Source organism: Blautia sp. MSK18_10, assembly GCF_020553185.1.
Classification (GTDB): domain Bacteria; phylum Bacillota; class Clostridia; order Lachnospirales; family Lachnospiraceae; genus Blautia_A; species Blautia_A wexlerae.
On the sequence record NZ_JAJCGT010000008.1, the window covers coordinates 1 to 57671 of the forward strand.

Genomic DNA, 57671 nt, shown 5'->3' on the forward strand with positions numbered 1-57671 from the left:
ATCATCTGCAGTAGTATTTTATAAAAAGAAGAAGGAAAAATCCATGCAGAAGTAAATTCTACAGGTATAGAATTTACTCTTGCAAGGTAGAATTTAAAAATACATTTAACCATAATGTGGAAAATTTACATATTTGCTATGGAAAATAGAACAAATGTTCGATAAAATCGTAACTGTAAACGAGCTCGAAATATTTCAGCACTGCAGGCTGGAAAAGAAAATGAAAGTGAGGACAGTAAATATGAATCGAAAAGAACTTATAGAGAAACGAAGTATCAATACAAAAGTATTTGAAAATCAGGACCATTCCTGTACAGCAGAGATTTATCTTGCTCCTGTACATTATAAGGATACAGATGGAACCTGGAAGGAAATGGATAATAAGCTGGAAGAGTCATATGAAACAAGTGTTTATGCACAAAAAACAAATCTTGTTTCAGAAGAAGGTTTCACAAACAGGAAGGGAACTTTTGGGGCATTTTTCGCCAAAAAAACATCAGAAGATAATATGATGAGGATTAAAGATCAGTATGGCAGTATTTCATGGGGCGTAGAAAACTGTAATACGGTAGAAGCTGTAAAACAGAAAGACAATACCGTTTGTTATCCTGAAATTCTGGAGGGAATGGAACTGCGCTGTCGTGTAAAGGGAATGCGTATGAAAGAAGATATGGTATTGCTTAGAAAGGAAGCTGCAAAATCATATACATATCTTTATCAGACAGAAGGACTTGTACCTGAGTTGAGGGAGAAAGAAGTACTCTTCTTTGATGAAGGTCAAAACGAAATTTTTAGGGTTCAGGCTCCATATATGAGAGATTTTTCAGGATCAAAATCAGAAAGTATTGAGGTGTCAGCTGAGATGACTGCTGATGGTAAGTGCAGAGTTACATTTACTCCTGATAGAAACTGGTTAAATGAAGCGAGCAGGAAGTTTCCGGTAGTGATTGATCCTGTGACAACTACTTCCAAAGCAGCGACAGATATTGAAGATGCTTATATTTCATCTAAAAATAATACAGACAATTATTATAACAATGAAAATCTCTGGTTAAAAGGAGGAAACGAAATCAGAAGAAGTTTTCTGAAATTCCAGTTGCCTGAGATTAAGACAGGAGACATGATTGTAAATGCACGTCTTGTAATGGTATCGCTGGGAGAGAATGGTGCAGAGAAAACAATTGCTGTACATAAAGTGATTCAGAGCTGGGAATCAAAAACCATTAACTGGGATAATAAACCAATTTATGAAGAAACAGTTCAGGATTTATGCAAGTTTACTGCTGATAAAATCAAATATGTTGTGATGGATATTACCAGAATGGTAAAGGAGTGGTACAGAGATGGCAGTAATAATGGGCTGATGCTGAAAGAAATTGACGAATTATCAGGTTCCGTACAGCTGATGTCATCAGACTGGGATTCTTCACTCAGTGATTACAGACCCAAAATTGAAATTTCTTATGTAAACTATTCCGGACTTGAAGATTACTGGACGTATCATAGTCAGAATATCGGACGTACGATTATAACGGAAATCTGATTCTGGAACATCGTGTCATGGAAACATCAGGAAGCAGAATGCCGGCAGAGGTATCGTTGGTTTATAACACAAATGATAAGGATACCAATATTGGATATGGAAAAGGATTTCGTTTAAATTTCCATCAGATTATCCATAAAAAATCAATAGCGGGGAATGTTTATTATGCTCATACAGATGCAGATGGTACAGTTCATTATTTTGTGGAAAAAGAAGTAGAAAAGGATGGCAATACGGTTAAAGAGTGGAAAGATGAAACAGGGCTGGATCTGACCCTGATCCGAAACTTAAAATCAGAAGAACCTTACACAATACAGAATAAAGACGGAAATAGTATGGTGTTTAATGAGTCTGGATATTTGATTGCGGTAAAAGATAAAAACGGAAATAAATTAACGGTTTCATATGTGAATAATCGTGTAAAAAATATTACAGATGGAGCCGGGCGAATTATTACACTAAATTATTCTCTGGGAAGCGATGGAGAAGAAGCAAACCTGATTCAGGCAGTATCACCATCGGGCAATAAGAAGACTTTTGCCTATACCGCAGGAAGGCTTACCACGGTAACAGATATAGATGGCAAAAAAGTATTTTACACATATGACAGTAATGGAATGCTTGCCAGTGCAGAGAATATTAATGGATATCAGGTAAAATACGGGTATTATACAGAGGAACCCCATCGTGTAAAATCTATTGCAGAGTATGGAGATGGAACAAAAGGTAAAAGCCTTGCTATGACGTATGGATATAACAGTACAAAATTTACAGATAACAAAGGGCGAAAAGAGATTTACCGATTTGATAATAATGGAAATCTGCTTCATGTACATGATGGTTTTGGGCATGCTGTAAGCTGTAAATATAATGTTGACGGAAATCATGTAAACCGTCTTGAGAATGCTACCAAGTTACAGGACAATGTAGTGCAGCTGCTGAAAGATCCAGTAGTGCAGGCTGAAAATACTCCTTGGACATCAAAGATTTCTCCGAAAGGTGCCGGAAATACAGAAATCAATACAATAGCAGCTGAATGCATGATGGGAAATCGTTCACTGAAGGCAGAATGCACTTCCGTGAGTGGATATGCATACTGGGCACAAAATGTTAAAGTGAAAAAGGGAATAACCTATACCGCATCCATGTATGTAAAAGCATCTGTCAGTGAGACTGCAGAAGATGGAGGTGCAATTCTGAGAGTCCGCTATATGGACAAAGATGGGGTACAGCAGCTGAAAGACAGTGAAATTATCAAAAAGACAACAGAAGGTTTTGTACGCCTGACTAATACATTTACTGTTCCGGAAGACAGCAGTGATACTGTTGTTAAGGTTTATATGGTTATGTGGCATGCCAAAGGTGTAATGTATGGTGATATGGCACAGCTTGAAACAGGAACGTCCGCTAACAGATGTAACCTGATTGATAATGGGGATTTCCACCTTGGAACTACAGAAGGATTTGAGAAAAATGAAAGCAACACGGATGGTCTTTCAGAAGTTGGAATCGAAGATAATATTCCGATTAAAAGTCAGCTTCTGGTAACTGCATCTTCGCAGGGAGTTTTAAGGAAAACCCCATCAGATACGGGAGAAGTTCTGTCCAGTCTGACGAAACATCAGTTACTTTCCGGATACATTACTGTCGAGAAGAATGGAAGAAACTGGTACTATGCAAAGACAGCAGATGGCAAAGAGGGATATGTCTCAACAGGTCAGGCGATTCCATATCTGGGAGGACATGAAGGAACAAATTCAGCATTCGTAGTAGTAGGAAACTCTATTTTATATAAAAGTGCAGATAAAACCAGTGCCAGAGTACAGGAAGGAATTGATGCAGGAGTTTGTGCTGCTCTTGTAAAAACTGTAGATGGAACGGATGGAAATAAATGGTATTATATGGGACTGCAGATTGATGGCAATCGCTTTTTCGGTTATATGCCGGTTTCTGCCATTGTACGTCTGTGCAGGAATATCGCGAAAGTAGAAGTAAAAAAGGACGGCAGCTATTATTCTTCCAGGAGTACATCAGGAGCAGCAGCGGGAAGCCTCACAGCCGGAACCCGTATGGCAATCAGAGGAACTTCAGTTGATTCTGATGGAAAAGAATGGGGAGTGATCAGAAGAGGCAGTAAATTTTATTATGTTCCAATGTCAAATCTGCAGATAAAAACAGCTCCGTTGTCTGTACGAAAGAGCCGTGACAAAATAGAAGAGTCGGTAGCAGGTCTGGATGAATCTGTTTATCATTTTGTCGGTGAGCCGGACAAAGATAAAAAACTGGTAAAGATTGTGGACATTACCGGAAAAAAAGGTGATACCTATATGGTGAATGCCTGGGGAATGGGAACATCTCTGCCTGAGACAGATAATGATAAAAAGAGGCGTTTTGGTACTGAGGTAAGATTTATCGGCACAGATGGGAAGGCAGATATACATTATACAAATTTTAGTCCGGACATCATGGACTGGCAGTTCCTCAGCGACGTCTATGTAGCAAAGAAAGATTATACCAGTATTGAGGTTGCCTACACATACTGTCATAATGCAAATATAGCATATTTCGATGGGCTGGCATTATATAAAGAAAATTTTGGATGCAGTTATACTTATGATGATGAAAATAACCTCATTTCAGTTAAAGATTTGCAGGAACAGGTAACGAAGTTTGAGTATAACAGTAAGTCTGATATGACAGGTATCACAGATGCGAAAGGTAATTCTTTCAAGTATGAGTATGACAATGAAGAAACAACACGTAATGTAGTTAAGGGGACATCTGCACAGAATGTGGTATATCGTTTTACCTATGATTCAGCGGGCAATGTCCTGAAAAGCGGATGTGTTGATCCGAAAGTTCCGGATACGGGTACCTGGATTACCAGAGTTATGACATCAGATAAGAATCATGTGAAATCAGTGACAGATGCAGGAGGAAATACGGTTCATTATACATGGGATATGACCAGAGATTTGATGACGGCATTCCAGGATGCAAAGGGGAATAAAATCAGTTATACCTATGATGACATGGAACGTCTTCTTTCAGCTGCACAGACAGTAACTGTAAATGGAAATAGAGAAACAGTCAGAAATAATTATTCTTATACGGATGACAATCTGACGGGAATTGTTCATAATGGTTTTGCCTATGATTTTAACTATAATGCTTTTGGAAATGTCAGTGATGTGTCTGTAGCCGGGAAACAGGCAGTAAGATATGAATATGAGGATGGAAATGGAAATCTGTTAAAAGTATGCTATGGAAATGGTGCATATATTCGTTATGAATATGATAAACAGAATCGGATTCATATGGTTTATTTCAAAGATGCGGCAGACAGCAAAGAACAGAATCTTTACAGATATGCTTATGATAAACAGGGAAATATTTATGCAGTAAAATCATATGAAGCAGAAAAGACATACTATCTGTTTTATGATTTCCTGGATCGTCTGGTGAGAGTAAGAGATGAGCTGGGGAGCACTTATGAATATGCCTATGATGCAAATAACTGTATGGAGTCAATGGTACATACCTGCGGAACACATACAATGAAAACAGTATATACCTATGACAAGGACAGCAGAGAAACAAAGACCAAATGTGCAAAGACCTGTGAAAGAACTACAGAGTATGACAAGTTCGGCAGAGTGTCCAGGCGTACCTGGAATACAACATCTCCTTATATATCAGCATATACTTACATTGACAATGGGGAGAACCGTTACAGTCTTCCTAAAACAATTAAGAATGGTTCTGAAACCTTAAACTATACATATGATGCAAACGGAAATATCATAAGTATCAAGGATTCTGCGGGTGAGAGTACATTTCGATATGATGAATTAAACCAGTTGATCCGGGAAAATAATCATCAGTTAAACAAAACCATCACTTATGCCTATGATCTGGGTGGTAATCTGACAGTAGAAAAAGAGTACGCATTTATGACTGCGGAAACCCTTCCTGATACACCTGTGAAGACAATGACAGGAACTTATGACAGTGCATGGAAGGATAAACTCCTGAGCTGGGATGGCACAGCAATGACTTATGATGCCATTGGAAATATGCTTACCAGAGGAGGAACAACTTATACCTGGACACAGGGACGCAGGCTTTCTGGTGTAGAAAATGGAAAGAGCATTAAATATCTTTATGATCATACAGGAGCCAGAGTGAAAAAAACAGTAGACAATACAGTGACTGAATATCAGTGGGCAGGAGATCTTCTCCTTTCTGAGAAAACTGACGGAAGAATCATCTGGTACTGTTATGACTCCCAGGCAAATCTGATTTCTGTTACTATCAGGGGAATCACCTATTTTTATGTACGAAATGTACAGGGTGACATCATTGCCCTTGTTGACGCAGATGGAAAAGTGGTAGTAAAATATACTTATGACAGCTGGGGAAAAGTGGTAGCTGTTACTGGTGAGCTGGCAGACACAGTAGGTGTTCAGAATCCATTCCGCTATAAGGGATATTATTATGATAATGAAACAGGTATGTATTATCTGAAAAGTAGATATTATGTTCCGGCTCTGAAGAGATTTATTTGTACAGACGAAATAAAATATACAGTAGCATCACCAAAGGACAGATCTTTTAAAAATCTATATGTATATTGTGACAATAATCCATATAGCAGAGAAGATCCAACAGGAAGATTTTGGACTGAAGTTGTTATAGGAGCAGCGATGAATGTAGTATCCTGTGGAATTGCAGCAAAAGTAACTGGTCAATCGTATACAGGATGGGACATTGCTGCTGCTGCTTTTTCAGGAGCTATAGCATCTCGCAGTGCTGTGTGGGGTGGAATTGCTAGTGCTATTTATGCTGGCTGGTCGGCTTGGAATAATGGAGGAACGATGCTTGAAATAGCGATTAATTCAGCAACAGCTTTTGTTGGAACTGCAGGGATAGGAAGTTTAGCTGGGGCTATAGGAGGAAAAGATTTGCCACGAATTCCAGAAAATACATTTAATGCTGTATATGGAACCGGTGGGAATTTAGTTTCTTCAAGTACAAATGCAGGAATAGTGCAAACACATCAATATAATCAGTATTCCAGAACAGATACATTTCATCCATATAAATCAGCAACCAGTAGATGTATAGGCGGTGGAAAGCGTTACAATCCAAGAACAGGAAAAACAAGTATATTTAAAATATTTCAGTCGAGTACAGGATTGATTTATTATGTATATAGTTGAATATACCTAAAAATGGATTGAATAAGTGTATTTAAAAATAATTTGTATGAAAATAGGAAAATTCTCTGACTACTTATAATGCGAAAAGCAATAGATAATAACCAGTGTGCCGACAAGTTGATTCTTGAAACAATCTTGCAGGATAAATTTTTTATTTCAAGGCGGAGGAAGGAGGCGTAGCGGTGGCTACGGCGACCGACGACAACGCAGCAAATGAAAAATCAGGCAAGTCTTGAGTCAGTTACTTATTTATTCGATGTACTGGAATTTGGCTGTATCAGAAAAAGGCGTTTAGATAAGTTATATAAAGAACTAGAGGGTGAGCAGAGTAGAAAACGGGGAGATGATTGGTATATGAGAAGCAATAAAATGAGAATAAAACAAACAAATTCGGAAGTGCTTTTGTTATTTGCTATAGTAGAATTTTTGGCATGGGGAATGTGGTTTTATACAAAAGAGAGCATAGGTATTATTATGGGTGTAAGCTTTATAATAATAATGTTGCCATCAGCGCTTATTACATTAAAAAGCGTTATTCTGACAGAAGATGGGTGCGAAGTAATTGCATTGTTTAGGAAAAAATCATATAAATGGAATGAATTGGAAATTATACGAAAAGATTGTTGGAGTTCTGGAGGACAGTATGCGACAAGGGTGGATGGAATTGTTTTTTCTGAAAAAAAAAGAGGAAAAAAAGGGAAGGTATATTCCAGTTATGAACTTTATTCGAATTATGTGCGGAGTTCTCGATTAGATTGTTTTTGTATTGTTTTTTGTGATAAAAGTGCAAAGATTAAATATATTATTAAAAATCATTTGGATAGAAGTGATGTATTTAAGAAACCATCCGAAAAAATACTTGAGCAATTATCTGAATGGGGCGTTGAAGTAGAGGAGGGAGAAAATCTTCGAAAAGAGAGAAAACAGAAAGGAAAGCAGAAAGTATATGATGAAATAGTTCGCATCCGAAAAGAACATAAGAAAAATAACTAGAGATGTAAAGAACGGTTGGTATTCCCCCACCGACCGTTCTTTTTATAGCAGCTTTTAAGGGAAAATAAGAGTATGGTTACAATATAATAAAAAAGAGCGTGATTATGGCGAAGTATAAGAATTGGTATTTGGCTGGAGAATCGGGAATGAAGGATGAGAGAAAAAAATTAAAATTAATTATATTACAATGCATAGCTGTGATAACTGCAAATTTTATTACAATCTGGTATTTCGAAGAACTTTTTTTCAGGGGATTTTGGTATGTTATTTTTGCATCATTTATTTTAACTTTTATATATATCATACGGAGTTTTTGCTGTTTGAGAAAGATTCGTGTATTTTGGTTTGCGGCAATACCAGTTTTTCTATTTGGAATATATCTGGCATTTTTGTTTAATGATGGTATAAAGAAATTAAACTTTCAGGTATATAAGGAAAAAAGGACTGAAATTGTTCAGATGGTACAGAATAACCAGATAAAAATAAGGAAAGATATGGAATTAATCGAACTACCAGAAGATTATAAAAAATGTTCTTCAGGTGGAGAAGCTGTAGTCCGGCAAAATAATGGCAGTTATACAGTGGGATTCTGGTATACACAAGGCTTTTTGGACAGTGGATTTTCTTTATTTGCCTATAGTAATGATGACAGCCGGACAGATGTGATTCAGATGGTAAAAGAATATGGAGGAATAGAATATGAGATTAATCTGTCTGAGAAAGAAAAGGGCTGGTATTATGTTACGGTAAAAGTCGGTGAGTAATTGAGAAAATGAAAGCGAAATATGTCTGGCGGTTCAAATTAGAATTAAGGAGAACAGAAATATGGATATACAAATACTAAATATTGCTGAACTGTTACTATTTGTTTTCATGATTTGTACTTGTATAAGGATATACAGACAAAAGAAACAAAAAGGAAAAATATCGTTAAAAACGTTAATTATGTTTTTGATAAACCTTATATTCTATGCTATGGTAACTGGAACTAATTATCAGCGAACTCACCCGGGAGAGAGTAAATTTCAGGCAGGGATTACATATAATAATGTACGTATATTTATTTATAGTATTGTCTTTTGTTTAGGCCTGGCAATCATGAAGAAAATGAAAAAGCTTGCGTCAAAGTGGATTATAACATGGGCGATATTATGTACGGTATTTCTAATTGTAATGTCGTTTTGCGAAATAGAAAATGCATATGTGAGTTTTTCAACAGCAGATCAGGCAGAAAAGTATTATGGAATTGAAAAAAATAAAATAGATGAAATATATGGTGAAGATTCCATAGAGGTATTATATCTTGAAGATAGACAAATGAATAGTAAAATAATTTATAAAGAAGAAGGAGGGTGGAAATGTACATCACATTCTGAGATAAAATGTCTTTATAATAGGGCTGATTTTAAGAAAGATAATACAATTGTTGTGCGAGAATGTACGATAACCGGAGAACTGTATATCAGTGTTATTTGTGGAAAGAAAGATAATAAAGATTTCCAGATATCAGATACACAAAATACAATTTTTACAAAAAAAGAATTTGTAAATAAAAATGGAGAACAGATAAGTTATAATGGCTATCTTGGAAAAGAAAAACCAAAAAATTATGTGATTTACTTAGATGGCGAAGAGATATCTATAGACTGGAACGAAAGTGATATTATGATTGTTTGACAGGAACAAAGTTAAAGATGAATAAAGTTGATTATGAAGAGAACGATTGGCATTCCCCCACCGACCGTTTTTTTTGTACCCATTTTTAAGAAAAAGAGAGGTGAAAACTATGAAATACAGAATAATTACATTAATTGGTCTTGCCGGAAGTACTCTGGCAGTGTGTTTTGGAGGCTGGGATAAATTCCTGCAGACATTGCTTTTGTTTATGGCAATCGACTGGTTTACAGGAGGAATCCTTCTTCCGGCAGTATTTGGAAAAAGTCCGAAATCTGAAAATGGTGCACTGGAAAGCAGAGCTGGATGGAAAGGTTTGTGCAGAAAAGGCATGACATTGTTGTATGTTCTCATTGCTGCCCGTCTGGATGCATTGATGGGGACAGAATATCTGAGAGATGCGGTATGCATTGGATTTATTGCAAATGAAGGTCTTTCTATCATAGAGAATGCGGGACTGATGGGTCTGCCTCTTCCGGAAAGCATTTGCCAGGCAATTGATGTACTGAAACGACATTCACAAAATACGATAGAAAAACAGACTTAGAAAAGATATATGATTTCAGCAGAAAGGAGCAGATTATGAATATAAATCAGCAGTATATATCAGAAAGAAACAGTTATTCGGGACAAATACCAAGATATATTGTAATCCACAATACGGACAATTACAGCACAGGTGCAGATGCCAGGGCTCATGCAATGGCACAGTATCATGGGAATTTTGATGGATATTCAGCTCATGTGTATGTGGATGATAAATCAGCATATCAGGCAATGCCATATAGCAGAGGCGCATGGCATGTAGGGGTGAATTATGGAGGAAGATTATTTGGAACAGTGAATAACCGTAATTCTGTAGGAATTGAAATGTGTGTGCAGGCCGGTTTTGATTATGATAAGGCATTTGCAAATACAGCAGAGGTGTGCAGACAGCTTATGTCGGAATTGAATATTCCGGCAGACAGAGTAGTACAGCACTATGATGTATGCGCCAAAAACTGTCCTTCCGCTATCCGTGCAAAAAATGACTGGAACCGTTTTAAAAAGCTGATTCAGGGAAAGGAAAAAGAGAATTCACCTTCAGGAGGAAAGGAAATAACGCTGACAGAAGAACTGCGAGTCATCTTTCCTGAATTATCCAGAGGATGTACGGGTACAGCTGTAAAGATGCTGCAGGTATTTTTACAGGTGCAGGCAGATGGTATTTTCGGAACAGAAACAGAAAATGCGCTTCGTACATTTCAGAAGAATACGAATCAGTTGGCTGATGGAATTTGTGGCAGAAATAGTTGGATGGCGATTGCTGTACATATGAGAGAGAATACGTATGCAGGTTATTAATATTTGACAGAGTTTAATAAAATTCATTTTGTAAAGACAGTTGCTGTATAGCTTGACTGTGCCATATCTATTCGGAGAATCAAAAATGATCATATATAGTAAAAGAGTATTTGCGGTCAACTATAATTATGTTCAGGATTGACCATATATAATAAAAGAGTGATTGAGGTCAACAATAAACATAATTAGTGATGACCGTATATAATAAAAGAGCGATTGAGGTCAACGATAAACATAATTAGTGATGACCGTATATAATAAAAGAGCGATTGAGGTCAACAATAAACGTGATTAGTGATGACCGTATATAATAAAAGAGCGATTGAGGTCAACAATAAACGTGATTAATGATGACCGTATATAATAAAAGAGCAATTGCAGTCAACAATAAACATGTTCAGGATTGACCTCATATAATAAAAGTACAATCGCAGGTCAATTAAAATTTTGATTATAGTTGACCTGAAATGAAAATCAAAAAATAAAGTCAATACAAATAGTATTTTGGGTATCTTTCGTTCATGGTAATATTTCCTGAGATATGTCTTGCGCATTGATTGCTACAAAAAATAAATTACTTTTCGCTAAGATGTAGAAAAGCCCATTTTTCTGTGATAAGATGATAAGGATTCGATAAACAATGACTGTTTTACGAACAGACAGAAAGCATGCATCAAACTGCATGACAGAAGAGAACGGAGTTGAAAAGGTGAAAAAAAGAAAAAATTTTTTCAGAAGTCTGCGTTTTCGTATTCTGATCATCCTGATCATTCTGGGAATCGTGCCGGGGGTTATTGTAACATATACGATGCTTCATAACTATCAGAACCGGGCGGTTGCAATGCTTACAGAGACAGTGGGTGATCAGTGCGATATTTTATGTAATCTGATCATCAGGGAGAATTATCTCAATGATACAGATTCAGAGATTGTAAACAGCAAGCTGGAACTGTTTTCCAATGTGTATAACGGACGCATCCTGCTGGCTGACAGAGATTTTAAGATAGTAAGTGATACCTTCCACACAGAGGAGGGAAAGACGCTTCTCAGTTCACTGGCTGTAGCCTGTCTGAAAGGAGAAGAGACAAGCAATTATGACGCCAGAAGTAAAGTACTGGAGCTTGCAGTTCCTGTACAGAGTCCGGATGTGCAGCAGCTTCAGGGCGTGATGCTGGTAAGTGTTTCGGCTGTTGATATTGCGGAAACACTGGCAGAGATGGAACAGAGAGGCGTGATGCTGATTGGAAGTATTGTTGTTCTTTCGGTATTTCTGGCATGGCTGCTCTCTACAATACTTGTAAAACCACTTGCAAGAGTGACGAAGGCCATTGAAGATCTGACAGATGGCATGCTGGATGAAGAAATCAGTGTTCCTGACTATACGGAGACAGAGCTGATCACAGATGCATTCAACAAGATGGTCAACCGCATGAAAATTCTTGATGAATCCAGGCAGGAGTTTGTATCCAATGTGTCCCATGAACTGAAGACACCCCTGACTTCCATGAAGGTTCTGGCAGATTCTCTGGTTGGACAGCAGGGAGTCCCGGAGGAACTGTATCAGGAGTTTATGAGTGATATTACTGCTGAAATCGACAGAGAGAATAAGATCATTACAGATCTGCTCTCACTGGTAAAGATGGATAAGAAAGCAGCAGATGTGAACATTACACATATGGATATCAATCAGCTTCTGGAGGATATCCTCAAGCGCTTGCGTCCCATTGCAGACAGGCGCAATATCGATCTGATCCTGGATTGCTTCCGACCTGTGGATGCAGATGTGGATGAGGTGAAGTTTACGCTTGCCATCAGCAATCTGGTGGAGAATGGAATTAAATATAATGTGGATGATGGATGGGTGCGTGTGTCTCTGGATGCAGACCATAAATATTTCTATATAACAGTGGCGGATTCCGGTATGGGAATCCCTGAGGACAGTATAGAAAGAATCTTTGAGCGTTTCTATCGTGTGGACAAGTCCCATTCCAAGGAAATCGGGGGAACCGGTCTGGGACTGGCGATCACCAAGAGTTCTATTGCAATGCACCATGGAACGATCAAAGTATTCAGTAAAGAAGGAGAGGGAACTACATTCTCTGTGCGTATTCCTCTGTCTTATATACCGTCATAGGAGGTGCCATTGTGAAAAAGAAACTTTCAATCATTATAACAGCGTTAATACTAAGCATCCTTGCGGCCGGGTGTTCTGTGGAGATACATGAAGATTCGGGTAAGCAGGATGCCAAATATTATCTGTACGATATCAGCTCTGATGAAACTCAGCTTCAGAAAGAAAGTTACTCTCCGGAAGAGACAACCGCAGATTATATGCTTAAGGATATGATGCAGCGGATGAACAGCCAGCAGACAGATTCGCAGAACCGGGTCAGTCTGCTTCCTGAAGGAGTACAGATGAATTACAGTGTAGAAGAGGATGTGCTGGTGGTCAACTTTAACAGTCAGTACAGCAGCATGAGCCGCGCCAGGGAATTACTTGTGCGGGCAGGTGTTGTGAAGACTTTTCTTCAGGTTCCGGGGATTAATTCTGTGCGTTTTACAATAGAAAATGAAGATCTGACAGATTCCAGGGGACAGGCTGTGGGAAATATGACTGCGGATACCTTTGCCGAGTTCACAGGAACTGAACCGGATGCCTATTGCAGCAATACCTTTACGCTTTATTTTACTGATAAGAGTGGTCAGAAGCTGGTAAAAGAACAGCGTACTGTGCGGTATAAACGCAGTATCCCCAAAGAGAGGATCGTTCTGGAACAGTTAATGAAGGGACCGCTGGAAAAAGGGCATTACCCCACAATTCCGGAGAATACGGAGGTTCTGAATGTGACCATAGCAGACAGGATCTGCTATGTGGCATTTGACGGAGTATTTTCTTCCTATGCGCTGGATGTATCGGAGAAAATACCGGTATATTCTGTGGTAAATTCGCTGCTGGATGCGCTGGATGCAGACAAAGTGCAGATTACGGTCGGCGGGAAGGACAGGCTGGATACCTTTGGTAAGAAGATGGAGCTGTATCATTTTTATGAAAGAAATGATAAGCTGGTAGTCAAGGAAAAAGAGTGATATTCATAAACGAAGAGGAGGCACAAAAGTGAGGAGACGCCCTGTGTGTATCCTGTGCATGCTTCTGGTTGTTTTTCTGTGTGTGACAGACTGGCTGGGATTTTCCCTGATAAGGGGGAATCCACTGCCACAGTCTGTGCAGACATGGATCAGAAAGCATCCGGAATCCACCATCTGCGGGGAGGTGGTCAGGTGCCGGGAGAATGAAGATTTTCAATCTGTATATCTTAGAAATACTTATCTTATTTACAATTCTGAAAAAGTTTCCATTGATAATATAAAGGTTTATTTAAAACAAAAAAAGAATCATAGCGGTAACAGTGATGTTGATAAACTTCTGGCAGGAAGTCTTGTTCTGGTGTCCGGAAAACTGGAAGAGGTGCAAAGCCCCACGAATCCGGGAGAGTTTGACAGTAAAGCATACTATGGCTGCCAGAGGATCTATTATGTGATGAAGAAAGGAAAGATAAAGAAGCAGTCGCAGAGTCATTCTGTATATGGGCAGTTCCTGATCGATATGCAGCAGAAATTTGCAGGTATTCTGGAGAAGACCTGTGGAATGGAAGTTGGAGCGTTTGAAGCAATCGTGCTGGGAGATAAAACAAATCTGGATCCGGAGTTGAAAATGCGTTATCAGATGGCAGGAATTATACATATCCTGGCGATTTCGGGGCTCCATATCAGTCTTCTTGGAATGGGACTGTATAATCTGTTGAAAAAAATCGGTCTGGGTATCTGGCCGGCAGGCCTGCTGGCGCTGGTGATCATGCTTCAGTATGGGATGATGACCGGAGGGACTGTTTCAACTATGCGGGCAGTATGTATGTTTTTACTTTCTGTAGGTGCAAAGATTGCAGGACGGATTTATGATATGCCTACAGGAATGGCGGCTGCGGCGATCCTGATCCTTATGGAAAATCCGGCGTATCTGCTTGATGGAGGTTTTCTGCTGTCTTTTGGATCGGTGATTGGGATTGGCTGTGTCTGGCCAATGGTGCAGGAGGGGATGGATGTATTAAACCGGAAAAAACGAAGTAAGGTTAATGAGAAGGGAAAAATCAGAAATAAACTTCTGATGTCATTTCTGGCATCCGGAGTTGTGCAGCTTACCACACTTCCCATAGTGCTGTGGTTTTACGGAGAAGTGTCGGTGATGGGGATTTTTCTGAATCTGCTGGTGCTTCCTACTGTGGGGATTGTACTGGGAAGCGGAACTGCCGGTGCATTACTTGGATTAGTCACTGTCAGAGGAGCGTTTCTGGCTGTTGTTCCGGGCAGAATTATTCTGAGAGGATATGAGTTCCTGACAGTGCTGCTGGTGCGACTCTCGTTTTGTACATGGATCGGCGGAAAGCCGGAAGTGTGGCAGATCGTTGGATATTATCTGGTTCTGGCAACAGCGGTGTGGATGTACAGAGCGGGTGTGATGAAAAGTGAAAATGGTAAGATCTTTGCGTGGAAAATCCGGGCTGTATATGCAGGTATGGTATGCTTTGCAATTCTGCTGATCAGTTACAGACCGCATGAAAATTTCCGCATCGCCTGTCTGGATGTGGGACAGGGAGACGGAATTGTGGTGGAAATAGAAAACAGATGGAATATCCTGATCGACGGGGGCAGTACGAATAAGAATGAACTGGGAAAATATCAGCTGCTCCCATACTTGAAGAGCAGAGGGATTTCCAGACTGGACGGAATTTATGTTTCTCACACAGATGAAGATCATATCAGCGGGGTGCGGGAACTTCTGGAATTTGTTGAGAAAGATCTGACTTCTCTGCGCATAGAGAATCTGATCCTGCCCAAATGGAGCGATATTCAGGAGAATAAAAATTATCGGGAGCTGACAGAGCTGGCAGAGTCAGCGGGAGTCCGGGTGCTTACTATGAAAGCAGGAGATGAGATCAGATATGGAACTGTCAGACTGAAGGTTCTGTGGCCGGAGTCCACAGCATCAGGGAAGGAAGTAAATGAAGATGCGATGGTTCTGGAAATGATAAGCAAAGATTTCAAAGGGCTTTTTACCGGAGATATCGGGATGGTGACAGAAGAAAAACTGATACAGAATGGGTGTCTTGAAGATGTGGACTTCCTGAAAACTGCTCATCACGGTTCCAGATATTCTACAGGAGCAGAGTTTCTGAAAATCGTCAGACCGGAACTGGCTGTTGTTTCCTGTTCTGCAACAAACACATACGGGCATCCGTCGCCGGATACGCTGGAACGGCTGAAGAAGAGTGGAAGCAGAGTGCTGATCACCAGAGACTGTGGGGCGGTTACAATAGTCAATGGAAAATCTGTTTCTGCCTTTAACCGAATCAAGTAAGACCCCTGTGGAGATGTGAAAAGCAATAAGCAGTAGGATTTTCAAAGTGGTTACGTTCACAGTAACTCAAAGCAAACAATGTTGTCATAATTATATACAGGTGTCTTGACACCTGTATATCCGGGGAGTATAATTGCACAGACAAACGAAAATCAGGCATGATGTGAGGAAAGAAAGATGAAAGAACATTATGATGTCATTATTGTGGGAACAGGGGCAGCCGGACTGTACTGTGCACTGAACCTTCCGGAGAAAATGAAAATCCTGCTTATCACCAAGCAGGAGGCAGACCAGTCAGATTCATTCCTGGCACAGGGCGGAATCTGTATGCTGCGCGGCGAAGATGACTATGAAAATTATTTTGAAGATACCATGCGGGCAGGACATTATGAGAATAATAAACGGGCAGTAGATCTGATGATCCGCAGTTCCAATGATATTATCAGAGATCTTCTGCGTTATCATGTGGATTTTGCAAGGGATGGCCTGGGAAATCTGGCATTTACCAGAGAGGGAGCACATTCCCAGCCAAGAATTCTTTTTCATGAGGATATTACAGGAAAAGAAATCACACAGACTCTCTTAACTGCTGCAAAAATAAAAGAAAATATTGAAATTTGTGAATATATGACTATGGTAGACCTGATCTCCAAAGACAATACAGTCTGCGGAATCATTGCAATGGACCGGAATGACCAGGCATTTCCTGTTTATTCTCAGTATGTGGTTCTTGCCTGCGGCGGAATCGGCGGGCTTTTTAAAAACTCTACCAACTTTTCGCATATTGCGGGAGATGGTGTGGGAATTGCAATGAAGCACCATGTGGAAATGGAAAATCTGGACTATATCCAGATTCATCCGACAACTCTCTATTCAAAGAAACCCGGACGGCGTTTCCTGGTTTCAGAATCAGTCAGAGGAGAAGGTGCTCTTCTGTATGATAAGAACGGACAGCGTTTTACAAACGAATTACAGCCGAGAGATCTGCTGAGCCAGAAGATTTTTGCCCAGATGGAAAAGGATGGAACAGAGTTTGTATGGGAAGATATGCGCCCTCTGGGAGAGAAAACAATTCTGGAACATTTTCCTCATATTTATGAACAATGCGTGGAAGAAGGTTTTGATCCGAGAAAAGAGCCAATCCCGGTTGTTCCGGCACAGCATTATTTTATGGGTGGGATCAAGGTAAATCTGGGAAGCAAAACTTCCATGAAGGGACTTTATGCCTGTGGAGAGACAAGCTGTAATGGCGTCCATGGAAGAAACCGTCTGGCAAGTAATTCTCTTCTGGAATCTCTGGTCTTTGCAAGAAAGGCTGCAGATGATATGATATTTGGACAGACACCGGAATATGTGCGGGCAGATGCAATTGATATGAATATGTATGAAAGCAGAGAAGAACTGCTTAATGCCTGCCACGAAACCGTATTAAAAGAGATTGAAAGGATGAAAAAAAGTCATGAATAGTATTACAATGAAAATGCAGGCAGACAAGCTGATCCGTATGGCGCTTCAGGAGGACATTACCAGTGAGGATGTTTCCACGAATGCAGTGATGCGAAGCGCAGTAAAAGGAACCGTAGATCTGATCGCAAAGGAAGACGGAATCATTGCCGGACTGGATGTATATGCGAGAGTATTCCAGATTCTGGATGAGAAAACAGAGATCAGTTTCAACTTTAAAGACGGTGAGGCAGTAAAGAAGGGCGATCTTCTTGGAACAGTAACAGGAGATATCCGGGTGCTTCTTTCCGGAGAGAGAGTTGCCCTGAATTATCTCCAGAGAATGAGTGGTATCGCTACTTATACAAAACAGGTTTCAAAGCTTCTGGAAGGAAGTAAGGTAACACTTCTGGACACCAGAAAGACAACTCCGAACTGTCGTGTTTTTGAAAAATATGCTGTACGTATAGGCGGCGGATGCAACCACAGATATAATCTTTCTGACGGAGTACTGCTTAAGGATAATCATATCGGAGCAGCCGGAAGCGTAGCGAAAGCAGTGGCCATGGCAAAAGAATATGCACCATTTGTCCGTAAGATCGAGATTGAAGTAGAGACTATGGAACAGGTAAAAGAAGCAGTAGAAGCAGGAGCAGATATCATTATGCTTGACAATATGACACCGGAAATGATGAAAGAAGCAGTAGAGCTTATCGCAGGCCGGGCACAGACAGAATGCTCCGGAAATATCACAAAGGAAAATATCGCCAAAATCCTGGAAACAGGTGTGGATTTTGTTTCCAGCGGTGCACTGACACATTCTGCTCCAATCCTTGACATTTCCATGAAGAATCTTCATGCAATATAATAACATGGCAGCGGATAATTTGCTATAGGATTATATCGTGGAGAAAGGATGGGAAAGTATGAATACTGCTCAGAGAAGAACTGAAATTTTAAAGCTCCTTCAGCAGGAAGAAAAACCTGTGGCTGCCAGGGCGATGGCATCACAGTTCGGAGTAAGCAGACAGGTGATCGTGCAGGATATGGCTGTGATACGTGCATCTACACCGGGAATCCTGTCAACGACCAGAGGATATGTGTTGCAGCAGGATAAAGATATTGCATGCACCAGAGAATTTAAAGTACGCCATGGGCAGGAACAGGCAGCGGAGGAACTGAATCTGATCGTGGACTGTGGCGGGCGAGTGAAAAATATCAGCATCAGCCACAGGGTTTATGGCCGTGTCACTGCAGAGATGGATATTCGTTCCAGACAGGATGTGAATGAATTTGTCCAGGCGATCAATAGCAGCCATTCCAGCGTATTAAGCAGTGCTACTTCCGGGTATCATTATCATCTGATAGAAGCATCCAGCCAGGAAAGGCTGGATCTGATCGGAGAACAGTTAAAGAAAGCAGGTTTCCTTGCACCACTTCAGCCATGGGAAAAGGAAAAACATCATAATATATAAGTAAGAAGGGATTCAGAAGATGACAATAGCAGAAATTCAGCAGGAAATCCTGCGAATGAAAAAAGAACAGGATATCTGTATTCTTGCACACGCATATCAGGGTCAGGAGATTCTGGAAGTAGCAGACTATACAGGAGATTCCTATGGCCTGAGTGTACAGGCGTCCAAAAGAGACTGCAGCGGTGTGATCATGTGCGGCGTGCGTTTTATGGCAGAAACCTGCAAGATTTTAAGCCCGAAGAAGAGAGTATGGCTTGCTAATCCTGTAGCCGGATGTCCCATGGCAGAGCAGTTGGATCTGGAAGGTCTGCGTGAATTAAAAGCACAGTATCCGGATTATGCAGTTGTCGCCTATATTAATACAACTTCAGAACTGAAAACAGAATGTGACGTATGCGTTACGTCCTCATCAGCAGTTGAAATCTGCAAAAAGCTGGAGCAGGATAAGATTTTATTTATTCCGGATCCGAACCTGGGACATTATGTGGCGGAAAAGCTTCCGGAGAAAACTTTTGCATTTTATAAAGGCGGATGTCCGAGACATATCGTGGTCAGTGCAAAAGATGTAGAAAAAGCCCGCGCAACGCATCCGGATGCACTTTTCCTGGTACACCCGGAATGCCGTCAGGAAGTAGTAGAGCAGGCTGATTATGTAGGCTCCACCACAGGAATCATGGAATTTGCAAAGAAATCTGAACATAAAGAATTTATCATCGGAACAGAAAACAGCATTGTAGAGCATCTTCAGTTTGAATGTCCTGATAAGAAATTTTACCCGGTTGCAGTACAGCTTACATGCATGAATATGAAGGTTACCACCTTAATGGACATCTACAACTGCCTGAAAGGACAGGGCGGGGAAGAAATCCTCCTTCCGGAAAATATCATGGAAGGCGCCGGAAAATGCATTCACAGAATGGTGGAGCTGGGCGGCTGAATAATAATCTGAAATTTTCTGCTGGCTATTATGTCATGGAATTGATACAATAAAAGTAACGTTACTGAGAACAGTAACAAAGTAACTGCTCTGCAGTCTGATATCTTGGTATCTGTGAATAGAACAACAGATTGCTGAACAGTTACAGACAAAACAGCCTCAGGAGTAGAAAATTGAAAAACATACAGGCAGACATTAAATCAGGAAATTTTAAACAGGTGTATCTTCTCTATGGAGAGGAAGCATATCTGAAACAACAGTATAAACAGAATCTGGTAAAGGCACTGAATCCGGATGGGGATACTATGAACTTCAATCACTATGAAGGCAAGGGGATTGATGTAAAACAGTTGATCGACCTCTGTGAAACTATGCCATTTTTCGCAGAGCGCAGAGTTGTTTTGCTGGAAGATACAGGTTTTTTCAAAAATAAGTGTGAGGAACTGGCAGATTATATGAAAGAGCTGCCGGACTATCTGTATCTGGTTTTTGCAGAAACGGAAGTAGACAAGAGAAACCGCATGTACAAAGCAGTAAAAGCCTGCGGAAGTATTGCGGAATTTATCAGACAGGATGAAAAAACTCTGATGCGCTGGGCAGCAGGGATCCTGGGGAAAGCCGGAAAAAAGATCACCCAGAGAGACATGGAACTTCTGCTGACCAAAACAGGAACTGATATGGGGAATCTCAGGATGGAGATGGAGAAGCTTATCAGTTATACAGAAGGCAGGGATGTGGTGACTGCAGAGGATATTGAAGAAATCTGCACAACCCAGACAACCAACAGAATTTTTGATATGGTGCGTGCGGTAACGGAGAAAAACCAGAAGCGTGCACTGGAACTTTATTATGATCTGCTGACATTGAAAGAACCGCCGATGAGAATCCTGTTTCTTCTTGCGAAGCAGTATCGCCAGCTGCTGTTGGCAAAACAGTTTGCAGCAGCAGGACTTGCACAGACAGAAATAGCTTCGAAACTGGGAGTTCCCGGATTTGTTGTGAGAAACATTACAACATGTGCCAGAGCTTACACCATATCTGAACTGGAACAGGCAGTAAAAGATTTTGTGGATGCGGAAGAATCAGTAAAAACAGGACGACTGGAAGATAAGCTGAGCGTAGAATTACTGATCATTAAGTACAGCAGTAAAGTAAAATAGGAAAAACGGTAACTGCCGGATATTCTGGCAGTTACAAAAGATAATAACAAAAAAGACAGCCACATGACGGTGATGGCTGTCCTTTTTAATCATAAGCTTATAATTAAAAATTCAATCTATAATTAGTCAATGCTGTTAACAGCTTTAGCTAAACGGGCAACTTTTCTTGCACAGTTGTTTTTATGATAAACACCTTTGGATGTAGCTTTGCTGATTGTGGAAACAGCATCCTTTAATGCTACTTCTGCAGCTGTCTTATCTTTATTTGCTACTGCTGCTTCAACTTTCTTCATAGAAGTTTTAACTGCAGATTTGATTGCTTTGTTTCTTGCTGCTTTAGTTCTGTTTACTAAAATTCTTTTCTTAGCAGATTTAATGTTAGCCAATTCGTACACCTCCAATTTAATTCGATAAAATATTATTATACTCCTGTCATAGAAACAGACACGGGCGCTCCTATGAACATGCTTATATATATTATCTCAAATAATCTTCCTTGTCAATACATATTTCCATAAAAAAAGCTAAAAATAGATATAAAAGATTGTTATAAGAACGGAGCAAACAGTAACAAATATTGAATGAAGTACGGAGGGAAAAGAGATGCTGGATAATTACGGAATAAGAACAGACCTGGCGCTGGAGGCAACCGAACGGTTTACAGAGGAAAACGTAGAAGTCCGGGGAGTGGAGATCCACGAAGATTATAACGAAGAGAAAGATATCCGTACCACTGTGGTAAAGATCACCACAGAAAACGGTGCCCGGACAATGGGACGGCCCCAGGGAAGCTATATTACGATAGAAGCTCCGGGGCTTTCTGTACATGATGAGGATTATCACAGAGAAATTTCCCTGGAAATCGCCCGTCATTTACAGAATGTGATCAATCTGGAGCGTGAGCTGTCCATTCTGGTAGTAGGTCTGGGAAATTCAGCGATCACAGCCGATTCCCTGGGGCCTCATGTGGTAGAAAATCTTCATATAACGAGACATATGATAAGAGAGTATGGCCTGCAGAGCCTTGGAAAAGAAAAAATGCACCGTATCAGCGGAATTATCCCGGGAGTAATGGCGCAGACAGGGATGGAGACATCTGAAATCATACAGGGAATCGTGGCAGAGACAAAGCCGGACATAGTGATTGCCATTGATGCGCTGGCAGCAAGAAGCACCAGACGCCTGAACCGTACAATTCAGATCACAGATACAGGAATCAACCCGGGTTCCGGTGTAGGCAATCACAGAGTGGGGCTTACAGAAGAAAATCTGCAGGTAAAAGTGATCGGGATCGGAGTACCCACCGTAGTAGATGCGGCAACTATCGTCCATGATTCCATGGCACACCTTCTGGAAGCTCTGGAAGAGGCAGAACAGAAAGAATTTCTGGAAGAAATGATATCTCCTCATCTTCACACCATGTTTGTAACTCCCAAAGATGTGGATGAGACAGTAAAATACCTGAGCTTCACAATCTCAGAAGGACTGAACATGGCGTTTGAGGAAATAGGCGGCTGACCGGAAAATTGTTCCGTCAGTGTGAACAGGGTATAAATGGGAAAACATGGACATAGGATAAGTCAAGAGGTGATCCATGTGACAAACGTTCAGAAAGCGTTCTGCATTCTGCTTAGTATGTGCTTTTTTGCCACTCTGGCAGTATTGCCGGGGACATTTTTTACAGGAGAAAATGTGTACAGGCATCTGCCCCTGTACCGCTTTCTGGAAAAAAGAGCTCATATGAGTTCCTATGAAGATATTGAAACTTATAAAAAAATAGCAGGAGAAAACGGAAAATATCTGGGAGAGCGTGCACGGTCCGAACAATTGCTGGCAGAAAAAAACGAATCTGAAGAATTACAGACACCAGAATCTACACCGGTACCGAAAGAAACAGCAATTCCTTCGAAAACAGTAAAATCAGCGAAAATATCAGAGTCAGCGAAAATATCAGAATCAGAACAAACTTCAAAAAAATCAGACAAGACACCTAAACCGAAAAAGATAACTGCGTCACCGGAAAATCATGAAACGGACAAATCACAGAAGCCGCAAGAGTCAGCAGCGCAGAATGACCAAAATATTCAGAACAGCACAGAAACCATTGCTGCTGCAGTTCCTCATCCAATAATCGACCTGTCCCCCGAAAAACTGGCAGATTATAATTATCTTCTGGGACAATTCTATATCGTAGATTCCAACACAGAAGCAGATGCCGTACAGATCAATGCCGGGGATTTTCTGAAACAGGACTTAAAAATTACCAAAGAAACCGATACCCCTCAGATTCTGATCTATCACAGCCATTCGCAGGAAACCTTTGCAGATTCCAGAGAAGGGGAAGAATCCGACACGATTGTAGGAGTAGGAGATTATCTGACACAGCTTCTCACAGAAAACTACGGTTATCAGGTAGTCCATCTCAAAGAGCAGTTTGACATGGCAGGCGGTGAACTGGACCGCAGCGCCGCTTATGATTATGCCCGCGATTATCTGGAACCCTACCTGCAGGAAAACCCGGATATCCAGGTGATCATAGACCTTCACCGGGACGGCGTCCCTGAAGACCGGCATCTTGTAACAGAGATCAATGGAAAACCCACAGCTCAGATCCTTTTTTACAATGGACTGAGTTATACGACATCCAAAGGTTCCCTGGACTATCTGCCAAATCCCTACATACAGCAAAACCTGGCATTTTCCTTCCAGCTGGAATATCAGGCAGCCCAATACTATCCTCAATTTTACCGGGGAATTTACCTTGCAGGTTACCGTTACAATCTCCACCTCCGTCCCCGCTCCCTTCTTCTGGAAGCCGGAGCCCAGACCAACACTGTCCAGGAAGTAAAAAATGCCATGGAACCATTTGCCGACATCTTAGACAAGGTACTGCAGGGTTGAATTCCAATTACCAGGATGTTTCTGGTTACTGTTTCTGTGCGTCCATGTAGATAAATAGATGACAAACCCTTCCCCCATATGTTATAATACAAAATTAGCAAACCCATCAATTATAGTATATAAGAAAGAACTCAGGAGGGAATTCCTTAATGATAGACCAGAGCAAAATCAGAAATTTCTGTATTATTGCACACATAGACCACGGCAAATCCACTCTTGCCGACCGAATCATCGAAATGACCGGCACTCTGACAGAACGTGAAATGCAGTCACAGGTACTGGACAACATGGAACTTGAAAGAGAACGTGGAATCACCATTAAATCTCAGGCAGTACGAATCGTATACAAAGCCAAAGACGGCGAAGAATACATCTTCAACCTGATCGACACCCCCGGCCATGTAGACTTCAATTACGAAGTATCCCGAAGCCTTGCAGCCTGCGACGGTGCAATCCTGGTAGTAGATGCAGCTCAGGGAATCGAAGCCCAGACACTGGCAAATGTATATCTTGCCCTTAACCATGACCTGGATGTCCTTCCGGTCATCAACAAAATCGACCTGCCAAGCGCAGAACCGGATCGTGTGGTAAATGAAATCGAAGATGTCATCGGCCTTGAAGCCCATGACGCACCAAGGATTTCTGCCAAAACAGGACTTAATGTAGAAGAAGTCCTGGAACAGATCGTAACAAAGATCCCGGCACCTCATGGCGATGTAGATGCACCATTAAAAGCCCTGATCTTTGACTCCATTTATGATGCATACAAAGGCGTTATCGTATTCTGCCGTGTCATGGATGGCCGTGTGAAAAGAGGCACCCAGATCCATATGATGGCAACAGGCTTCACCACAGAAGTTGTGGAAGTCGGATACTTTGGTGCAGGACAGTTCATTCCATGCGAGGAACTGACAGCAGGCATGGTAGGATACATCACTGCGAGTATTAAAAACCTTGGTGACACTCGTGTAGGTGATACAGTTACAGATAAGGAAAGACCATGTGCAGAAGCACTTCCGGGCTATAAGAAAGTAAATCCTATGGTATACTGCGGATTATACCCGGCAGATGGTGCCAAATACGGTGATCTGAGAGATGCTCTTGAGAAGCTTCAGCTCAATGACGCCTCTCTGTTCTATGAACCGGAGACATCTGTAGCCCTTGGCTTTGGTTTCCGATGTGGTTTTCTGGGATTGCTCCATCTTGAGATTATTCAGGAGCGTCTGGAAAGAGAATACAACCTTGATCTTGTGACCACAGCTCCCGGTGTTATTTATAAAGTATACAAAACTAACGGCGAAGTTATCAATCTGACAAACCCAAGCAATCTGCCGGATCCATCAGAGATTGAATACATGGAAGAACCAATGGTAAATGCCGAGATCATGGTAACAACTGAATTTATCGGTGCAATTATGGATCTTTGCCAGGAACGAAGAGGGCAGTATCTGGGAATGGATTATATGGAAGAAACACGTGCGCTTCTGAAATATAAGCTGCCGTTAAATGAGATTATCTATGATTTCTTTGATGCCCTCAAATCCCGTTCCAGAGGCTATGCTTCTCTGGATTACGAACTCTGCGGATATGAGCGCAGCGAGCTTGTGAAACTGGATATTCTGGTAAACAAAGAAGAAGTGGATGCTCTTTCCTTTATCGTACATGCAGATACAGCATATGAGAGAGGCCGTAAGATGTGCGAGAAATTAAAAGATGAGATTCCCCGCCAGCTTTTTGAGATTCCGATCCAGGCAGCTGTCGGAAGCAAGATTATTGCCAGAGAGACAGTCAGAGCCATGCGTAAGGATGTACTTGCCAAGTGTTACGGCGGTGATATTTCCCGTAAGAAGAAACTTCTGGAGAAACAGAAGGAAGGTAAGAAACGTATGCGTCAGGTAGGCAATGTGGAGATTCCGCAGAAAGCATTTATGAGTGTATTGAAACTGGATGATAAATAAAGTATGAATGGTAACTATTCGGCAGCCTGCTGTCCACATAACTGTGAAGGTACTGAACAGTTATCTGTGAATAGTGCTCATTTCAACAGAAGGTTAAAATATTGAAGAAAATGATTAAGCGAAAAACAGTTATACTATGTATGTTATTGCTTGGAATTTCTGTCTCCGGATGTGGGAAAACCAGGGAGGTAGATGAAGCGTCCTCCAAAGTGATCCAGATCAGTGTTGCGCCGGAAGAGACAAGTCCCACTCCGGCACCGGATCAGGTAGCTTCCGCAGCAGTTACCACCAATGGTAATCTGACAATGGTAAATACGTATCTGGCAGAACAGGATGCAGCAGGTATCTCATCTGCGGAAAGTTCAGACAGCCAAAGTGATGCCGACAGTACAGATAACAGTGTCGACTCAGCAGATAACAATGAGCAAGACAGCAGTACATCAGATACTGAGGAATAGAAAACAGGTCATAACAGGAGCAGATTACAATGGAGAGAAGAAATATCACAGATTCTCCCATGGAAATCTATATCCACATTCCATTTTGCATAAAAAAATGTGATTACTGTGATTTCCTTTCCGGTCCGTCAGGTCCAAAGGAGCAGGCTGATTATGTAGATGCTCTGCTTGAAGAAATCAATGCAGCAGAAGAAGGAAAAGGAAGGAGTGTATCCTCTGTATTTATTGGAGGGGGCACTCCTTCTGTTTTGGATGAGAGATTCATAGGAGAAATTTTAAATCATATAAGACGAAAATTTCAGATTGCGGATCATGCTGAGATCACCATAGAAGTAAACCCGGGGACTGCAGACAGAAACAAACTGCAGGCATACAGAACATATGGAATCAACCGCCTGAGCATAGGTTTACAGTCGCCGGATGACAGAGAACTGAAGATCCTTGGAAGAATCCACAATTATGAGCAGTTTCTGGAGACTTACAGAAGTGCAAGAGAGGCAGGGTTCGACAATATCAATATTGATCTGATGAGTGCGATCCCGGATCAGACTTATGAAGGATGGATCCACAATCTTCGCACTGTTGCAGGACTGGATCCGGAACATATTTCCGCATACAGCCTGATCATTGAGGAGGGCACACCTTTTGCATCGCGGACGCTGAATTTGCCGGATGAAGATGCGGAGTACAATATGTATGAGGCAACAGCACAGATTCTGAGAGAATATGGCTTTGAGCAGTATGAGATTTCCAATTACGCAAAGAAAGGCAGAGAATGCAGGCATAACGTGGGCTATTGGATCCGACAGGATTATCTGGGGTTTGGCCTGGGAGCTTCCTCTCTTTATGGAAAGGAACGTTTTGCCAATACACAGGATATGAAAAAATATCTGGAAAACAGCAGAACTCCGGAAAAAATAAGAGAAAAAGAGCCGCCCCTCACCAGAGAGGATGAGATGGCGGAGTTCATGTTTCTGGGACTTCGTATGACCAGAGGAATCTCAAAAGCTGAGTTTGAGCGGCAGTTTGGCAGTGAAATAGATGCAATATACGGGGATGTTCTGAGAAAATATAAGTCAATGGGACTGCTTTTGGAAGAAAACGGAAGGATTTTTCTGAGCAGAGAAGGAATCCATGTAAGCAATTCCGTTATGGCGGATTTTTTGCCGTAAACGCCTTGACGAACAAATGTTCCTGTATTATACTGATGCCATGAGGATTGCGGGGCAGCGAAACTGCGCACAATCCATGAATATCATAACATACGAAAAAGGTGTAACTGTCAAGGTAAGAAACAGTTATTATTTATAAATGAAAAACAGGAGGCCCACAATGGCAGCAGATACAACGAAGAAGCACTTTATCAGGATCAGAGGTGCCAATGTTAATAATCTTAAGAATTTAAGTGTGGATATTCCCAGAGACAAGTTTGTGGTATTTACAGGACTGAGTGGCTCCGGTAAATCTTCACTGGCTTTTGATACCATCTATGCAGAGGGTCAGCGCCGTTATATGGAATCTCTCTCTTCCTATGCAAGACAGTTCCTGGGACAGATGGAGAAGCCGGATGTGGAGAGCATCGAAGGTCTGCCGCCGGCCATTTCCATTGATCAGAAATCTACCAACCGCAATCCCCGTTCCACAGTAGGAACAGTGACAGAAATCTATGATTATTTCCGACTTCTGTATGCCAGAGTGGGAATCCCTCATTGTCCGAAGTGCGGAAGAGAGATTAAGAAGCAGACAGTTGACCAGATGGTAGACAGTATCATGTCTTTTCCGGAGAGAACGAAGATCCAGCTTCTGGCGCCTGTTGTGCGGGGGCGCAAGGGAACTCATGCAAAGCTTCTGGAGCAGGCAAAGAGAAGCGGATATGTACGTGTGCAGATTGACGGAAACCTGTATGAGCTTTCCGAGGAGATCAGTCTGGACAAGAATATCAAGCATAATATAGAGATTGTGGTAGACCGTCTGATCGTGAAGCCCGGGATTGAGAAAAGACTCTCAGATTCCATTGAGACAGTGCTGAATCTGGCAGAGGGCCTTCTGATGGTAGATACTATGGATGGAAATATTCACAATTTCAGCCAGAGTTTCTCCTGTCCTGACTGTGGTATCAGTGTAGATGAGATCGAACCGAGAAGCTTTTCTTTCAATAATCCTTTTGGCGCCTGTCCGGACTGTCTGGGACTTGGGTATAAAATGGAATTTGATATTGATCTGATGATCCCGGATAGATCTCTGAGTATCCTGGATGGTGCCATTGTGGTCACAGGATGGCAGTCCTGCACAAATGAGGGAAGCTTTTCCAGGGCAATCCTGGATGCTCTTGCCAGAGAATATGATTTCAGTCTGGCAACACCTTTTGAGGAGTATCCGGAGAAGATACAGGACATTCTGATCAACGGAACTAATGGACATTCTGTAAAGGTTTACTATAAAGGGCAGCGCGGAGAGGGCGTTTACGATGTGGCGTTTCCGGGGCTGATCCGAAATGTGGAGCAGCGTTACAGAGAGACAGGCTCTGATGCCATGAAGCAGGAGTATGAATCTTTCATGCGCATTACTCCATGTAAAACCTGTAAAGGTCAGAGACTGAAGAAGGAATCACTGGCTGTGACTGTGGCGGATAAGAATATTTATGAGGTCACCAATCTTTCCATAGAGAAGCTGAAAGTCTTTCTGGCTGATATGCAGCTCTCCGAGCAGCAGCAGCTTATCGGCAGACAGATTCTGAAGGAAATCAGGGCAAGGGTAAGTTTCCTGTCAGATGTAGGACTGGATTATCTTTCATTGGGACGTGCGACAGGAACTCTTTCCGGCGGCGAGGCGCAGAGAATCCGTCTGGCTACCCAGATCGGTTCCGGACTGGTGGGAGTTGCCTATATTCTGGATGAACCAAGCATCGGACTGCATCAGAGGGATAATGACAGACTGCTTAGTTCACTGATGAAGCTGCGTGATCTTGGAAACAGCCTGATCGTTGTAGAGCATGATGAAGATACTATGCGTGCTGCAGACTGTATTGTAGATATCGGACCCGGTGCAGGGGAGCATGGCGGACAACTGGTTGCCATGGGAACAGCAGAGGATCTGATGAAGAATGAGGATTCCATTACAGGAGCTTATCTGAGCGGGAAATTAAAGATTCCGGTACCTTCGGAGAGACGGAAGCCAACTGGTTTTCTTACTATCAAGGGAGCGGCAGAGAATAATCTCAAGAATATTGATGTGAAAATTCCCCTTGGGATCATGACCTGTATCACAGGAGTTTCCGGTTCCGGAAAGAGCTCTCTGATCAATGAGATTCTTTATAAACGTCTGGCAAGAGACCTAAACCGGGCAAGAGTGATTCCGGGAAAACATAAGGATATTCTGGGAACAGACCAACTGGATAAGGTTATCAATATTGACCAGTCACCTATTGGCCGTACACCGCGTTCCAATCCTGCGACCTATACAGGGGTATTTGACCAGATCAGAGATCTTTTTGCAGCAACAGCAGATGCCAAGGCAAAAGGATATAAGAAAGGACGTTTCAGCTTTAATGTAAAGGGCGGAAGATGTGAGGCATGCAGCGGTGACGGTATTATCAAGATTGAGATGCATTTCCTTCCGGACGTATATGTACCATGTGAGGTCTGCAAAGGTAAGAGATATAACAGAGAAACCCTGGAAGTAAAGTATAAGGATAAGAATATTTACGATGTGCTGAATATGACGGTGGAGGAAGCACTGACTTTTTTTGAGAATGTTCCTTCTGTTAAAAGAAAGATACAGACTCTTTATGATGTAGGACTTTCCTATATCCGGCTGGGACAGCCGTCCACAGAGCTTTCCGGAGGAGAGGCACAGAGGATCAAGCTTGCCACAGAGCTGAGCAAGCGCAGCACAGGTAAGACTATCTACATTCTGGATGAGCCTACCACAGGTCTGCATTTTGCGGATGTGCATAAGCTGGTGGAGATTCTGAAACGATTATCGGAGGGCGGTAATACAGTAGTTGTGATCGAGCATAATCTGGATGTGATTAAGACCGCAGATTATATCATTGACATCGGACCGGAGGGTGGAGACAAAGGAGGTACCGTAGTTGCTCAGGGAACTCCTGAGGAGGTGGCACAGTCACCGGTTTCCTATACCGGAAAATATGTAAAAAAATATCTGAAATAATCTTGAAATCATATTGCAGGACTTTCTTTTTAAATGGAAGTTGTATATAATAGAAGAGATTATTTATAGCAATTCTCGTAAATAATATATTTTGATCCGGCTTATCAGGATGTGAAGCCCTGTTGGACTGTTTTGATCGCATTATTTTATGGAGTTGTTATAACTAAACCGGATAAGTCCCCGGTAGAGACTGTAAAAAGTAATGATCAGTTGAAGGGGATGAGGAGAACGTAAGAACAGAAAGGGGATTTCCATGCCGACAAGTGATATTGGAATTGACCTGGGAACCAGGAACAGTCTGGCTTATTCTACAGGAAAGGGGCTTGTGCTAAATGAGCCTTCGATCGTAGTTTATGATAAAAATACAGAGAAGATACGTGCGATCGGTGAAGAAGCCCGTCTGATGGAAGGGCGCATTACTTCAGATATGGAGATCATCCGTCCCATCAGACAGGGCGTGATCGTTGATTATACAGTTACAGAGAAGATGTTGAAATACTTTATATCCAGAGCAATAGGAAGAAGAGCTTTCCGCAAGCCCAGGATCAGTATCTGTGTTCCCAGTGGAATTACAGAGATTGAGAAAAAGGCAGTGGAGGAAGCAACCTATCAGGCTGGTGCCAGAGATGTCTATATGGTGGAGGAACCTATAGCTGCGGCAATCGGAGCCGGGGTGGATGTGACCAAGCCCTTTGGAAATCTGGTCGTAGACATTGGAGCCGGAACTTCGGATGTTGCGGTTATCTCTCTTGCGGGGGTTGTGGTTTCCGCTTCTGTGAAAGTTGCAGGGGACACTTTTAATCAGGCTATACTGAACTATGTGAGAAAGAATCATGGACTTTTTATCGGAGAAGATATGGCAGAGAAGATCAAAATTCAGATTGGTACGGCTATAGAGGAATCAAATCCGAGAACAATGGAAGTAAAGGGGAGAAATGTGATCACCGGTCTGCCGAAGACAGTGACACTTACCTCAGAAGAAATACGTGTGGCGTTAAAGGATGCTACAAGCCAGATTGTGGAGACTGTTCATGGAATTCTGGAAAAGACACCGCCGGAACTGGCTGCGGATATTGTAGACAGAGGAATCGTACTTACAGGCGGCGGTGCCCTTCTTCATGGGATGGATACACTGATCGAGCAGAGAACCGGAGTAAGTACACTGACTGTGCAGGATGCAATGAGCGTGGTCGCAGTGGGAACCGGTAAGTATGCAGAGGTAATGGCACGTTTTGACGGATAAAGCAGGAGGTACTGCACAGTGCAGTGCCTTTTTGCGTTGTCAGAGGCTCAAAGAAGCAGGAGGTGTGGAGAAAAGCACATGAGTGAAACTGTCACAGGATACATAGATCATGTTATTTTCAGAAATGAAGATAACGGATATACAGTTATGGTACTGAAAGGTACAAAAAAAGAGGAAGAGCTGACCTGCGTGGGAAGTTTCCCTGCGATCACACAGGGGGCATCTATTGAAGCAACCGGAGTATATATCCATCATCCGGTATATGGCAAACAGTTTCAGATCAGTTCTTTTACAGAGAAGATGCCGGAGGATACATATGGAATAGAACGTTATCTGGGTTCGGGCGCCATCAGGGGAATCGGTGCTGCACTGGCTGCCAGGATCGTGCGGAAGTTTGGAGATGACACACTCCGTATCGTAGAAGAAGAGCCGGAGCGGCTTGCAGAGGTAAAGGGGATCAGTGAGAAAAAAGCCCGGGAGATCGCTGCGCAGGTAAGTGAGAAGGCAGAGATGCGAAAAGTAATGATCTTTCTGCAGAAATATGGGATTTCCCTGAACCTGGGCGCAAAGATTTATCAGAAATATAAGGAATCTGTCTATACGATCCTTCAGGAGAATCCTTACAGACTTGCGGAAGATATTTCCGGTGTGGGATTTAAGATTGCTGATGAGATTGCTGCCAGAGTCGGTATTCACGCAGACTCAGATTACAGAATCCGCAGCGGAATGCTGTATACTCTTCTGCAGGCTTCGGGAGAAGGACATACTTATCTTCCGAGGGAACAGTTATTTACAAGATGTGCCAGACTTCTGGGAGTGGATGAATCCTATATGGAGAAACACCTTATGGATATGGTTATTGACAGGAAGCTGGTGCTGAAAGAAAAAAGCGGAGAAACTATCGTTTATCCGGCACAGTATTATTATCTGGAACTGAACACTGCCAGGATGCTTAATGAACTGAATATTGTGTGTCCTGAGGATAAAGAGCTTGTCAGGCACAGAATTGAGCTGATCGAGAAAGAGACAGGAACTGTTCTGGATGAAATGCAGAAGAGAGCAATCACTGAAGCAGCGGATCATGGACTCTTTATTCTTACAGGAGGCCCCGGTACAGGTAAAACGACAACGATCAATGCGATCATCCGCTTTTTTGAGGGAGAAGGTGCAGAGATTCGGCTGGCTGCACCTACCGGACGTGCTGCAAAGAGAATGACAGAGACTACCGGATATGAGGCGCAGACAATTCACCGTCTGTTGGAACTGAATGGAATGCCGGAAGAAGAGAGGGACGGGCATTCAGCTAAATTCGAGAGGAATGCGCAGAATCCGCTGGAGGCAGATGTGATCATTATTGATGAAATGTCTATGGTGGATATCCATCTGATGCATTCTCTTCTTCTTGCAGTGGTAGCAGGAACCAGACTGATCCTTGTGGGGGATGAGAATCAGCTTCCGAGTGTAGGCCCGGGCAATGTGCTGAGAGATATTATCCGAAGCAGATGTTTCCATGTAGTGGAACTGACTAAGATATTCAGACAGGCATCAGAGAGTGATATTGTTGTAAATGCTCATAAGATAAATAAGGGAGAACAGGTTCAGATCAATAATAAGAGCAGAGATTTCTTTTTTCTGAAGAGATATGATGCAGATATCATTATAAGAGTAGTGATCGCGCTGATCCAGGAGAAACTGCCGCGCTATGTAGATGCCAAACCCTTTGAGATACAGGTACTGACACCTATGAGAAAGGGACTTCTGGGAGTAGAGCGGCTGAACCAGATCCTGCAGAGATACCTGAATCCGCCGGAAGACGGGAAATCCGAGAGGGCGGTTGGAGACCGGCTGTTCCGCACAGGGGACAAGGTCATGCAGATCAGAAATAATTATCAGATGGAATGGGAAATCCGGGGACGATATGGGGTTGTCATTGAGAAAGGCGTGGGAGTATTTAACGGAGACACCGGAATCCTCAGGGAAATCAATGAATTTGCTGAGACAGCAGAAGTGGAATTTGAGGATGGACGTTTTGCAATGTACTCGTTCAAACAGCTGGAGGAACTGGAACTTGCATATGCTATTACAATCCACAAGTCTCAGGGATCTGAGTATCCGGCAGTCATACTTCCATTGCTTTCCGGACCACAGATGCTTTTAAACAGGAACCTTCTTTATACCGCAGTTACCAGAGCAAGAAAATGTGTGACGGTTGTGGGAAACGAGGAGACCTTTGCAGAGATGATACGCAATGAAAAACAGCAGAAGAGATACAGTGCACTGGATGAACGAATCAGAGAACTGAGTGAGACTACAGGGGATAATAATACAGATGGTGAAGAATGATATTGCAGACTGTGATCTGATGACTGAATAATAACAGAGAAAAAATTTATTCCGATAATATGAGAAAAACAGAAATACAGAGGATAGTAAAACAAAGAGTAAAATAGTGGAAGGAAATGGAAATGAAACGGTTTCTGAACATGGTTGCTGATATTTTTTACCCGAGATGCTGTCCGGTCTGTCAGAAAATACTGGCAGATCAGCGAAGGATGATCTGTCCGGAATGCGAGAAAGAACTTCGTCCGATCGGTCATCCCAGATGTTATAAATGTGGAAAACCCATAGAAATAGGGGAATACTGCAGAGACTGTCAGAAACACAGGCATATGTATGAACAGGGAAGAGGTATTTTTGTCTATGATGGCATAATGAGAAGATCTGTTACCAGATATAAGTACTATGGATGCAGAGAATACGGTGATTTTTATGCCAGAGCAATGTATCGATATGCGCAGAAAGAATTGCGGGAATGGAAGCCGGATCTGATCGTGCCGGTTCCGGTACACAGGTCGAAGGAGCGGCAGAGAGGTTTTAATCAGGCTGCATATCTGGCGGAGAAACTCGGTCATTATACCGGGATTTCCACAGATGTCAATATTGTGCAGAAAGTTTTAAAGACAAAGTCGCAGAAAAAACTGAATGCTTTGCAGAGAAGAAAAAACCTGGAAAAAGCGTTCTGCGTGACAGGAGATGTCAGGGGAAAGAATATCCTGGTGATAGATGATGTGTATACAACAGGAAGTACGATCGATGCAATGGCCGGATGCCTGAAGAGAAAAGGTGCCGGAAATGTTTATTTTCTTACGGTTTGCATAGGCAGGAGATAAGAAAAAACACTTTTCATACATAATGATATATGTTACAATTAATCTGTATGATTATATGAATGATATCAGGTTGTTGCTGAGAACAGAGTGAACAGTAATAGCGGATTATAGCAAAAGGAAAAGCATACAGTAAGGAGTAATTTATGTTAAATGAAGAGAAGATAAAAATCATGAATAAACTTGCCATGTATGAACAGGGTGAAGGAAAGAAATATCTTCCGGTCAGCAGGTACTACCGTAGTGATTATATCGGACTTGCCATGATTAAGAATTTTTTCCTTGTTACGATTGGGTATTGCCTGATTCTGGCCGGTATCGCAGCATATTTTGCTGAATATCTGATAGATAATGTTCATAAGATGAACCTTGTTTCACTGGGCGTGGAAGTTATTCTGGGGTATGTGGCAGTGCTGGTACTGTTTTCTGTCCTGACATATATCCAATATACGGTGAAATACCACAAAGCAAAGAAAAGTGTGAAAAATTATTATGAAGAACTTACACAATTAAGTAAAATCTACGGTCGCGAAGATAAAAAATCTTCAGCCAGAGGAGTTACAGGAGGATATAAAAAATGACAGCATTACTCGAATTAAAACAGCGAATAAAGAATTTATACAGCCAGTATGAGATTTATATCCTGCCTGTCTTACGTTTCGTTCTGGCAATGGTTTATTTCATATGGATCAATACCAATATGGGATATATGAAGCAGATCGATAATATATTTATTGTTCTGATCCTTGCACTGATCTGTTCCATTCTTCCTTCAGGTGTAATGATTTTTGTAGGATTTGCCCTGATGGTCGCACATGGTTATGCACTGGGGATAGAAGTTGCAGGTTTTATGCTTGTGCTGATCCTGTTTATGGCAATTCTCTTCCTGAGATTCAGTTCAGACAATAATTTAGTACTTGTATTTACACCGCTTTCCTTTGGGTTCAGTGTTCCGACGCTTCTTCCTATCGGAAGCGGACTTTTGTGCAATGCGTTTTCTGCACTTCCTGCAGGCTGCGGAGTGATTATTTACTATTTTATCCGTTTTATACGTGTACAGCATAAACTTCTGGAAAACCCGGATGTTGCCATAGCTGACAAATTAAAACTTCTGACAGATGGAATCGTGCAGAACTGGGGAATGTGGATCACAGTGATTGCCTTTATCGCAGTGATTCTGCTGGTGAATCTGATACGTACCCGCTCTTTTGACTATGCATGGAGAATTGCCATTATTGCAGGTGGAGTTGTGTATGTTCTGATGATTATTGCAGGTGGATTTTATTTTAGACTGGATATTGATGTTGTTACGCTGATCATTTATACAGTGATCTCTGTGGTGATAGGATTACTTCTTGAATTCTTTGTATTTGGTGGTGACTATACCCGTACCGAGAGACTGGAATATGAGGATGATGAATATTATTATTATGTAAAAGCAGTGCCGAAAGCCTGTGTCACAACATCTGAAAGAAGTATAAAGAAGATTAACGGAAGTTCTGCAAAGGATGAAAGACCGGCACAGGATAACGTTGTTTCTTATGCGAATCCTATTTTTCATGGTGAAGAGAAAGCAGTGACGACAGATGAGGCTGCAGCACCTGTAGAGAGAAAGAAAGATATTGATAGCGTGGATTTTGAGAAGAAACTGGAAGAATCATTAAAAAATCTGTAAAAAGCAGTTTCCGGTAACGATGAGACATACGAGCCAAAATTCCATTGCCGCAGGCAATCTGGAATGAATTTTGGCTACGTTACTGTGAACGGAGTGAACAGTAACATAAAATCCACTGAAAACATTTTCAACGATAAGGTATATAAAAATGATAAGGAAAGGAGAGCCATATGCAGGAATTTTCAGGAAATTTGATAGAGACATTATCAAGACTGGCATTTCCTAAGATTGGGATTATAGATATCATACAGATTGCACTGATCGCTTTTTTTGTATATCAGTTCATGGTATGGATCAAATATACTCATGCATATACACTTCTGAAAGGAATACTGGTCGTTCTCCTCTTCATTCTGATCGCATATATTTTCAGGATGAATACGATTCTGTGGATTTTTTCAAATCTGGCAAGTACATTGATCGTAGGTGTGATCGTTATTTTTCAGCCGGAGCTCAGAAAAGTTCTGGAACAGCTTGGACAAAAGCGGATCATGGCTTCACTGATACCTTTTGATGCAGGTAAAGAGGTGAAGGAAAGATTTACGGATAAAACCATCAGTGAGCTGGTCAAAGCATGTTTTGATATGGGAGAAGTTAAGACCGGAGCACTGATCGTAATTGAGCAGAATGAGCTGCTGACCGATTATATAAGAACAGGTATTAATCTGGATGCAATCCTTACCAGTCAGCTTCTGATCAATATATTTGAACATAACACACCACTTCATGACGGAGCTGTTATTGTAAGAGAGAACAGGATTGTGGCTGCAACATGCTATCTTCCACTGTCTGATAATATGGAACTGAGCAAACAGCTTGGAACGCGGCACAGGGCAGGTGTGGGGATCAGTGAGCAGACAGATTCTGTTACGATCATTGTATCAGAGGAAACCGGTCAGGTATCTGTAGCGCAGGGAGGAAAGCTGACCAGAGGTGTAAACAGTGCAAAACTCAGAGAAATCCTGGTCAGAGCGCAGAATAAGCAGGTTGTAGACAACAGCAAACTTCGCCATTTACTGAAAGGAAGAGTGAAGCATGAAGAAGCGAAAAATAACAGATAATATACCTCTGAAAATCATGTCTGTCGCAATAGCTGTTGTGCTATGGCTGATCGTTGTAAATATAGATAATCCGACAGGAACCAATTACTATACGCTCAATGATGTGGAACTGATCAACAAGGAATATGTGGAATCTTCAGATACCATCGGTAAGATGTGTATGCCGGAACAGAACCAGGATTCCATAAAAGTTGCGATCACTGCAACCAAGAAGATCAGAGACAAGATCAAAGTCACAGACATCTCTGCGGTAGCTGATCTTCAGCAGGCGGTAAGCCTGGATACAAATCCGGTTATGGTTCCTATTACCGTTACCTGTTCTGTACCGGGGGTATCTCCCAGTGATATCAAAGTTACTCCTCAGAATCTCAGTGTAAATCTTGATGAAAAAGAGACACAGGAGTTTGTGGTAAATGTCAGCAGAGGTGATACGAAACCGGGCAAAGATTATGAAGTAGGAAGTCTGACTGCCAGTCCGGAGAAAGTAAGGATTACAGGCCCGAAGACGCTGATCAATAAAATAGATAAGGTAAATGCTTCCATTGAACTGGATGGGAATACAGAGGATTTTACACAGGATGTAAACCTTACGATCATTGATAAGAATCAGGAGGTACTTACCGATTCTGAAATGAATTCATTGCGGATTGAGAATAATGCAAAAGTAACAGTGACTGCAAAATTATGGAAAATCCGCCAGGGAGTGCAGATATCTGCAGATTATGTAGGGACACCGGCTGAAGGATATCAGGTTGGGGCTGTGAGAACAGTGCCGGATACGATTAGTGTAGCAGGCAGTGCAGAAGGTCTTGAAAGTCTTGCGGATAATAATAATGTGATCACTATACCGGAAGACAGTATTGATATTTCCGGTGAATCCGAAGATGTGGAGAAAAAAATCAGTCTTACGAATCTTCTGCCGGACAATGTGAAACTTACCAGTGACTCCAGTGAAGATGTATGGGTAACTGTAAGTATTCTTCCGGCCGGAAGCAGAGAGTTTGAATTTCCGACTAAGAATATAGAGGTTAAGAATAAACCGAAAGATCTGCAGGTAACATTTGAGACTGCACAGATAGAAGTGCGGATCAAATCAGATAACAAAGATCTGGATGATCTGAATAATGACAAAGACATTAAGGCATCTATAGATCTGGATGGCAAAAAAGAAGGAAGTTATGAAGTCCCGGTTGAGATAGTCTTGCCGGATGGTTATGAGACAGTGGAAGATGTGACTACGGAAGTAGTGATTTCATCAGGGACTGCTGTTGATGACAGTAAGGAAAACAAGGAATAAAAGAATTCTCCACTTACAGAAGGGGTAGTAACAATATAAGAGGAACAGTGAAATGGTCAGTAAAAAAGTGACAGTTAAAAATCCCACAGGTCTTCATCTGAGACCTGCGGGGATTTTGTGCAATGAGGCAATGAAATACCAGTCACAGATAACATTTGTCTACGATGGGGGCATGGCAAATGCAAAGAGTGTACTGAGTGTACTTGGTGCATGCGTAAAATGCGGAAATGAGATAGAACTTACCTGTGAAGGTGTTGATGAACAGGAAGCCCTGGATCATCTTGTTACTGCTATTGATAGCGGCCTTGGCGAGTAGAAAGCTGCTGTGCACAAACAGAGTGAACAGTAACCATAAAGTAACATGAATAAAAGAGGAGGAACTTATTGTGAAAAGAAGATTAGTTGCGGTTACATTGAGTCTTATTATGACAATGGCAACTGTCAGTGAAGCAGGTGCTGCTGCATTTACTTCACCTGATACAGCTCCGGCTGTTGCCACACAGACAGATGCAGAAGAAGTAAATGTTACAGAAGAAACTTCTGAAACAGGAACTTCTGAAACAGAAGCAGACGCTTTTTCAGATGGAGATGATGGGACAGCAGTACCATCACAGGAACAGACAGACGACGCATTTACAGCGGGAACGGATACGGCTGCTGCATTGCCGGACGAGACGCCGTCAACAGCAGATGCTACGGATGCCGTTGGAGCCACTGTAGTGAAAGCTGAGGACTGGGTAAGCACAGAGAATGGCTTTAAACTGCGCAAACCTGCAAAAAATCAGGATACAGCAAATACAGATGATCAGAAAGCAGCAACAGCAGCATTACCCGATGAGGAGATGCTGTCTGAGACTGACGGATTCTCAGGAGATCAGACAGAATCATCTGAAACAGCAGTGGCTGAAACAGATACAACAGCTGTGACAGCAGAGGCTACAGCAATGGAAACACCAGCAGCAACGGATACAGTGTCTGTAACAAATGAAGAATTTTATACAGCGGCAGACGGAATTGTAAAGATCAGCACAGAGTATAAAGGGGAAACCCATACAGGATATTATCTGTTTGATGAAGAGGGAATCCTTGTAACAGGACAGGCTGAAGTAAAAGAAAACTCTTCAGCTGATGAAGAACCGGCATCAGATGCAGCTCAGTCAGCAGGAGAAGATGCTGCAGGGGAAGAAACAGAAGCCCAGGCAAATCAGTCCTATTTTACAACTGCAGATGAGGCTGTTGTTTATACCGGATGTGAAGGAGAAGCGATAACTCCATATACATCTACAGTAGGCCAGCAGGAGAAGAGTGTATGGAAATGGACAGGAACATATTTCCAGTACTACGATGAGAATGGTAATCTGGAGACAATTGCACAGCTTGAAGCGAAAGCAAAAGCAGCAGGTACATATACCGGATATTTCAAGATCAATGAGGATTATTACTGCCTTGATTCTGAAGGTAAGCCACAGACAGGAGAGATCACCCTCACAGTTAACGGCGAATCAAACCTGTATTATTTTGATCCTGCAAGCAGCGACATTCCTGGAAAAATGTTCCACAATGGATGGCTTCGTTCAGATACCACTAAGGGAGAGCGCTGGCTGTATTTTAAAAAGGGAAATGTTCCGGCAGACATCGGTAAATATTATAAGCGTGGCGTAGTTGCCACAGCTATCCCGGAGAAGGGAACCGGAGCTTATTTGCTGGATGCCAATGGATATGTTCTGAAATCAGTGATGAAGAAGGCTCAGAATGGTGCATATTACTGTACCGACAGTAACGGCCAGATTTATAGAAATAAACTTGTAAAATACGGCAATTTCAGATATTATTTTGGTTCAAACGGAAAGCGGGCAACCTGGACAAAGAGATGGGCAAAAGCAGGTGACCATTACTATTATTTTGGAAGTACTCCGGGTCGTGTTGTTGAGAAACATGGCTGGCAGAAACTTGTCAGCACCAGTGGCAAATTCCTTGGCTGGCTGTATTTTGATTCCAAGGGAAATCATTATACGGATAAGTGGACTTCCGCAGGTTATTATTTTAAGCCATCAGGAAAGCTTGCAAGTGGTTTGACAGAAATCGATGGAAAGAAATATATATTTGAATCATCTACATCCACAGAACATAAAGGTAAAGTATATAAGAGCACAATGGTGCGCTATAAAAAGAAATGGTATATCGCATCCTCTAAGGGAAGCCTGTATAAGAGCGGATGGAGAAAATACAGCGGCAATTACTATTATCTTAAAGAATGTGTGGTTCAGACAAATCAGTTTATGAAAAAGAATGGAGTAAACGGTTATCTGGATGCAAACGGTAAATATACAAGAGGATGGGTAATTGTAAGTAATGCTAAAAACCTGGTGAGATATATCGATCCGTCAGGAAACGGATTTGCAAGAAATAAGAGTATGAGAGTTAATGGAATTCTGTATTACTTTGACAGTAACGGATACCGTATCACTGATCTGACAAACAGATACAGAGGACCATATTCTGTTCAGGTGGACAGAGTAAACGGAGTTATGACTGTTTATGCTGATTCAGCCAGAACAATTCCTGTTAAGACGATCAGGGTATCTGTAGGTTTAGCGGGAACACCAACCCCGACCGGTGACTTTACACTGAGCAGAAGCCTGAGGTGGCAGCCTCTTATGGGACCATCCTGGGGACAGTATGGAACTCATGTAGACCGTGCCGGACAGGGAGGAATCTTTGTTCATTCTGTAGCCTGCGGCCAGGCAAACTCATATAATCTTCCGGCAGGAGAGTACAATAAGCTTGGATCTCCCGCATCACATGGATGTATCAGAACCTGTGTGGCAGATGCGAAGTGGGTTTATGAGAACTGTAATGGCGCACCGATCAGTATTATTGATGGTAAATATAAAGCAGATGATGCAATGAAAGGACCTCTTGGAAAGAAAGCACTGACTCCGTTAAGAGGAGCTGCTAATTTTGATCCTACAGATCCGGCTGTCTGATCCGGATATTTCTGCCAGGATAAACAGAATTGCTATAGAAACGAAATATACAAAACGGCTGCACAGAGCAAGAAATGTGCAGCCGTTTTTGGGTATATATCAGGGATTATCTTGCGAAAATGTAATATAGTGTGTATAATATGTTAACCGAATCAAGTAAGTCCCCTACTTCAATCGCGAAAAGCAATAAGCAGTGGGTGGGGACTTGCTTGTATCAGGAGGAGTGCAAGCTCCTTCTGATAAACTGCGAAGCAGTTATTCGGCGTAGAGCCGCGTAGCGAAGCGGATTGCGAATATTCGCTTGATTAGTATTGTAATAAAATGGACGTTTATTAGAAGACAGGACAGGAGTAGAAAGATGAAAAGAGATTTTTTAAAAATCAGAAAAAGGTTTATTGTTGGTTGTCTGGCAGCTGTGATAGCTGTAGCGCAGCCTGTAAGCTCTGTTTTTGCAAATCCGCATTATGACAGACGTGATACAGTGGCTGAGGAGGAATTTATTTATTCTGCAAGAACTTCCGGTACAGAGTCATCAAGAAAAAAAGTGAACTCCAAAGCATGGAAAAAGATCAACGGTGTCTGCTATAACGGAAGTGGTAAAATCATTCCGGGTGCGATAACCAGAGGCATGGATGTCTCTGAATGGCAGGGCAATATTGACTGGAAACAGGTGAAGAAGTCTGACATAGATTTTGCGTTTGTCCGGATATCCTATGGTCTGACTCACGAAGATTACACTTATGATGAGAATATGACAAATGCAGAACTTGCCGGAGTACCCACAGGTACCTATGTGTACAGTACAGCTTTATCAACAACTACCGCATTAAAGGAAGCACAGCTTGCCATCAGCAAAATGCAGGGTTACAAGGTTTCCTATCCGGTCGTATATGATCTGGAGTATGCAAAAGCAAGTAAGCTTTCTGCAAAAACAGTCTCAGAGATGGCACTGACCTTCTGCAATGAAGTGCGCAGGGCCGGATATTATCCAATGGTTTACTGCAATACCAACTGGTATGATAATTACATAGACTGGTCCTTATTATCAGGAGTGGATGTATGGATCGCAAGATATGGGGACACGATTCAGGCACCTGATAAGGAACGGTACAATTATACAATATGGCAGTCCACAGACGGTAACCGGGAAAGCGGACTGAACAGTACCAGCGGACTGGTAGCAGGAATTCCTGCAGGCAATGATGTTGATATGGATTTTGGCTATGTGGATTATACAAAGAAAATTACGCCGAGATGGAAATCTCTGGATTCCTATGTTCCGGCAATGAAACCCGATACAGGCAGCAACGATGGAAGCCAGGAACAGACAGGACTTCATCAGGAAAATGGAAAATACTATTATGTCAATGAAAATGGCGAACGTGTGTCAGATCAGTGGGTAACTGTAAATGGAAAGACCTATTATATCAGTTCTAATGGTTATGCTCTGATGGGAATGAAGAAAGTAGACGGGAAATATTACTGGTTCCATACAAAATCCGGATATATGTTTAAAAACCGCCGCGTGACCAGATCTACCGGCGATATCTACTATTTTGGAAGCGACGGTGTACGTTGCGAGAATGGAATGTACAAAATCAGGGAAAAAAGTGGGGAACACACCTATTATTTCCAGAAAAACGGAAAAGCGTATAAGGGATGGCTGACACTGAATGGTAAAAAATACTATTTTTACAAAGGTAGTTCCGCACTTTCCGGTACGCGTGCTGAGAACATTACACTGACCAGTTCCAACAGGATTGTATCTGTGTTTGATGGAAATGGAGTGTGTACCAGACAATATAAAAAGCAGTAAAAAATATTGAAACATATAAAAAGATCCTGCAGCTGTGGCACTGATGGAAATTCTGCAACAGCTTCGGGATCTTTTTATGAAATTGCCGTAATTAAAGCGTATAGATCAGGATACCTGCAATGATGATCAGGTTTCCCATGATTTTTCCTTTCGTGATTTTTTCCTTCAGAATGAAATGAGAGAGAAGCAGGACAAACACATAGGCGGCAGTATCAATGACAGGACCATAGCGCATATCTACTTTTGTATAACACCATGTATTGAGGAGGAGGATCAGCATATATATGGTGTATGAGAGAATCACCCGGAAATTGAGATATTCCCTGATTCGGTTTTCGTATCTGATATTTGCGCTCTGTTTCAGAAGTATCTGTGAAACAGCGGAAAAAAATGTTCCGCTCAACATGATTAAAATAAATGTTCTATTCATATCTCTGCACCGTCCATACTCCAAATAAAACCACCAGAATACCTATGATATTCTGAATGGAAAGATTTTCATGAAAGATCAGCACTGCCCATATCTGCGACCACAGAAGATAAACACTTTTATTGGCATAGGCAGTAGACAAAGAGAATTTCTTGATGACCTGCTGCCAGGTGATGGCGTAGATTCCGCAGTTGGCTGCCATCAGGAACAGGAACAGGTAAAGCAGAGGACTGCTGAGACCATGTTTATTATACTGAACAGATGTAGCTTTGGAAAAAACACTTGTCAGTGAAAACAGCAGGATATTCAGATGAAGTTGTATGTAGTCTTTGAGTTTTGACATAATACCTCCGAGCGATAATGGTATTTTACGGATTTCGTCCAATAGAGCGTGTCTGAAAAATCATTCCCGCAAATTGTGACGCACATCTTGCAGAAAGCCTTTTTCAGACACGCTCTAGCCTGAAAGCTGTCGGACAGTAACTATTTTACATAAAAAAGCAGGGAAGTCAAGGTTTGTGCAGCAGGAATCTTGAAAAGAAATGTTGAAAATGATATGATAAAAATGATTGCAAAAAGATGAAAAGAGAAAGGAAAAGCATATGAGCTTATATTCAGTGGTTGTTCCTGTATATAATTCTGAACATACACTGGGAGAACTATATACCCGTTTGGAGAAAGTATTCCGGGAAACTCTTAAAGAAGACTTTGAACTGATCCTGGTAGATGACGGATCAAAGGACAGATCTTATGAGATCATGACGGAACTCAGAGAAAAGGATCACAGGGTACGGATCATACAGATGGCCCGTAACTTCGGACAGCATCCGGCACTTCTGTGCGGATTTGCACATGTAAAAGGAGAGTTTGTGGTAACAATGGATGATGACCTTCAGCATCAGCCGGAGGAACTTCCGAAGATGGTCAGAACCATGCAGGAGAGACCGGATGTGGATGTTATCATTGCAAGCTATGAAGGAAGAAAGCATGGTCCGATACGCAAACTGGGAACGAAATTTTCTGTATGGGCAACTTCAAAGATGCTGGGAAAAGATCCGGATCTTCAGATCACCAGTTACAGGCTGATCCGCAGATTCCTTGTGGATGCCATGGTAAAAACAAATACATATCTTCCACAGATTGGAAACCTTCTGATCAGGAGTTCTAACCGTATTATTAATGTTCCGGTTCAGCATGCAGACAGAGCTTACGGAAAAAGCGGTTATTCCTTTAAGAGACTGCTGAAAGATCTGATTTATGATATCACGACACATACTGCATTTCCCCTTCTGCTGGTGAGAAATATCGGAATTGTCAGTTTCCTGATAAGTGTAGTTCTGTCGGTCTGTTATCTGGTAAGATATTTTACACTGGGCATATCTGTGCAGGGCTGGACTTCGCTGATGCTGGTTATGCTGGCGTTTTTTGGACTGATTTTGTTATCGATCGGAATTATGGGAATCTATTTAATGAATATTCTTAATGAGGCAAAAAAAATGCCCCATTATGTAATACGTCGGGAGGATACGGACGAATAATGAAGGAAATTGGCGGATATTTTCAGCTGGAAGAGATGCCGGGAGAGGAATATTATCCTGACCTGTACAGGGTCAATCTTGGAAGAACCGCACTGCTGTGGCTTTTGAAGAGCCGCAGGTGCAGGAAAATCCTATTACCGTATTTTCTGTGTGGATCAGTGGTGCATACCTGTCAGGAAAATCAGATAGAGACAGAATTTTATCATCTGAATGAGAAACTGGAAGTTCTGTATCCGAAAGAACAGCTTCCGGAAGGGGAATATCTTTATCTGGTTAATTACTATGGTCAGCTGTCTGATTCCCGGATATCAGAGTATAAAAAGATTTACGGAAACATCATAGTGGACCATACCCATGCATTTTTTCAGAAACCATTAAAAGGGATAGATACACTGTATTCCTGCAGAAAATTCTGGGGTGTCAGCGATGGCGCATATCTGTCAACAGATACCAGCCTGACAGAAAATAAGACTGTCGATTATTCTGCAGAGCGTATGAAACATATTCTGGGGCGTTATGAGCATAATGCCGGAACCTACTACAAAGATATGCTGGAAAATGCGGCAAAATATGACGGGATGGAGCTTCGGCAGATGTCAAAGCTTACACAGAATCTTCTGAAAGCTGTGGATTATGACAGAGCAAAGAAAAAAAGGGAAGAAAACTACCGGATTCTCGGAGAACTGCTTCCATCGGAAAGTATATTTAATCAGACTGTGCCGGAGGGACCTTTTGCATATCCGTATTTCCACGCTGATGGAATGAAACTTCGCAGATATCTTGCCGAAAAGAAGATATTTGTGCCGACTTACTGGAAAAATATAATTGAGAACTCTGAGACAAAAAGTCTGGAATATACCTGGGCTGCCAATATTCTTCCGTTGCCCTGCGATCAGCGTTACAGCGTGGAGGATATGAAATATATGGCTTCGGTTGTCAGAGAATGTGAGGAACGGATATGAAACATAAAGTGTTGATTCTGGGAACGCTCGGAGAATTTACAGAGCTGGTAAAGAAAGCAAAAGAGAAAGGTTATGAGACTGTTGTGTGCGACGGATATGCAGATGGTATTGCCAGAACGTATGCAGATAAGGCTTATACCATTCCTGTAACAGATGTAGATGCTATTGCCCTGATGTGCAGGGAAGAAGGTGTGGACGGGATCATCACATCATTTTCAGATCTGCTCCTGGAGTGTATGGTTAAAATTGCAGACAAAGCAGGACTGCCCTGTTATCTGAAACCGGAACAGCTTTCCTGGTACAGGGATAAATCGGCATGCCGGGATGTTCTGGACAAGCTTGGACTGCCGGCACCGGGATTTCGGAAAATATCTGTGGAACTGCTGAAACAGGGATCAGAAGAAGAAATACAACAGAGTATTGCAAATCTGCAGTATCCTCTGATCAGTAAACCTCTGGATAAATATGGTTCAAGAGGAATCTTTATTATTCATCATTCAGATGAAGTCAGAAAAAAAGCCCTGCAGACAGCGGAATATACGGACTGTCAGGAAATTCTGGTTGAGGAATACAATGACGGTTATGAGTTTAACATGATGACATGGGTAATGGATGGGAAAGTCAATGTGATCAGTATTGCAGATCGTGAGAAAACGGAAATGGAAGAGGGAATGCTTCCGCTCAGCACACGAAATGTTTATCCATCCCGTTTCCTGGCGGAGGTCGAAAAAAGTGCCACAGATATTCTGCAGAATTATATCCGCTATACCGGACAGACGGAAGGTGCATTATCCATGCAGTTTTTCTGGAAACCTGGCAGGGGCATTCAGGTATGTGAGATTGCAGGACGTTTCTTTGGATATGAACATGAGCTGACAGATATGGTTTATGGATTTCAGACAGAGGAACTGCTGCTGGATTATCTTTATGAAAAAGACCGGATAAAGGAGATGTTTGACCGTCATGATATTTATCATCCGGTAAAATATGGGGCTGTACTGTATTTTCAGGGACGACAGCTTCAGATTGCAGATCAGACGGCAGCCTGTGAGCTTGCAAAAGAAAAATGCGTTGTAAAACCCTGGATTTTTTATAAAGAAGGCGAACATGTGATAGAATATGGGCCGAATCCATATCTTGCATTGTATTATATAGAAACAGAAAACCGCAGGCAGCTGGAGATGGAGACTGAGAAATTTTTCAGTGAGATGAGTATCCGGGATCCGGAGGGAAGAGAAGTTGCCTACAGAAATAAGATACCGGAATACGAGAAGGAAAAGAAAACAGATGATTGATTTTAACAGACCTGCTTTTACAGGCAGGGAATTTGATTACATACGTGATGCGGTACAGAGAGGAATGCTCTGTGGGGATGGAGAATATACGAAAAGATGTTCTCGGTGGATGATGGATAAATTTCATGTAAATCATGTAATGCTTACCACATCCTGTACCCATGCTCTGGAGATGGCAGCCCATCTTTGCGACATTAAGCCCGGTGATGAGGTGATCATGCCGTCCTATACATTTGTTTCAACCGCAGATGCCTTTGTGTTAAAGGGAGCAAAGATTGTATTTGTTGATATCAGACCGGATACAATGAATATTGATGAGAAACTGATCGAGGCGGCAGTGACTGAGAAAACAAAAGTGATCGTCCCGGTCCACTATGCAGGGGTTGCCTGTGAGATGGATACCATTATGGAGATTGCAAAAAAATACAATCTGAAGGTTGTTGAAGACGCTGCGCAGGGAGTAGATGCCTGTTATAAGGGAAAAGCTCTTGGTACCATTGGAGATTTTGGGTGTTACAGTTTCCATGAGACAAAGAACTATACTATGGGAGAGGGCGGTGCAATCCTTTTTAACAGGGATGAATATCTGGAGAAGGCAGAGATCCTGAGAGAAAAGGGAACTGACAGAAGTAAGTTTTTCCGCGGACAGGTTGACAAGTACCGCTGGATAGATTATGGTTCTTCCTATCTTCCAAGTGAACTGAATGCAGCATATCTTTATGCACAGCTGGAAGCAAGAGATCAGATTTTTGCCAAAAGAATGGAGATATACAATTATTATCATAAAAATCTGGCTCATCTTGCACAGGAAGGTAAGATCGAACAGCCTTATGTGCCGGAGGAATGCAGCCACAATGCCCATATGTATTATATCAAGGTGCGTGATATACAGGTAAGAACCCGGCTGATTGCTTACCTTCGGGAAAAAGGAATCTGCAGCGTATTTCATTACGTGCCTCTTCATTCTGCACCTGCGGGACAGAAATTTGGAAGATTTTCAGGGGAAGATGTTTATACTACAAAGGAAAGTGAACGTCTGTTGAGACTGCCGATGTTTTATAATCTGGATATGGAGGATGTGAAGTATATCACAGATACCATAGCTTCTTTTGACGGATTCTGATAATCGTGTGCCGCAAGTTTGTTTCAGGAATCAACCTGTCGGTACATCGGACGGAAAACAGAGACATATATTAAGAGGAAATATTATGAAAAAATGGAAATATTTATTAAAGGTTGTTATGGCTGTGGGAGTCATTGCAATGACTGCTGTTCAGATCTGCACTGCTGCGGAAGGAACTGCGCAGGCTGCTGTTTCAGAGGTTACACCCGTATCCATTTCAACTAATGAGATTTCAGGCTGGCCTGCAGGTCCTGAGATCACATCTGAGACAGGGGTACTGATGGATGCAGACAGCGGAACTCTTCTGTACAGCAAGGGCGGAGATGAAATCCGTTATCCGGCAAGTATTACCAAAATCATGACACTGCTTCTGGCGGTGGAGAACTGTTCCCTGAAAGAAGATGTTGTCTTTACGGAAACAGGAACACGTGATATCAGTTGGGATTCCGGCAATATTGGAATGCAGGTGGGAGAAGTGATGAGCATGAGAGCATGCCTTTATGCACTTGTGATCCGCTCTGCAAACGAGGTCGCAGCCCAGATTGCAGAACATGTAGGCGGCACAGAGCAGCACTTTGTAGATATGATGAATGAACGTGCGGCACAGATCGGATGCACGAATACACATTTTGTAAACGCCAGTGGTCTTCCGGATCCTGATCACTATTCTACTGCACATGACATGGCGTTGATCATGCGGGAAGGTCTGAAGAATAAAAAATTCCGCAGGATCATCGGTGCTACAGATTATACGATCAAACCTACGAACATGAACAGTGAGCCAAGGGTACTGCATACGCATCATCCGATGCTTGCCCCGGAGAGCAGTTATCATTATGATGGCTGTATTGGCGGCAAGACAGGATATACCAGTGAGGCCGGAAACACTCTTGTGACAGCAGCAGGGAAGAATGGAACTACCTATATTACAGTGACAATGAAGGCGGCAGACCTTGCAGTTGCCAGTACGGATTCCACAGCACTGTTCAACTATGGTTATCAAAATTTCACAAAAGCACAGGTAAATGGTGGAGAAGTATCAGTTCCAAACGGAGTGACTGTGGATAACCTGACTGTTCAGGAGAATTCACAGAATGGAAATACAGTAGATGATTACTATTATAATGATTATCTTTTGGGAAGCGTTGAAGTTCCGGAAGCTACACCTACACCGGAACCTGCAGCGGATGCCCTTTCTGATACATCCGGAGGAAATACGGATCAGGCGGATCAAAATGAGAAATCAGATACTGTCGGAGAAGAAAAAACTTCTGCGGGGATGCCGGAACTGCGAAAAATACTTCTGATCATAGGAGCGGCAATGCTTCTTCTTATTATCATTCTGAGCATTGCACTTGCAAAAAAGGAAAAAAGATATTATGGCTAAGTCTGCATACTAGTGTGCCGACAAATTGATTCTTGAAACAATCTTGCAGGATAAATTTTTTTATTTCAAGGCGGAGGAAGGAGGCGTAGCGGTGGCTACGGCGACCGACGACAACGCGGAAATAAGAAATTTAGACGCAAGATTGTTCGAGAAATCAATTTGTTGGCACACCAGGTGGATTTATGCGAACAAATATAACAGAAACACAGAGAAAGCTAAAGAAAAGAGGAAAATAAAATGGGAAAAATCAAAGTTACAGAATGTGGTGGAATTAAGGGATTAAAAGTGGTAGAACCTACAGTTTTCGGAGATGCCAGAGGATACTTCATGGAAACCTACAATTACAATGATTTCAAAGAAGCAGGAATTGATGTCGAATTTGTACAGGATAATCAGTCAAGCTCACATAAGGGTGTACTTCGCGGACTCCATTTCCAGATCAATTACCCACAGGATAAACTGGTACGTGTTGTAAATGGTGAGGTATTTGATGTGGCGGTAGATCTTCGTGAAGGCTCAGAAACATATGGAAAATGGTTTGGAGTCGTACTTTCTGCTGAAAACAAGAAACAGTTCTTCATTCCGAAAGGATTTGCACATGGTTTTCTTGTACTTTCCGAGCATGCGGAATTCGTTTACAAATGCTCTGATTTCTATCATCCAAATGATGAAGGCGGCCTGATCTGGAACGATCCGGATATCGGAGTTGAATGGCCGATTCCGGAAGGAATGGAATTAAGCTTTTCTGACAAAGATACCAAATGGGGAAGCTTTAAAGAGTACCGTAAATAGGAGAATGAGCGATTGAATACAATTTTTTCTTTACCGATGGATATTTATAAGAACAGACGGCTTGTTGCAAAGCTTGCAAAGAATGATTTCAAAACAAGATATGCAGGTTCTTATCTGGGAATTGTGTGGGCGTTTATCCAGCCTGTGATCACGATCCTGGTATACTGGTTTGTATTCTCTGTAGGTTTTCGTTCCGGAACAGGGGATCTGGGAGTTCCTTTTGTTCTTTATCTGGTAGCAGGTATTGTGCCATGGTTCTTTTTCCAGGATGCGCTGATAGGGGGGACAAATTCTCTGCTGGAATACAATTATCTGGTAAAAAAAGTCGTTTTTAATATCAGTGTGCTTCCGGTAGTCAAGATCATTTCTGCCATGTTTGTGCATGCATTCTTTGTGTTGTTTACGATCATCCTGTATGCAGCGTATGGGAAATTTCCTGATTTCTATTATCTGCAGATTATTTATTACAGTGTATGTGTGTTCATTCTGGTATTGGGCTTATCCTATGCCACAAGTGCAATCGTTATTTTTTTCAGAGATCTGACCCAGATCATCAACATTGTGCTTCAGGTAGGAGTCTGGCTGACTCCGATCATGTGGATCGTTGAGGCTTCACCTCTGATGGGACATCCTGTGATCATGAAGATCCTGAAACTGAATCCGATGTATTATATTGTTTCCGGATACAGAGATACATTCCTGATGAAAACCTGGTTCTGGGAACATGCAGGATGGACGGTCTATTTCTGGATATTTACAATTCTGTGTTTCCTGTTCGGAAGCTGGGTATTTAAACGTCTGCGCATTCATTTTGCAGATGTACTGTAACTAGTACAGCGAATATTAATATAGCAGAAACTTAATTTTCGCTGTACTGGTAAGCGCGAAATAAGTCAGAAGAAGATGAAAAACACAGGAACATAACAGAAAGGAAATCACGTGGAGAACAAGAAAGTAATTCAGGTGAAGGATCTCACCAAAATGTATAAATTATATGATAAGCCTTCGGACAGACTGAAAGAAGCGCTGGGGCTTACCAGAAAGAAACTTTATAAAGAGCATTATGCACTTCATGATGTAAATTTTGATATTTATGAAGGAGAATGCGTGGGAATTATCGGAACCAACGGTTCCGGTAAATCCACGATCTTAAAGATCATCACCGGTGTCCTGACTCCCACAGCAGGGGAAGTAAAGGTAGACGGACGAATTTCCGCACTGCTGGAACTGGGAGCCGGATTTAACATGGAATATTCAGGTCTTGAGAATGTATACCTGAATGGAACCATGATCGGTTTTTCAAAAGAAGAGATTGATGCCAGACTGAATGATATTCTGGAATTTGCGGACATTGGAGACTTTATCCACCAGCCTGTAAAGACTTATTCCAGCGGTATGTTCGTGCGTCTGGCTTTTGCTGTTGCGATCAATATTGATCCGGAGATCCTGGTGGTAGATGAGGCGTTGTCTGTGGGCGACGTGTTCTTTCAGGCAAAATGTTATCACAAGTTTGAGGAATTTAAGAAACAGGGAAAGACGATCCTGTTTGTAAGTCATGATCTTGGAAGCGTTTCCAAGTATTGTGACAGAGTTATTCTTTTGAACAAAGGGGTAAAGATGGATGAAGGTTCACCAAAGCAGATGGTTGACCTGTACAAACAGCTTCTGGTAGGACAGAATCCTGTAAAACAGAATGAATCTGACAGTACAGAGCAGATTGTGGCAGAGGACAGTGAAGGACTGGGAGATTTTCAGGTAAATCCCAATATGCTGGAATATGGAAGCCGTATTGCTGAGATCACAGATTTCAGAGTCATTGATGATAAAGGAAGATGTTCCAATACTGTTGAAAAGGGAAGCTGCTTCAAAATTCGTATGAAAGTCCGGTTTAATGAAGAGATTCAGGAGCCGATCATGGCATACACCTTTAAAAATATTCAGGGTACGGAAATCACAGGTACCAATACCATGTATGAAAATGCAAAGATAGAACACTCAGGAAAAGGGGATATATGTACTGTAACATTTACACAGAACATGAACCTTCAGGGCGGTGAGTATCTCCTGTCATTTGGATGTACAGGGTATAAAAACGGAGATTTTACGGTATTCCACAGACTTTATGACGCATGTAACATAACAGTTATTTCCAGTAAAAATACAGTTGGATTCTATGATATGGATTCAAAGGTGGAAGTACGGTGCGAAGAACAGGTCTGAGAAAGTTATGATGACAAATATCAGTGCGAAAAAATAATCAGCGCGAGGACTATATATGGAAGAAAAAATCGGGAAAGTAATTCTGGATACCACGTGCTATCCGGGAAAAGATCTATACAGTGATGGTGCGATAGAGGATGAAATGCTTGCAATTTCCAGAGATTTTGCACCGGAAGAATTTAACAGAGTGATCAGTGAGAGAAAGAGCTGGCCAATTCTTTATCATTTTTCTCATATCAGGGAGAATATTCTGAGCTGGATTCCCTTTACAGGAGAAGAGAAGGTTCTGGAGATTGGTTCCGGATGTGGTGCTGTGACAGGAGCTCTCTGTGAAAGGGCGAAGGAAGTTACCTGCATCGAGCTTTCTATGAAAAGAAGTAAGATCAATGCATACAGACATCAGGATCAGGATAATCTTAAGATCCTTGTGGGAAACTTTCAGGAGATTGAGAAAAACCTTACTGAGAAATACGACTATATCACTTTGATCGGTGTATTTGAGTATGGAGAATCCTATATCCGGAGTGAGAATCCCTATGTGGACTTTCTCAGGATCATATCAAAGCATCTGAAGCCGGATGGAAAGATCATTCTGGCCATTGAGAACAGACTGGGACTGAAATACTGGGCCGGATGTACAGAGGACCATTTTGGAACTTTATTCGAAGGAATCCAGGGATACCCCAAAACAAAAGGAGTTAAAACTTTTTCAAGAAAAGAATTTAATGGAATTTTGGAGGAAGCAGGAAACTTAAAAGCCGACTGGTATTATCCATATCCGGATTACAAATTTCCAATGACTATTCATTCAGACAGACATCTCCCTGCAAGCGGAGAGCTGCATATGAGGGACTACAATTTTGACAGACTCCGTCTGGATCTGTTTCAGGAATCTCAGGTGTATAATACACTTTTGAGCAATGATCTTTACCCGCAGTTTGCCAATTCCTTTCTTCTTGTGATCGGAAAAGAACAGCCACAGACAGCACCGGTTTATGTGAAGTTTTCCAATGAGAGAGATCAGAAGCTCTCCATTTATACGGAAATCAGTGAAGCAGCAGATGGGCAGCTGACTGTGAAGAAAGTACCGTCGCAGAAGAAAGCGGCAGCTCATGTACGGAATCTGGGAACTATCTGCGAAGAACTGACCGGAATGTATAAAGAAGAGGAAATTGAAGTAAACCGCTGCCGGATCAAAGGTGACTGTGCGCAGCTGGAATATCTGACAGGTATCACCCTGGAAGATAAGCTGGATCATCTTCTGGAAGAAGGCAGAACAGAGGAACTGGAGAAATTATTCTTCTCTTATATAAAGAAAGTAAAGAATATTCACGAGAAGAAACCCTTTGAGAAAACACCGGAATTTGTAAGGGTATTTGGAAATGTAAACCTGCGTTCTGATCTGAAATGTACAGAAATATCCAATATTGATTTTGTTCCTGCAAATATTATCCTCTCTGAGAATAAAGTATCTGTGATTGACTATGAGTGGACCTTTACATTTCCTGTACCTTCACAGTTTCTGGTTTACAGGATGATCTTTTATTATCTGGAACTGAATGACAAACGGGGAATACTTAAAGAACGGGATTTCTATGAGAAAGCAGGAATCCTGCCTGAAGATATAGAAGTTTATGTGGAGATGGAACATAATTTCCAGCAGTATATTCTGGGTGAGCATACAGCAATGAGAAATATGTATGCCCAGATCTCTCCGGGCCGGGTGGAAGTAGAAGATTATTACAGAGAAAAGAAACAGGAATCTCTGGAAATGCTTCAGATTTTCTGGGATAACGGAAAGAGCTTTAATGAGGCTGATTCTGTGAGATATCTGTTCAGAAACGGGAAAATTCAGACGGAGTTTGAACTTCCGGAGAATACCACAATGCTTCGCCTTGACCCGGGCGAAATGTCCAAGGGACTTAAAATTGTAAAGCTGACATGGGAAGATGAAAGTCAGGTAAAGTTTCACACAGATGGCTGTGAAGTGTCCTCCGGAGAATTCTATTTCGGCGGTGACGATCCGCAGATCATAGTAGATTCTGTTCCTGAGAACAGAAAGTCCATAAAGATTGAAATGGAGATCCTGGACCGGCAAACCACAGAAAAGAAATTCTGGAAAGTATACGCAGAGCAGAAAAGGGCAATGGAGCAGATGAGTCAGGAGCTTGCGCAGAAGAAAGCTCTGGTCGATCAGGTGGAAGGCAGTAAGGCATGGAAAGTGTATCGTGCCATCAAAAGGGTTTAGTTATGGGAAATATACTTTGGAGTGTAGATAAAAAAATATACAGTGACAAAGAAGATCATACTCTGGCCATTACCGGATGGGCGATAACCAGAGATCAGTCAGAATGTGATTTCATTCTTTATGGCTCGGGAAAGGAACTCTCCGTTCCTGAACCTTCACGTTGTGAAAGAGCGGATGTTGCCAAAGATTTAAAAGAAACAAAAGATATAAAAGAAGTGGGAAATGTCGGATTCACAGTAAAGATACCGGAAATTATAAAACTTGCAGAAGAACATGAGAAACTGCAGCTTGCGCTGAGAGCGGGAGATGAAAAAGAAATCATCTGGGAAGCCACAGCTGCAGAAGTGAAGGACTTTTGTGAGGAAAGTCTTATTGAATATCATATTGATGAGGAACAGATCACACAGGAGAGTATCCTGACAGTCAGAGGCTGGGTTGTAAACCAGCTGGAGCCGGATGAGATATTTGTACAGGGTACAGATGGGAAGGTTCTGGAATGTACGATCACCAGACAAAGACGTCCGGACGTGGAAGAGGCAAAGGGGATTTCCGAAGAAGAGAAAAGAAATCTGGGATTCAGTATTACTGTCAATCTGGAGAATACAAACGATCAGAATATCTGCATCTGTTTCAGGGGAAAAGATGTACAGAAAATTTATACTGTAAATGTAAAAAAAATAAAACGGGAAAATACCGGACTGTATCAGCAGATGAAACTGCTGTCTCTGAAGAACAGGCAGAAGAATCAGGAATATATAAAGAAAAACGGTATTGGAAGATTTATCCGTTATGTGAGAAATTCCCAGCTTAAGGACGGAGATCAGGATTATGAAGACTGGCTGAAAGATCATGTCGCATTCCGAAAGGAATTAAAAAGACAGAGAAATGCTGTTTTTTCTTATTCACCGCTGATCAGTATTGTGATGGTGGTGACGGATACAGATGAACAAAGGTTAAAAAGTGTGATCGATGCTTATACAGAACAGACCTATGGTAACTGGCAGCTGTGTCTTGCAGATGCATGTGAGGGAGAGGAAACAGGAGAGTTTCTGCGGAAAAAATATAAAAAAGAGACCCGCCTTTCCTACAAGAAGGTTACGGAAAACAACGGCATTTCGGGAAATCTTAATGCATCTCTGAAACTTGCAATGGGAGAGTATGTTCTGTTTGCCGGTCAGGAGATCATACCTGAACCTGATGCACTTTTTCAGATGGTCAAAGCGATCACAGAGAAAAAAGCGGATATGATCTATACAGATGAAGATGAGATCAGCGCAGACGGAAAACATTATTCTGAGCCGGAATTCAAGCCGGATTTCAATCTGTTCAGATTAAGGGAAAATAATTATATCGGACAGTTCTGGGCAATCCGGAAGGAAATTCTGGAACAGGCCGGAAAGTTTGATCCGGAATATGATGGTGCACAGGATTATGATATGCTCTTAAGATGCAGTGAGCAGGCAGAGAATATTGTGCATATTCCAAAGATCCTCTGTCATTCCATGAAAGCAGAGAACCTGATCACAGAAGAACAGGAGAAGAAAAACTGGGAAGCAGGCAGAAAGGCACTGGAGGAGCATTACCGCAGGGCAGAGGTTTCTGCAACAGCGGAACTTGCAGACAAGAAGGGATGGTACAGAAGCCATCTGACTATTTCCGGCGAACCGATGATTTCTGTGATCATTCCAAGTAAAGATCACATTAATGATCTGGAACTGTGTATTTCATCCATAGAA

45 protein-coding genes (1 of these 45 running past the window's edge) are annotated in these 57671 nt (G+C 41.9%); 42 read left to right on the forward strand and 3 right to left on the reverse strand.

The features are described from left to right. The first annotated feature begins 241 nt into the window (after positions 1-241). From LI074_RS05395 to holA, 15 genes are all read left to right on the forward strand, one after another. Positions 242-1543 carry a DNRLRE domain-containing protein gene (locus tag LI074_RS05395; protein ID WP_173697957.1) on the forward strand — a complete coding sequence of 434 codons (1302 nt, stop codon included), beginning with the start codon at positions 242-244 and terminating at the stop codon, positions 1541-1543. A 17-nt stretch (positions 1544-1560) separates the two neighbouring features. Next, positions 1561-6765, forward strand: a complete 5205-nt coding sequence (locus LI074_RS05400) for an RHS repeat protein (protein WP_173697958.1) — start codon at positions 1561-1563, stop codon at positions 6763-6765. A gap of 213 nt (positions 6766-6978) precedes the next feature. Continuing rightward, positions 6979-7758 carry a hypothetical protein gene (locus tag LI074_RS05405; RefSeq protein ID WP_062807414.1) on the forward strand — a complete coding sequence of 260 codons (780 nt, stop codon included), beginning with the start codon at positions 6979-6981 and terminating at the stop codon, positions 7756-7758. Positions 7759-7862: 104 nt separating this feature from the next. Beyond that, positions 7863-8522: a CPBP family intramembrane metalloprotease gene (locus LI074_RS05410; RefSeq protein WP_173697959.1), complete on the forward strand. Its 660-nt coding sequence runs from the start codon at positions 7863-7865 to the stop codon at positions 8520-8522. Between the two features lie 61 nt (positions 8523-8583). Beyond that, the gene (locus LI074_RS05415) at positions 8584-9435 is read left to right on the forward strand and encodes a hypothetical protein (protein WP_173697960.1); all 852 of its coding nucleotides are present in this window, start codon (positions 8584-8586) and stop codon (positions 9433-9435) included. Positions 9436-9544: 109 nt separating this feature from the next. Further along, positions 9545-9979 (forward strand): phage holin family protein, encoded by a 435-nt coding sequence (locus tag LI074_RS05420; protein WP_020993500.1) that lies wholly within the window; start codon positions 9545-9547, stop codon positions 9977-9979. Between the two features lie 35 nt (positions 9980-10014). Next, complete coding sequence (locus LI074_RS05425) at positions 10015-10776, forward strand: peptidoglycan recognition protein family protein (RefSeq protein ID WP_008706168.1); 762 nt, start codon at positions 10015-10017, stop codon at positions 10774-10776. Positions 10777-11458: 682 nt separating this feature from the next. Then, positions 11459-12910 (forward strand): sensor histidine kinase, encoded by a 1452-nt coding sequence (locus LI074_RS05430; protein ID WP_055057634.1) that lies wholly within the window; start codon positions 11459-11461, stop codon positions 12908-12910. An 11-nt stretch (positions 12911-12921) separates the two neighbouring features. Next, the gene (locus LI074_RS05435) at positions 12922-13863 is read left to right on the forward strand and encodes a GerMN domain-containing protein (RefSeq protein ID WP_008706166.1); all 942 of its coding nucleotides are present in this window, start codon (positions 12922-12924) and stop codon (positions 13861-13863) included. Positions 13864-13891: 28 nt separating this feature from the next. Further along, on the forward strand, positions 13892-16189 hold the full coding sequence (locus tag LI074_RS05440) for a DNA internalization-related competence protein ComEC/Rec2 (RefSeq protein ID WP_265107648.1): 2298 nt from the start codon (positions 13892-13894) through the stop codon (positions 16187-16189). Between the two features lie 177 nt (positions 16190-16366). Beyond that, positions 16367-17656, forward strand: a complete 1290-nt coding sequence (locus LI074_RS05445; protein ID WP_025578522.1) for an L-aspartate oxidase — start codon at positions 16367-16369, stop codon at positions 17654-17656. Continuing rightward, on the forward strand, positions 17649-18500 hold the full coding sequence (nadC, locus tag LI074_RS05450) for a carboxylating nicotinate-nucleotide diphosphorylase (protein WP_022380105.1): 852 nt from the start codon (positions 17649-17651) through the stop codon (positions 18498-18500). The genes LI074_RS05445 and nadC overlap by 8 nt, the downstream gene beginning before the upstream one ends. Positions 18501-18558: 58 nt before the next feature. Further along, positions 18559-19107, forward strand: a complete 549-nt coding sequence (locus tag LI074_RS05455; RefSeq protein WP_022380106.1) for a transcription repressor NadR — start codon at positions 18559-18561, stop codon at positions 19105-19107. 19 nt (positions 19108-19126) lie between these two features. Further along, positions 19127-20044, forward strand: coding sequence for a quinolinate synthase NadA (gene nadA, locus LI074_RS05460; RefSeq protein ID WP_265107649.1), 918 nt, complete (start codon positions 19127-19129; stop codon positions 20042-20044). Between the two features lie 173 nt (positions 20045-20217). After that, positions 20218-21204 (forward strand): DNA polymerase III subunit delta, encoded by a 987-nt coding sequence (gene holA, locus LI074_RS05465; RefSeq protein WP_008706160.1) that lies wholly within the window; start codon positions 20218-20220, stop codon positions 21202-21204. 122 nt (positions 21205-21326) lie between these two features. Here holA and rpsT read toward each other — a convergent pair whose 3' ends face one another. Then, complete coding sequence (gene rpsT, locus LI074_RS05470; protein WP_265107650.1) at positions 21327-21590, reverse strand: 30S ribosomal protein S20; 264 nt, start codon at positions 21588-21590, stop codon at positions 21327-21329. A 217-nt stretch (positions 21591-21807) separates the two neighbouring features. On the opposite strand from rpsT, the gene gpr reads away from it, so the two are divergent. From gpr to LI074_RS05550, 16 genes are all read left to right on the forward strand, one after another. Further along, entirely contained in the window at positions 21808-22722 is a 915-nt protein-coding gene (gpr, locus tag LI074_RS05475) for a GPR endopeptidase (RefSeq protein ID WP_022380109.1), read from the forward strand. Positions 22723-22800: 78 nt separating this feature from the next. Beyond that, the gene (locus tag LI074_RS05480) at positions 22801-24105 is read left to right on the forward strand and encodes a stage II sporulation protein P (RefSeq protein ID WP_265107651.1); all 1305 of its coding nucleotides are present in this window, start codon (positions 22801-22803) and stop codon (positions 24103-24105) included. Between the two features lie 149 nt (positions 24106-24254). Next, entirely contained in the window at positions 24255-26063 is a 1809-nt protein-coding gene (gene lepA / locus LI074_RS05485) for a translation elongation factor 4 (protein WP_265107652.1), read from the forward strand. 101 nt (positions 26064-26164) lie between these two features. Further along, on the forward strand, positions 26165-26521 hold the full coding sequence (locus LI074_RS05490; protein ID WP_025578510.1) for a hypothetical protein: 357 nt from the start codon (positions 26165-26167) through the stop codon (positions 26519-26521). 29 nt (positions 26522-26550) lie between these two features. Continuing rightward, positions 26551-27693: a radical SAM family heme chaperone HemW gene (gene hemW / locus LI074_RS05495; RefSeq protein ID WP_008706150.1), complete on the forward strand. Its 1143-nt coding sequence runs from the start codon at positions 26551-26553 to the stop codon at positions 27691-27693. A gap of 160 nt (positions 27694-27853) precedes the next feature. Beyond that, positions 27854-30694 (forward strand): excinuclease ABC subunit UvrA, encoded by a 2841-nt coding sequence (uvrA, locus tag LI074_RS05500; protein ID WP_062807396.1) that lies wholly within the window; start codon positions 27854-27856, stop codon positions 30692-30694. 253 nt (positions 30695-30947) lie between these two features. Then, on the forward strand, positions 30948-31937 hold the full coding sequence (locus tag LI074_RS05505) for a rod shape-determining protein (RefSeq protein WP_008706145.1): 990 nt from the start codon (positions 30948-30950) through the stop codon (positions 31935-31937). 78 nt (positions 31938-32015) lie between these two features. After that, positions 32016-34280 carry an SF1B family DNA helicase RecD2 gene (recD2, locus tag LI074_RS05510; protein ID WP_265107653.1) on the forward strand — a complete coding sequence of 755 codons (2265 nt, stop codon included), beginning with the start codon at positions 32016-32018 and terminating at the stop codon, positions 34278-34280. Positions 34281-34402: 122 nt separating this feature from the next. After that, positions 34403-35107 carry a ComF family protein gene (locus tag LI074_RS05515; protein WP_178015669.1) on the forward strand — a complete coding sequence of 235 codons (705 nt, stop codon included), beginning with the start codon at positions 34403-34405 and terminating at the stop codon, positions 35105-35107. 143 nt (positions 35108-35250) lie between these two features. After that, positions 35251-35685, forward strand: a complete 435-nt coding sequence (locus LI074_RS05520) for a hypothetical protein (RefSeq protein WP_008706141.1) — start codon at positions 35251-35253, stop codon at positions 35683-35685. Next, positions 35682-36779 carry a hypothetical protein gene (locus LI074_RS05525; protein WP_265107654.1) on the forward strand — a complete coding sequence of 366 codons (1098 nt, stop codon included), beginning with the start codon at positions 35682-35684 and terminating at the stop codon, positions 36777-36779. The genes LI074_RS05520 and LI074_RS05525 overlap by 4 nt, the downstream gene beginning before the upstream one ends. A gap of 170 nt (positions 36780-36949) precedes the next feature. Then, the gene (cdaA, locus tag LI074_RS05530; protein ID WP_055057595.1) at positions 36950-37840 is read left to right on the forward strand and encodes a diadenylate cyclase CdaA; all 891 of its coding nucleotides are present in this window, start codon (positions 36950-36952) and stop codon (positions 37838-37840) included. After that, positions 37815-39137, forward strand: a complete 1323-nt coding sequence (locus LI074_RS05535; RefSeq protein WP_008706136.1) for a CdaR family protein — start codon at positions 37815-37817, stop codon at positions 39135-39137. Before cdaA ends, LI074_RS05535 begins: the two co-directional genes overlap by 26 nt. A gap of 52 nt (positions 39138-39189) precedes the next feature. Continuing rightward, positions 39190-39453 (forward strand): HPr family phosphocarrier protein, encoded by a 264-nt coding sequence (locus LI074_RS05540; RefSeq protein ID WP_008706135.1) that lies wholly within the window; start codon positions 39190-39192, stop codon positions 39451-39453. Positions 39454-39523: 70 nt separating this feature from the next. Next, a complete protein-coding gene (locus LI074_RS05545; RefSeq protein ID WP_265107655.1) occupies positions 39524-42124 on the forward strand; it encodes a L,D-transpeptidase family protein in 2601 nt (866 codons plus the stop codon). Positions 42125-42482: 358 nt separating this feature from the next. Beyond that, complete coding sequence (locus LI074_RS05550; RefSeq protein ID WP_265107656.1) at positions 42483-43940, forward strand: glycoside hydrolase family 25 protein; 1458 nt, start codon at positions 42483-42485, stop codon at positions 43938-43940. A 91-nt stretch (positions 43941-44031) separates the two neighbouring features. Here LI074_RS05550 and LI074_RS05555 read toward each other — a convergent pair whose 3' ends face one another. Continuing rightward, the gene (locus LI074_RS05555) at positions 44032-44370 is read right to left on the reverse strand and encodes an EamA family transporter (protein ID WP_022380121.1); all 339 of its coding nucleotides are present in this window, start codon (positions 44368-44370) and stop codon (positions 44032-44034) included. After that, positions 44363-44713, reverse strand: a complete 351-nt coding sequence (locus LI074_RS05560; RefSeq protein WP_173697964.1) for an EamA-like transporter family protein — start codon at positions 44711-44713, stop codon at positions 44363-44365. Before LI074_RS05560 ends, LI074_RS05555 begins: the two co-directional genes overlap by 8 nt. A 62-nt stretch (positions 44714-44775) precedes the next feature. Here LI074_RS05560 and LI074_RS18115 point away from each other — a divergent pair, with 62 nt between their 5' ends. The 11 genes from LI074_RS18115 to LI074_RS05610 all read left to right on the forward strand — a co-directional run. Beyond that, on the forward strand, positions 44776-44853 hold the full coding sequence (locus tag LI074_RS18115; RefSeq protein WP_420313958.1) for a DUF6783 domain-containing protein: 78 nt from the start codon (positions 44776-44778) through the stop codon (positions 44851-44853). 119 nt (positions 44854-44972) lie between these two features. After that, positions 44973-45908 (forward strand): glycosyltransferase family 2 protein, encoded by a 936-nt coding sequence (locus LI074_RS05565; RefSeq protein WP_008706126.1) that lies wholly within the window; start codon positions 44973-44975, stop codon positions 45906-45908. Further along, positions 45908-46870 carry a hypothetical protein gene (locus LI074_RS05570; protein WP_008706125.1) on the forward strand — a complete coding sequence of 321 codons (963 nt, stop codon included), beginning with the start codon at positions 45908-45910 and terminating at the stop codon, positions 46868-46870. The genes LI074_RS05565 and LI074_RS05570 overlap by 1 nt, the downstream gene beginning before the upstream one ends. Further along, the gene (locus LI074_RS05575; protein ID WP_020993493.1) at positions 46867-48165 is read left to right on the forward strand and encodes an ATP-grasp domain-containing protein; all 1299 of its coding nucleotides are present in this window, start codon (positions 46867-46869) and stop codon (positions 48163-48165) included. Before LI074_RS05570 ends, LI074_RS05575 begins: the two co-directional genes overlap by 4 nt. Continuing rightward, complete coding sequence (rffA, locus tag LI074_RS05580) at positions 48158-49288, forward strand: dTDP-4-amino-4,6-dideoxygalactose transaminase (RefSeq protein ID WP_055053014.1); 1131 nt, start codon at positions 48158-48160, stop codon at positions 49286-49288. Before LI074_RS05575 ends, rffA begins: the two co-directional genes overlap by 8 nt. An 85-nt stretch (positions 49289-49373) precedes the next feature. Continuing rightward, entirely contained in the window at positions 49374-50675 is a 1302-nt protein-coding gene (locus tag LI074_RS05585) for a D-alanyl-D-alanine carboxypeptidase family protein (protein ID WP_243868782.1), read from the forward strand. A gap of 237 nt (positions 50676-50912) precedes the next feature. Continuing rightward, the gene (gene rfbC, locus LI074_RS05590; RefSeq protein WP_008706119.1) at positions 50913-51467 is read left to right on the forward strand and encodes a dTDP-4-dehydrorhamnose 3,5-epimerase; all 555 of its coding nucleotides are present in this window, start codon (positions 50913-50915) and stop codon (positions 51465-51467) included. A gap of 12 nt (positions 51468-51479) precedes the next feature. Continuing rightward, positions 51480-52295: an ABC transporter permease gene (locus LI074_RS05595; protein ID WP_008706116.1), complete on the forward strand. Its 816-nt coding sequence runs from the start codon at positions 51480-51482 to the stop codon at positions 52293-52295. Positions 52296-52406: 111 nt separating this feature from the next. Then, on the forward strand, positions 52407-53687 hold the full coding sequence (locus LI074_RS05600; RefSeq protein WP_022380237.1) for an ABC transporter ATP-binding protein: 1281 nt from the start codon (positions 52407-52409) through the stop codon (positions 53685-53687). A 55-nt stretch (positions 53688-53742) separates the two neighbouring features. After that, positions 53743-55935 carry a class I SAM-dependent methyltransferase gene (locus tag LI074_RS05605; RefSeq protein ID WP_173697966.1) on the forward strand — a complete coding sequence of 731 codons (2193 nt, stop codon included), beginning with the start codon at positions 53743-53745 and terminating at the stop codon, positions 55933-55935. A 2-nt stretch (positions 55936-55937) separates the two neighbouring features. Further along, a protein-coding gene (locus LI074_RS05610) for a glycosyltransferase family 2 protein (RefSeq protein WP_081026389.1) crosses the window boundary here: on the forward strand, positions 55938-57671 show its 5' portion. It continues 774 nt past the right edge of the window; only the first 1734 of its 2508 coding nucleotides appear in the window; it begins with the start codon at positions 55938-55940; its stop codon lies off the right edge, out of view.

Bases quoted from the DNA above. Each gene is read 5' to 3' on its own strand.
- LI074_RS05395 (WP_173697957.1), top strand. From the start codon at position 242: ATGAATCGAAAAGAACTTATAGAGAAACGAAGTATCAATACAAAAGTA.
- LI074_RS05400 (WP_173697958.1), top strand. From the start codon at position 1,561: ATGGAAACATCAGGAAGCAGAATGCCGGCAGAGGTATCGTTGGTTTAT.
- LI074_RS05405 (WP_062807414.1), top strand. From the start codon at position 6,979: ATGAAAAATCAGGCAAGTCTTGAGTCAGTTACTTATTTATTCGATGTA.
- LI074_RS05410 (WP_173697959.1), top strand. From the start codon at position 7,863: ATGGCGAAGTATAAGAATTGGTATTTGGCTGGAGAATCGGGAATGAAG.
- LI074_RS05415 (WP_173697960.1), top strand. From the start codon at position 8,584: ATGGATATACAAATACTAAATATTGCTGAACTGTTACTATTTGTTTTC.
- LI074_RS05420 (WP_020993500.1), top strand. From the start codon at position 9,545: ATGAAATACAGAATAATTACATTAATTGGTCTTGCCGGAAGTACTCTG.
- LI074_RS05425 (WP_008706168.1), top strand. From the start codon at position 10,015: ATGAATATAAATCAGCAGTATATATCAGAAAGAAACAGTTATTCGGGA.
- LI074_RS05430 (WP_055057634.1), top strand. From the start codon at position 11,459: ATGACAGAAGAGAACGGAGTTGAAAAGGTGAAAAAAAGAAAAAATTTT.
- LI074_RS05445 (WP_025578522.1), top strand. From the start codon at position 16,367: ATGAAAGAACATTATGATGTCATTATTGTGGGAACAGGGGCAGCCGGA.
- nadC (WP_022380105.1), top strand. From the start codon at position 17,649: ATGAATAGTATTACAATGAAAATGCAGGCAGACAAGCTGATCCGTATG.
- LI074_RS05455 (WP_022380106.1), top strand. From the start codon at position 18,559: ATGAATACTGCTCAGAGAAGAACTGAAATTTTAAAGCTCCTTCAGCAG.
- nadA (WP_265107649.1), top strand. From the start codon at position 19,127: ATGACAATAGCAGAAATTCAGCAGGAAATCCTGCGAATGAAAAAAGAA.
- gpr (WP_022380109.1), top strand. From the start codon at position 21,808: ATGCTGGATAATTACGGAATAAGAACAGACCTGGCGCTGGAGGCAACC.
- lepA (WP_265107652.1), top strand. From the start codon at position 24,255: ATGATAGACCAGAGCAAAATCAGAAATTTCTGTATTATTGCACACATA.
- hemW (WP_008706150.1), top strand. From the start codon at position 26,551: ATGGAGAGAAGAAATATCACAGATTCTCCCATGGAAATCTATATCCAC.
- uvrA (WP_062807396.1), top strand. From the start codon at position 27,854: ATGGCAGCAGATACAACGAAGAAGCACTTTATCAGGATCAGAGGTGCC.
- LI074_RS05505 (WP_008706145.1), top strand. From the start codon at position 30,948: ATGCCGACAAGTGATATTGGAATTGACCTGGGAACCAGGAACAGTCTG.
- recD2 (WP_265107653.1), top strand. From the start codon at position 32,016: ATGAGTGAAACTGTCACAGGATACATAGATCATGTTATTTTCAGAAAT.
- LI074_RS05515 (WP_178015669.1), top strand. From the start codon at position 34,403: ATGAAACGGTTTCTGAACATGGTTGCTGATATTTTTTACCCGAGATGC.
- LI074_RS05520 (WP_008706141.1), top strand. From the start codon at position 35,251: ATGTTAAATGAAGAGAAGATAAAAATCATGAATAAACTTGCCATGTAT.
- LI074_RS05525 (WP_265107654.1), top strand. From the start codon at position 35,682: ATGACAGCATTACTCGAATTAAAACAGCGAATAAAGAATTTATACAGC.
- cdaA (WP_055057595.1), top strand. From the start codon at position 36,950: ATGCAGGAATTTTCAGGAAATTTGATAGAGACATTATCAAGACTGGCA.
- LI074_RS05535 (WP_008706136.1), top strand. From the start codon at position 37,815: ATGAAGAAGCGAAAAATAACAGATAATATACCTCTGAAAATCATGTCT.
- LI074_RS05540 (WP_008706135.1), top strand. From the start codon at position 39,190: ATGGTCAGTAAAAAAGTGACAGTTAAAAATCCCACAGGTCTTCATCTG.
- LI074_RS05550 (WP_265107656.1), top strand. From the start codon at position 42,483: ATGAAAAGAGATTTTTTAAAAATCAGAAAAAGGTTTATTGTTGGTTGT.
- LI074_RS05555 (WP_022380121.1), bottom strand. From the start codon at position 44,370: ATGAATAGAACATTTATTTTAATCATGTTGAGCGGAACATTTTTTTCC.
- LI074_RS05560 (WP_173697964.1), bottom strand. From the start codon at position 44,713: ATGTCAAAACTCAAAGACTACATACAACTTCATCTGAATATCCTGCTG.
- LI074_RS05565 (WP_008706126.1), top strand. From the start codon at position 44,973: ATGAGCTTATATTCAGTGGTTGTTCCTGTATATAATTCTGAACATACA.
- LI074_RS05570 (WP_008706125.1), top strand. From the start codon at position 45,908: ATGAAGGAAATTGGCGGATATTTTCAGCTGGAAGAGATGCCGGGAGAG.
- LI074_RS05575 (WP_020993493.1), top strand. From the start codon at position 46,867: ATGAAACATAAAGTGTTGATTCTGGGAACGCTCGGAGAATTTACAGAG.
- rffA (WP_055053014.1), top strand. From the start codon at position 48,158: ATGATTGATTTTAACAGACCTGCTTTTACAGGCAGGGAATTTGATTAC.
- LI074_RS05585 (WP_243868782.1), top strand. From the start codon at position 49,374: ATGAAAAAATGGAAATATTTATTAAAGGTTGTTATGGCTGTGGGAGTC.
- rfbC (WP_008706119.1), top strand. From the start codon at position 50,913: ATGGGAAAAATCAAAGTTACAGAATGTGGTGGAATTAAGGGATTAAAA.
- LI074_RS05605 (WP_173697966.1), top strand. From the start codon at position 53,743: ATGGAAGAAAAAATCGGGAAAGTAATTCTGGATACCACGTGCTATCCG.